General features: G+C 45.5%; 55 protein-coding genes and 1 tRNA gene (1 of these 56 cut by a window edge). 20 read left to right on the top strand and 36 right to left on the bottom strand.

The annotated features are described in order from the left end of the window. Positions 1-64: 64 nt before the first annotated feature. Both QUA23_RS06385 and QUA23_RS06380 read right to left on the bottom strand, forming a co-directional pair. Entirely contained in the window at positions 65-826 is a 762-nt protein-coding gene (locus QUA23_RS06385; protein ID WP_333074445.1) for a DNA polymerase beta superfamily protein, read from the bottom strand. A gap of 45 nt (positions 827-871) precedes the next feature. Beyond that, positions 872-1,822, bottom strand: coding sequence for a DNA polymerase beta superfamily protein (locus QUA23_RS06380; protein ID WP_333074443.1), 951 nt, complete (start codon positions 1,820-1,822; stop codon positions 872-874). A gap of 69 nt (positions 1,823-1,891) precedes the next feature. On the opposite strand from QUA23_RS06380, the gene QUA23_RS06375 reads away from it, so the two are divergent. The 4 genes from QUA23_RS06375 (at position 1,892) to QUA23_RS06360 (ending at position 3,463) form a co-directional block, all read left to right on the top strand. Beyond that, positions 1,892-2,170, top strand: coding sequence for a hypothetical protein (locus QUA23_RS06375; protein ID WP_333074441.1), 279 nt, complete (start codon positions 1,892-1,894; stop codon positions 2,168-2,170). Positions 2,171-2,467: 297 nt separating this feature from the next. After that, positions 2,468-2,833, top strand: a complete 366-nt coding sequence (locus QUA23_RS06370; RefSeq protein WP_333074439.1) for a hypothetical protein — start codon at positions 2,468-2,470, stop codon at positions 2,831-2,833. A 226-nt stretch (positions 2,834-3,059) separates the two neighbouring features. Further along, a complete protein-coding gene (locus QUA23_RS06365; RefSeq protein WP_333074438.1) occupies positions 3,060-3,257 on the top strand; it encodes a type II toxin-antitoxin system HicA family toxin in 198 nt (65 codons plus the stop codon). Next, positions 3,257-3,463 carry a type II toxin-antitoxin system HicB family antitoxin gene (locus QUA23_RS06360; protein ID WP_333074436.1) on the top strand — a complete coding sequence of 69 codons (207 nt, stop codon included), beginning with the start codon at positions 3,257-3,259 and terminating at the stop codon, positions 3,461-3,463. Before QUA23_RS06365 ends, QUA23_RS06360 begins: the two co-directional genes overlap by 1 nt. A gap of 91 nt (positions 3,464-3,554) precedes the next feature. Here QUA23_RS06360 and QUA23_RS06355 read toward each other — a convergent pair. The 6 genes from QUA23_RS06355 to QUA23_RS06330 form a co-directional block, all read right to left on the bottom strand. Next, a tRNA-Val gene (locus QUA23_RS06355) sits at positions 3,555-3,626 on the bottom strand. A 125-nt stretch (positions 3,627-3,751) separates the two neighbouring features. Continuing rightward, the gene (locus tag QUA23_RS06350) at positions 3,752-3,964 is read right to left on the bottom strand and encodes a DUF2839 domain-containing protein (protein ID WP_333038618.1); all 213 of its coding nucleotides are present in this window, start codon (positions 3,962-3,964) and stop codon (positions 3,752-3,754) included. A gap of 65 nt (positions 3,965-4,029) precedes the next feature. Further along, positions 4,030-5,538, bottom strand: coding sequence for a helicase C-terminal domain-containing protein (locus tag QUA23_RS06345; protein ID WP_333074435.1), 1,509 nt, complete (start codon positions 5,536-5,538; stop codon positions 4,030-4,032). 22 nt (positions 5,539-5,560) lie between these two features. After that, a complete protein-coding gene (locus QUA23_RS06340; protein ID WP_333074434.1) occupies positions 5,561-7,090 on the bottom strand; it encodes a pentapeptide repeat-containing protein in 1,530 nt (509 codons plus the stop codon). Positions 7,091-7,169: 79 nt separating this feature from the next. Next, entirely contained in the window at positions 7,170-8,732 is a 1,563-nt protein-coding gene (locus tag QUA23_RS06335) for a pentapeptide repeat-containing protein (protein ID WP_333074433.1), read from the bottom strand. Positions 8,733-8,828: 96 nt separating this feature from the next. Further along, the gene (locus QUA23_RS06330; RefSeq protein ID WP_333070061.1) at positions 8,829-10,391 is read right to left on the bottom strand and encodes a pentapeptide repeat-containing protein; all 1,563 of its coding nucleotides are present in this window, start codon (positions 10,389-10,391) and stop codon (positions 8,829-8,831) included. 38 nt (positions 10,392-10,429) lie between these two features. On the opposite strand from QUA23_RS06330, the gene QUA23_RS06325 reads away from it, so the two are divergent. The 6 genes from QUA23_RS06325 to ccmS all read left to right on the top strand — a co-directional run bounded on the left by QUA23_RS06325 (position 10,430) and on the right by ccmS (position 18,783). Next, entirely contained in the window at positions 10,430-11,269 is an 840-nt protein-coding gene (locus QUA23_RS06325; RefSeq protein WP_333074432.1) for a prephenate/arogenate dehydrogenase, read from the top strand. Positions 11,270-11,336: 67 nt separating this feature from the next. After that, on the top strand, positions 11,337-13,172 hold the full coding sequence (locus QUA23_RS06320) for an APC family permease (RefSeq protein WP_333074430.1): 1,836 nt from the start codon (positions 11,337-11,339) through the stop codon (positions 13,170-13,172). A gap of 464 nt (positions 13,173-13,636) precedes the next feature. Further along, positions 13,637-14,551 carry a glycosyltransferase family A protein gene (locus tag QUA23_RS06315; RefSeq protein WP_333074428.1) on the top strand — a complete coding sequence of 305 codons (915 nt, stop codon included), beginning with the start codon at positions 13,637-13,639 and terminating at the stop codon, positions 14,549-14,551. A gap of 343 nt (positions 14,552-14,894) precedes the next feature. Next, the gene (locus QUA23_RS06310) at positions 14,895-16,283 is read left to right on the top strand and encodes an RtcB family protein (protein WP_333074426.1); all 1,389 of its coding nucleotides are present in this window, start codon (positions 14,895-14,897) and stop codon (positions 16,281-16,283) included. A 102-nt stretch (positions 16,284-16,385) separates the two neighbouring features. Next, complete coding sequence (locus tag QUA23_RS06305; protein WP_333074425.1) at positions 16,386-18,182, top strand: ABC transporter ATP-binding protein; 1,797 nt, start codon at positions 16,386-16,388, stop codon at positions 18,180-18,182. A 169-nt stretch (positions 18,183-18,351) separates the two neighbouring features. Beyond that, entirely contained in the window at positions 18,352-18,783 is a 432-nt protein-coding gene (gene ccmS, locus QUA23_RS06300; protein WP_333074424.1) for a beta-carboxysome assembly chaperone CcmS, read from the top strand. Between the two features lie 308 nt (positions 18,784-19,091). Here the strand turns inward: ccmS and QUA23_RS06295 are convergent, their stop codons facing one another. The 3 genes from QUA23_RS06295 to QUA23_RS06285 all read right to left on the bottom strand — a co-directional run bounded on the left by QUA23_RS06295 (position 19,092) and on the right by QUA23_RS06285 (position 21,548). Further along, the gene (locus QUA23_RS06295) at positions 19,092-20,027 is read right to left on the bottom strand and encodes a fused MFS/spermidine synthase (protein WP_333074422.1); all 936 of its coding nucleotides are present in this window, start codon (positions 20,025-20,027) and stop codon (positions 19,092-19,094) included. 186 nt (positions 20,028-20,213) lie between these two features. Beyond that, positions 20,214-20,813, bottom strand: coding sequence for an adenylate/guanylate cyclase domain-containing protein (locus tag QUA23_RS06290; protein ID WP_333074421.1), 600 nt, complete (start codon positions 20,811-20,813; stop codon positions 20,214-20,216). A 6-nt stretch (positions 20,814-20,819) separates the two neighbouring features. Next, on the bottom strand, positions 20,820-21,548 hold the full coding sequence (locus QUA23_RS06285; protein WP_333074420.1) for a response regulator: 729 nt from the start codon (positions 21,546-21,548) through the stop codon (positions 20,820-20,822). Between the two features lie 325 nt (positions 21,549-21,873). On the opposite strand from QUA23_RS06285, the gene QUA23_RS06280 reads away from it, so the two are divergent. Further along, complete coding sequence (locus tag QUA23_RS06280; protein WP_333074419.1) at positions 21,874-22,239, top strand: hypothetical protein; 366 nt, start codon at positions 21,874-21,876, stop codon at positions 22,237-22,239. Between the two features lie 152 nt (positions 22,240-22,391). On the opposite strand, the gene QUA23_RS06275 is transcribed toward QUA23_RS06280, so the two are convergent. The 4 genes from QUA23_RS06275 to QUA23_RS06260 all read right to left on the bottom strand — a co-directional run bounded on the left by QUA23_RS06275 (position 22,392) and on the right by QUA23_RS06260 (position 26,173). Beyond that, positions 22,392-23,297 (bottom strand): ABC transporter substrate-binding protein, encoded by a 906-nt coding sequence (locus tag QUA23_RS06275; RefSeq protein ID WP_333074418.1) that lies wholly within the window; start codon positions 23,295-23,297, stop codon positions 22,392-22,394. A gap of 320 nt (positions 23,298-23,617) precedes the next feature. Continuing rightward, on the bottom strand, positions 23,618-24,403 hold the full coding sequence (locus QUA23_RS06270) for an ABC transporter ATP-binding protein (protein ID WP_333074416.1): 786 nt from the start codon (positions 24,401-24,403) through the stop codon (positions 23,618-23,620). A gap of 174 nt (positions 24,404-24,577) precedes the next feature. Next, positions 24,578-25,570: an iron ABC transporter permease gene (locus QUA23_RS06265; protein ID WP_333074415.1), complete on the bottom strand. Its 993-nt coding sequence runs from the start codon at positions 25,568-25,570 to the stop codon at positions 24,578-24,580. A gap of 48 nt (positions 25,571-25,618) precedes the next feature. Then, positions 25,619-26,173, bottom strand: coding sequence for a methyltransferase domain-containing protein (locus QUA23_RS06260; RefSeq protein WP_333074414.1), 555 nt, complete (start codon positions 26,171-26,173; stop codon positions 25,619-25,621). Positions 26,174-26,328: 155 nt separating this feature from the next. Here QUA23_RS06260 and QUA23_RS06255 point away from each other — a divergent pair, with 155 nt between their 5' ends. The 3 genes from QUA23_RS06255 to QUA23_RS06245 all read left to right on the top strand — a co-directional run bounded on the left by QUA23_RS06255 (position 26,329) and on the right by QUA23_RS06245 (position 28,720). Beyond that, positions 26,329-26,775: a SufE family protein gene (locus tag QUA23_RS06255; protein WP_333074413.1), complete on the top strand. Its 447-nt coding sequence runs from the start codon at positions 26,329-26,331 to the stop codon at positions 26,773-26,775. A gap of 14 nt (positions 26,776-26,789) precedes the next feature. Continuing rightward, the gene (locus QUA23_RS06250; RefSeq protein ID WP_333074411.1) at positions 26,790-27,695 is read left to right on the top strand and encodes an alpha/beta hydrolase; all 906 of its coding nucleotides are present in this window, start codon (positions 26,790-26,792) and stop codon (positions 27,693-27,695) included. Positions 27,696-27,763: 68 nt separating this feature from the next. Continuing rightward, positions 27,764-28,720, top strand: a complete 957-nt coding sequence (locus QUA23_RS06245; protein ID WP_333074409.1) for a DUF6282 family protein — start codon at positions 27,764-27,766, stop codon at positions 28,718-28,720. A gap of 30 nt (positions 28,721-28,750) precedes the next feature. On the opposite strand, the gene QUA23_RS06240 is transcribed toward QUA23_RS06245, so the two are convergent. From QUA23_RS06240 to QUA23_RS06225, 4 genes are all read right to left on the bottom strand, one after another. Continuing rightward, positions 28,751-31,606 (bottom strand): right-handed parallel beta-helix repeat-containing protein, encoded by a 2,856-nt coding sequence (locus tag QUA23_RS06240; RefSeq protein WP_333074407.1) that lies wholly within the window; start codon positions 31,604-31,606, stop codon positions 28,751-28,753. A 190-nt stretch (positions 31,607-31,796) separates the two neighbouring features. Then, entirely contained in the window at positions 31,797-32,972 is a 1,176-nt protein-coding gene (locus QUA23_RS06235) for a D-alanyl-alanine synthetase (RefSeq protein ID WP_333074406.1), read from the bottom strand. A gap of 22 nt (positions 32,973-32,994) precedes the next feature. Then, positions 32,995-34,056: a DMT family transporter gene (locus tag QUA23_RS06230; protein WP_333074405.1), complete on the bottom strand. Its 1,062-nt coding sequence runs from the start codon at positions 34,054-34,056 to the stop codon at positions 32,995-32,997. 142 nt (positions 34,057-34,198) lie between these two features. Beyond that, a complete protein-coding gene (locus tag QUA23_RS06225; RefSeq protein ID WP_333074403.1) occupies positions 34,199-34,699 on the bottom strand; it encodes a thioesterase family protein in 501 nt (166 codons plus the stop codon). Positions 34,700-34,840: 141 nt separating this feature from the next. Here QUA23_RS06225 and QUA23_RS06220 point away from each other — a divergent pair, with 141 nt between their 5' ends. Further along, positions 34,841-35,692, top strand: a complete 852-nt coding sequence (locus tag QUA23_RS06220; RefSeq protein WP_333074400.1) for a universal stress protein — start codon at positions 34,841-34,843, stop codon at positions 35,690-35,692. Between the two features lie 120 nt (positions 35,693-35,812). Here QUA23_RS06220 and psbM read toward each other — a convergent pair whose 3' ends face one another. From psbM to QUA23_RS06165, 11 genes are all read right to left on the bottom strand, one after another. Then, positions 35,813-35,926: a photosystem II reaction center protein PsbM gene (psbM, locus tag QUA23_RS06215; RefSeq protein WP_015177760.1), complete on the bottom strand. Its 114-nt coding sequence runs from the start codon at positions 35,924-35,926 to the stop codon at positions 35,813-35,815. Positions 35,927-36,222: 296 nt separating this feature from the next. Further along, the gene (locus tag QUA23_RS06210) at positions 36,223-36,519 is read right to left on the bottom strand and encodes a 2Fe-2S iron-sulfur cluster-binding protein (protein ID WP_333038569.1); all 297 of its coding nucleotides are present in this window, start codon (positions 36,517-36,519) and stop codon (positions 36,223-36,225) included. 118 nt (positions 36,520-36,637) lie between these two features. Continuing rightward, entirely contained in the window at positions 36,638-38,530 is a 1,893-nt protein-coding gene (locus tag QUA23_RS06205; RefSeq protein WP_333074397.1) for a TolC family protein, read from the bottom strand. Positions 38,531-38,671: 141 nt separating this feature from the next. Beyond that, entirely contained in the window at positions 38,672-40,057 is a 1,386-nt protein-coding gene (locus tag QUA23_RS06200; RefSeq protein WP_333074394.1) for a TIGR03279 family radical SAM protein, read from the bottom strand. 80 nt (positions 40,058-40,137) lie between these two features. Beyond that, complete coding sequence (locus tag QUA23_RS06195) at positions 40,138-40,905, bottom strand: methyltransferase domain-containing protein (RefSeq protein ID WP_333074392.1); 768 nt, start codon at positions 40,903-40,905, stop codon at positions 40,138-40,140. A 142-nt stretch (positions 40,906-41,047) separates the two neighbouring features. After that, positions 41,048-41,269: a hypothetical protein gene (locus tag QUA23_RS06190; RefSeq protein WP_333074390.1), complete on the bottom strand. Its 222-nt coding sequence runs from the start codon at positions 41,267-41,269 to the stop codon at positions 41,048-41,050. A 504-nt stretch (positions 41,270-41,773) separates the two neighbouring features. Then, complete coding sequence (locus QUA23_RS06185) at positions 41,774-44,332, bottom strand: sigma 54-interacting transcriptional regulator (protein ID WP_333074387.1); 2,559 nt, start codon at positions 44,330-44,332, stop codon at positions 41,774-41,776. A gap of 161 nt (positions 44,333-44,493) precedes the next feature. Continuing rightward, positions 44,494-45,141, bottom strand: a complete 648-nt coding sequence (locus tag QUA23_RS06180; RefSeq protein ID WP_333074385.1) for a GNAT family protein — start codon at positions 45,139-45,141, stop codon at positions 44,494-44,496. A gap of 129 nt (positions 45,142-45,270) precedes the next feature. Continuing rightward, on the bottom strand, positions 45,271-45,429 hold the full coding sequence (locus QUA23_RS06175) for a hypothetical protein (RefSeq protein ID WP_333074384.1): 159 nt from the start codon (positions 45,427-45,429) through the stop codon (positions 45,271-45,273). A 91-nt stretch (positions 45,430-45,520) separates the two neighbouring features. Then, a complete protein-coding gene (locus QUA23_RS06170; RefSeq protein ID WP_333074382.1) occupies positions 45,521-45,859 on the bottom strand; it encodes a hypothetical protein in 339 nt (112 codons plus the stop codon). 60 nt (positions 45,860-45,919) lie between these two features. After that, on the bottom strand, positions 45,920-46,066 hold the full coding sequence (locus tag QUA23_RS06165) for a hypothetical protein (RefSeq protein ID WP_333074380.1): 147 nt from the start codon (positions 46,064-46,066) through the stop codon (positions 45,920-45,922). Positions 46,067-46,286: 220 nt separating this feature from the next. Between QUA23_RS06165 and QUA23_RS06160 the strand changes: the two genes are divergently transcribed. Next, the gene (locus QUA23_RS06160) at positions 46,287-46,493 is read left to right on the top strand and encodes a hypothetical protein (protein WP_333074379.1); all 207 of its coding nucleotides are present in this window, start codon (positions 46,287-46,289) and stop codon (positions 46,491-46,493) included. Positions 46,494-46,630: 137 nt separating this feature from the next. Here the strand turns inward: QUA23_RS06160 and QUA23_RS06155 are convergent, their stop codons facing one another. Next, on the bottom strand, positions 46,631-47,533 hold the full coding sequence (locus QUA23_RS06155; protein ID WP_333074378.1) for an undecaprenyl-diphosphate phosphatase: 903 nt from the start codon (positions 47,531-47,533) through the stop codon (positions 46,631-46,633). Between the two features lie 321 nt (positions 47,534-47,854). Here QUA23_RS06155 and QUA23_RS06150 point away from each other — a divergent pair, with 321 nt between their 5' ends. The 3 genes from QUA23_RS06150 (at position 47,855) to QUA23_RS06140 (ending at position 50,993) form a co-directional block, all read left to right on the top strand. Continuing rightward, a complete protein-coding gene (locus QUA23_RS06150; protein WP_333074377.1) occupies positions 47,855-48,466 on the top strand; it encodes a thylakoid membrane photosystem I accumulation factor in 612 nt (203 codons plus the stop codon). Between the two features lie 106 nt (positions 48,467-48,572). After that, positions 48,573-49,502 carry a trypsin-like serine protease gene (locus QUA23_RS06145; protein ID WP_333074375.1) on the top strand — a complete coding sequence of 310 codons (930 nt, stop codon included), beginning with the start codon at positions 48,573-48,575 and terminating at the stop codon, positions 49,500-49,502. 429 nt (positions 49,503-49,931) lie between these two features. Continuing rightward, positions 49,932-50,993, top strand: a complete 1,062-nt coding sequence (locus tag QUA23_RS06140) for a mannose-1-phosphate guanylyltransferase (protein ID WP_333074372.1) — start codon at positions 49,932-49,934, stop codon at positions 50,991-50,993. Between the two features lie 96 nt (positions 50,994-51,089). Here QUA23_RS06140 and QUA23_RS06135 read toward each other — a convergent pair whose 3' ends face one another. The 5 genes from QUA23_RS06135 to QUA23_RS06115 all read right to left on the bottom strand — a co-directional run bounded on the left by QUA23_RS06135 (position 51,090) and on the right by QUA23_RS06115 (position 55,452). Further along, positions 51,090-51,713: a hypothetical protein gene (locus tag QUA23_RS06135; RefSeq protein WP_333074371.1), complete on the bottom strand. Its 624-nt coding sequence runs from the start codon at positions 51,711-51,713 to the stop codon at positions 51,090-51,092. Between the two features lie 248 nt (positions 51,714-51,961). Beyond that, positions 51,962-52,588, bottom strand: a complete 627-nt coding sequence (locus tag QUA23_RS06130; RefSeq protein WP_333074369.1) for a hypothetical protein — start codon at positions 52,586-52,588, stop codon at positions 51,962-51,964. Between the two features lie 114 nt (positions 52,589-52,702). After that, positions 52,703-53,437 carry a cadmium resistance transporter gene (locus QUA23_RS06125; protein ID WP_333074367.1) on the bottom strand — a complete coding sequence of 245 codons (735 nt, stop codon included), beginning with the start codon at positions 53,435-53,437 and terminating at the stop codon, positions 52,703-52,705. Positions 53,438-53,580: 143 nt separating this feature from the next. Beyond that, positions 53,581-54,285, bottom strand: coding sequence for a DUF1003 domain-containing protein (locus QUA23_RS06120; protein WP_333074366.1), 705 nt, complete (start codon positions 54,283-54,285; stop codon positions 53,581-53,583). 711 nt (positions 54,286-54,996) lie between these two features. Beyond that, a complete protein-coding gene (locus QUA23_RS06115; RefSeq protein WP_333074365.1) occupies positions 54,997-55,452 on the bottom strand; it encodes a hypothetical protein in 456 nt (151 codons plus the stop codon). Between the two features lie 295 nt (positions 55,453-55,747). Between QUA23_RS06115 and QUA23_RS06110 the strand changes: the two genes are divergently transcribed. After that, positions 55,748-56,732, top strand: partial view of an AarF/ABC1/UbiB kinase family protein gene (locus tag QUA23_RS06110; protein WP_333038641.1) — the 5' portion only. 668 nt of this gene lie beyond the right edge of the window; 985 of the gene's 1,653 nt are visible here — the first part of the coding sequence; the start codon lies at positions 55,748-55,750; its stop codon lies off the right edge, out of view.

The following is a 56,732-nucleotide window of genomic DNA, read 5'->3' as shown; positions in this document are numbered from 1 at the left end:
ACGACTAATAGACTAATATGTAGGGTGCTTGCTTCACCAAACGACTAATTAGGCTTGGAACAGCTTAGTTCACAGATGACATCCTCACCTTTACCAGAAAATCGTTAAGAGCAACCTTTGCATGAGGATTTGATGGCAAATGACTTGTAAAACTTGCATCTTCTAATATATTGATTAGCCGATCGCGCTCTTGCTGATAAAATTCAATATCTGTATCTTCAAGCACTGATTTTTCCTCCCCAGCCAGCTTGCGATCGATCAAATCAGGAATATACGACAACTGGAACTTCTCGTTAAGTTTCACCAAATTTGCCTCCACTTCCCCCGTTTGCATCAAGTGAATCCCAGCCAGCAACACCCGGTAAACATACAGCAGCGGCTTAACCCGACGCGGGCGTTCTTTCTCAAACAATTTCCATTGAGTTTTAGCAAAACCGAGATAGTGGTGGCTGTGGTGCTTGGTAATGCAGTTCGAGGCGAGATCTTTTAATTCCTCGTGTTCCTTTGTACTGTAAACTATCAGCGGCGAATACAGTTGTTCTAGCACGTAGCCGTTGCGCTTCAACAGCATCTCAAAAAATTTCTTGATATCGTGAGTTACTAAATCGAGTTGCATTCCCTCCCGAACTTGCGAAACTTCGATTGTTTCGTCGGCAGAAATCAGTCCAATTACTTTCGGTAGCGGTAAGAGGTGTACTCCCCGCAAGTCGAAGTCAGAATCGGCAGAAGGAAAGCCGTATAAGTGCGAACCGCTGACAGTCGCAAACAGTAGCGGATAAGGTTGAACGGAGATAATTTGGGCGAGATTCGAGATGTATTCTGTCATTTATTCCAGTCCATGCAGGCGGGCTTTGTTTCACAAGAAGCGATTTCAAGATCCGATTTCGATTGCACCTCTACGAGATTTAATCAAAAACAGGTTCGCTTTCTCGTAATTAGGACGTTCTGGCAACTTAGTTGCAGCAAAAGCGCGATCGAACTCACCGTGCAAACTCAACCGCCACTGATTCACCTCATCCCAGGATATTTCTTGGTTGCGGATAGATAAAAGTTGCGATCGATAATCCTGCACGCGAACAGGCACAAACCCCTCCTTGAGAACCGTAATTCCTGACAGCAGCAAGCGAATTAAGTGCATCGCGTGCTTCCAACGAATTTCCCCAGTATTGCGGAGGTCTTGCTCCATCTTTTTAAATTGAGACAAAACGTAGCTATTGTAAGTTTGATAAACCAATTGAGAAAGAAAGATTTCCCTAATTTCGAGCAATTCTTGTGCTACAGGAGAAACAGTTTCTACTAAAGGCGTGTACAAACATTCTAGCACATTTGGGTTAGCTTTTAGTGCCAAAACTAGAAACTTTTGCAGTTCCCAATAGCATTCCTGATTTTCCTTGTTTTCCAATTGTTCTGGAATGCCGTAAAGCGACCAATGAAGTATTGCAGGCGGCAGGTAAATCCCGCGTCTGTCTGTATCGGATTGCTCGTTATCAAGACCGTAGGCTCTCGAGCCAAGAATGCAGCGGTAAATTACAGAATCATAGAGGTTGTATTCTGCTAAAAAATCTCCTCCTGACTGCAATCCTTCGCTCTGAAACTGCTTGCGGATGCTGAGTTCGTGCCGCCGCAGACTAACTTCTGTTCCGTCTGGGAGTTTGACTAAATATGCGTGGGAATTGTCCGTAGGCGATTGAACGATGACGCCTACTAATCCCGGTTTCCAAGATTGGTCACTGGCGGGGTTTTTGACCTCGATTCGGGTGACAATTTGGGTTCCTGCGGGTAGGATTAAGTTGAAATTTTGAGGAAGATTGGCATTTGCCATGAGGGAACCTCCTGCGGGGACACGAGCTACAATGTTAGTGTAGCATATGTGTAGTATACAAGGCAAGTTTTGGGCGATTCCCTTCGGGATAGCTTCGCTTCACGCGGATTTAGCCTTGTTGAAAATTGTCTAATTATCAAGGAGGAATATCGCCAGCGGGTTGAGGCGAAGGTATTGGAGATTTTTGAGACTCACCCGACAATTGCAGCAATTCGCAATCGGGAAGCAGCGACGGACTTGCAACTGGTGGCCTTAGAACGTACTCTGAGGCCAGAATTAGGCGGGGGGAATGTGCATTTTTCGGAGTCGAATATTCGCAAGGCGTTTAATCTGAAGGTGAATAGTTAATTATCGTTTCTGCGAGAGTTGTTCGAGATTGACGCATTGCCGGATTATCAGGAAGTAGGCGGAATTTTGAGGATTTTATTAACCAGAGACAGTTTAACGCCAATCTGATTCAGTTTTTAAAGGCGGTGCAGAACGTGTTTTTGAAGAAGCCACAGTTGGAGTTCCGGATTTGTATGAGGCACCGTTGGATCAGTTTCCAGAAGTGGCTGTGGAACGCTGGTTTACTCAGAAGTGGATGAGTTGATTGAGTTTACTGAAGAGTTAGCAGCTTAACTTTTTAGATTCAAGAGGAGAGATATGAAATTTATTTCTTTGACACTGGTGGTTACACTTGGGGTTTTAAGTCTAGCAATGAGAGCTTCGGCAATTTCAGACGTTGTGTGGAAACCTGTTCCTGGAACAAAAATTAATAATGATTTTTGGTATGTAGGAACTAACACCATAAATAGACAAGGCGCTCGTATTACCTTTGATGTGAGGACTAACTCAAAACAATACGTGCTGTACTCGGCCAACTGCCAAACTCGGATGATGCAGAGACTAGCAGAGGGAAGCGTTAAAACAGGAAAAATTGTAGTCTATGAAAGATATCGAGAAGCGTACTTTCCCCCTAATCAAGTTCAAAAAAAGGTGCTGAACTACGCTTGCAGTCAAAAAAGGTAGTAAAACCAGGTTTCTACAAGTCTCTGGTTTTAAATTGTGTTCACTGGCGCCGAACTGCGATCGCCAGTGAGCCCATTTTCGGAGAGATTAAGATCGTCGGGACTTTCAAACCCAAAGCAGGATGAGGTTTTTGATCGGGGGCGCAGCTTACAAGGGAGAGGTTGCTGAAGTTAGAGCATATGATGGGAATAAAAGTGCGGGAGTTGATGAGTTTTATAGATAAAAAATGCCAGTTATAGAAGTTATTAAAATGTTAGAAGATGATGGTTGGTATTTAGCTAGAACAAAGGGCAGTCATCGTCAATTTAAACACCCAGAAAAGGCTGTGACTGTCACGGTGTCAGGTAATTTAGGCGTTGATATGCCAATTGGTACGCTTAAAAGTGTTTGGCGGCAAGCTCAACTAGAAGAGGAGGAAGATTAATGCGTTATGCTGTTGTAATTGAAAAAGGTGAAACTAGCTACGGTGCGTATGTTCCCGATTTACCTGGATGTGTAGCTGTGGCTGAAAGTTTAGAAGAGGTGAGAAATTTAATTAAAGAGGCGATCGCATTTCATATTCAAGGACTACAAGAGGATGCTTTTCCTATTCCGGAACCTGTCTCTATTTGCGAATATGTTGAAGCTTAAGAAGGTGACGGCGGTTGAAACAGCGGCTACACAAAATTTCGTCCCCGCAGAGGGGGACTAAGAAATAAGAGGAATCAGAAAATAATTTATATGGGCAATACAGGATTTGAACCTGTGACCCCTTCCGTGTGAAGGAAGTGCGCTACCACTGTGCTAATTGCCCGCAGATAATTAAGATACCATACCAAGTTAAAATTCGCAACTAAAATTTTCCTAAAAATTCAGCAGCTTGTTTCCGAGTTAAACTCGACACAATGCCAAGAATACAGGCATTTGTCGAGTCTGGCATCAGTTAACCTGCCACCAACCCGCCGACGGGCCGACAAATCGCACTACAATCCACCAAGCCACCAAAAGACTAATCCCGATCCAGCTTCCGCGACTTGTCCACTTGACAAAATCTTCGCTTTGGGTTTTCGTGATTGGCAGCCAGGGAACGATGCGTTCTTCTTTACCGTATTCGTCGCCGATCGACTCTTTGCGACGCTTAGCTTCACCCATAATCTTTGTCTACTAAATTAGATTTCAACTGGATACCTAACCAAATTATAAGTCAACAGGTCATCTCAAGCCTGCGTCAGCCAAGTCGTATCCAAATAATCAATCCTCGCAAAAGGACTCAAAGCCGCTAAAACCTGCTGTCCGTAACTGCGGTGAATCACCCTGCTGTCGAAAATCGCCACCACCCCTTGACGTTCTCGCACCGGCGCGATCGCCCGCTGCAATTCATTCAGCGCGGCCGGCAGCAAATACAACCGAAACCAATCCTTGCGCCGTTCCTTATAATAAGCCACACGCGCCGTCACCAAAGGATTCTCCAAAGAAGGTAGCGGCAAAGTTGCGATCGCCAGCAAGTGAGGCGCCCTCAATTCCCCCTGATGTTCCCGCCAAAACTCCCACCCTGTCACCAAAATCGCATTCTCGCCCACATCCGTCTTTTCTACCTGCACCCTAGAACCGAACTCAGAAGCCAAAATCGCCGCCAGCCGAGCCTTCAGCGGTACATCACCAACAATCAGCACCGTTAACCCCGCCACCGACGCGCTCATCAACAGCAAAGTCCGAATTTCTTCTATTAAAACTCCCTGAAATTCCGGCGTATTTGGCAGCGGCAGCCAGTTGGGAATGTACAGTTGAATTAATTCATTTTGTCGATCGGGCGAAAACTTAACGCTCGTCAATTCTGGAAGCCCCAGCATTTCCCGGAAAATCGGAGCCTTCGGTTCCACATCCACCGCCCCGCCAATCAACACCACCGGCTGATCGTCCCAAATTTTGGTCAAAACCTCAGCCACCTGCACCGGCGCGCAGTAAAGAGAAAATGACCCAGCCTCCCGATGAATTTCCGCCCACCGCAGTTTTCCGTTTGTTTCCCACCGCTGCCAAAAATTGCTCCAAGCAGCCGGAATTAGGGGGTTTGGCTCAATCCTTTCAAACAGTCCCTGCAAAATATTTTGCTCTGCCGTTTCCAGCAAATAGCACTCCTCTGGTTTCGCCGGATGCTTAAAGAAAGCCCGCGTTAGCATTACCCGCCCTTGGAGGATTGCATCGGCTTCCAAAGGCTGAGATTGCATTAAATCATTCCAGTCACCCGGTTGCAAACCCGCCGTCAATTGCTGGCGCGTCCAAACTTCCAAGTCATCCACACCGTCGATAATTGTCGGAATATTCCTGTGCAGTTCCGAATTCCCCGCCAAGCGAGCCGCCAGCCAAGACTGCGGATCTGCTAGCATCAATCCTCGTCCAGTGGCATTATCCGAATAAGTCTCGATCGACCCCTCTGTTTGCAGCCACTCTTGCAAACGCGGAATTTCCACTGCTCTCAAATGCTCGATCAGCGGTGTCGGCGCCACTAAAATCACAGGCTCCGGCCACATCAAAATAGGCATCAAATAGCTGACTCGATACCGCTGTCGGTAAGCTCCAGCGGGAAGCCCCGTTTGGATCAGAGCGCTGCGCCCCAAGCGCAAAGCCCGCGCCACGAGCCGTGCCATCGTTAAATGGTGTGGCCAGTGCGGCTCGGAGTGCGATCGCAGGAAGCGGAGCAATGAGTTGTGGACTTCTACCTCAATCAATCGGTTTTAAAATTGACATTTCTCACTCAACATAATCAAAACTGGCCAGAAAATCAACTACTTTTTGACCGAGAGGCAAACTGAATTTACTCGGCTGATGACTTGCACCTCCCTTCCCAAAATTCCCGTGAGAATTCACCATCAAACTCTCCTGTCCCGAACTAATTAAAATAGTTTGGGTAGGCGACTCAAAAAACTTTGTTGGCTGACTAACCCCTGATATATTAGAGAGCAAATTTATCAAATCATTTAACTTATTTGTAGCTTTACTCAATGCTTTACGCAACTGCACTATTCGTTTCTCATCTAAATTTTGACTTTCAATATTTTTGCCGATAACCATAATATTTCTCTGAGTTTGTACAGCATCTTTAAAAGGAAGAATCGCTAAAAAAGCTGCTGGCAATAAATGCTCATCGCTCTCAAATCTAAAAGTTAGAGTTGTGCGGCGGTAGCCGACTTCAATATTAGGAGGAAAATTCATTGCCCGGTAATGCCGAGCTATTTCGCTGTAAACTGTTGCTAAAGTGCTGTTTGCTGAGTAGTCTAAAAGTGCGTCAACCACAATTTGCACTAACCCAGGCGTGTGATTTAAAAATTTTATCGATTCTGACGGCGAATTAAATTGTTGAATCTGAGTGCGATCGCCTGCGGGGCTGAGGTCAACCCACTGGCAAGTAATATCATCTGCAATGATACCACACCGAGGAACTAAATACAGTTTTGCTCCTGTTAAAGTTGCTCCTCTCAAATCAGCGCCCACCCAATCTGCATTAATCAAATTTGTTTCTGTCAAATCAGCGTGAACGAAACTAGCACTTCCTAAATTAGTATTTCTTAAATCTGCTCCGTTAAGGTTAGCTCCGCTCAATTTAGCAAAGCTCAGATCCGCGCCGCTGAGGTTAGCTCCCGTCAAATCAGCCCATTTAAGGTTAGCTCCGCTCAAATTGGCACTGCTGAGATTCACCTGTTGCAAAGAAGCTTGTCTCATATCGGCATTGCTCAAATTGACGCCGTTAAGTTCTGCTTTCGTCAAATCTGCGCCGTGTAAGTTAGCTTCTTGAAAGTTAGCTGAAGCAGCCGAAGCACCTCTGAGATTTGCACCGGACAGGTTAGCACCGGACAGGTTAGCTTCCGTCAGTTTTACCTCTCTTAAATCTGCTTCAGTCAGGTTAGCGCCGCTGAAGTTAGTTTTGCTGAGTTCGCAGCGGACTAATTCGCTTCTAATAAGGGATGCTCTGATTAATTGAGCTGCACTTAAATCGGCTCTCACTAAGTTTGCTACGTTGAGAGTAGCCCCGTTTAAGATTGCCCGCGAGAGGTTGGTACTGCTGAGTCTAGCCACATTCAGGTTAGCTTCGCTCAAGTTAACTTCGCTCAAGTTAGCACCGCTGAGGTTGGTAACAAATAAGCTAGCCCCCTTTAAAATTGATTGGCTGAGATTGATGCGGCTGAGATTAGCTTCATTCAGGTTGATTCCTGTGAAATCTCTGTCGCCTTCAGTATATCTTTTGACGATTGCAAATCGTTTGAGCAGTTCTTGAGCTTCCATTTGTTTACCTGAATAAAATGGCAATCGGCTAACTTTTATATGGCATAAATAGAAATAATATCAAATTAATTTATAGTATTTACTCACCGAGCTGATAAAAGCTTTTGACAAACTCAATAACCGTATTTAGGGGCGGGGTGGTAAATCTTTGGGCTTTAATTGCAGGACTGATAGAGGTTTTGTTGACTCCGGGCAAATTTGTCAAGTTTCTGCCAAAATCTGGGTGATAGTGAATCATCAAAGTTTCGGCGCTGGAGTTAGCGAGTACAGTTTGGGTAGGTGATTGGAAAAAACTTGACATCGGTTCGCGATCGAGGCGAACCGGCTGAATTTTCATTTCCCCTATTTTTCTCATTGTTTTGGTCAGGGCTACGTTTAATTGCACTACCATATTTGAGACTCTGACGCCCAGGTTATTACCACTTTGGGGTTGAATCATCTTGATCAAAGTAATCAAATTTTTCTGAGTAAATGCTGCATCACTAAAGGGAATAATCGCAACGAAAGCGGTGGGAAATAGTTGCTCGTCCTGTTCTATTCTAAATGATATGATTGTGCGTCGGGAATTAACTTCGATACTGGGAGGATGGCTCAAAGCAGGGTATTGACGGGCAATTTGGCGGTAGGTAGCTGCAAGTACAAAGTTAGCATCGGGGTCGAGAGGTCGATCGACAATAATTTGAACTGTCGGCGGTGTAGCATTGAAAAACCTTTGAGATTCTTCTGGGGTAAAGCGCTGAATGTGGCTGCGATCGCCGTTAGGACTGAGGTCCACCCAATCGCAGGTAATGTCATCTGCTTTCACATCAAACCTAGAAACCGCATAAATTTTTGCCCCCGTCAGGGCCGCCCCCGTCAAATCTGCCCCCACCCAATCAGCGTGAATCAAATTAGCTTGAGTCAAATCCGCGTGTACCAAAGTAGCGTTCAATAGATTGACATTGCTCAAATTTGCTCCGTACAAGTTGGCCCCGCTCAATCTCGCTTCATCGAGGTCAGCACCGGTCAGGTTCGCCCCGCTGAGGTCAGCCCACCGGAGATTAGCGCCTCGCAAGTCAGCGCCGCTAAGGTTGGCCTGAGATAGATTAGCTTGTCTGAGTTCGGCATTGCAGAGGTTGACTCCTCGCAAGTCGGCCCTGCTGAGGTCGGCTCTGTGCAAGTTAGCCCGTTCCAAGTTTGCTGCTGTCAGAAAAGCGCCTCTCAGGTGAGCCCCGCTGAGGTCGGCTTGCTCTAGATTGGCTTCTCTGAGGGTTGCTTCTCTCAAATCTGCTTCGCTGAGATTTGCACCGGCCAAGTTGGCACTACTCAGGTCGGCTCGGATCAGTTCGGATCTGATCATTGTAGCTTCGACGAGTTGGGCTTCTCTGAGGTCGGCTCGAATCAAGTTTGCCACGTTGAGGATAGCGCCGCTGAGGTTGGCTTTGTACAGATTGGCACCGCTGAGTCTGGCAACATTGAGTTTGGCTTTTCTCATGTTGGCGTTTGACAAATTGGTGCCGCTCATGTTGGTAAGGCTCAAAATTGCCTCACTGAAATTAGCCCCGCTGAGATCGATCCTGCTCAGATTTGCCTCGCAAAGGAGGATGGCAGTAAAATCTCTTTCTCCTGCTGCATATTTGGTGATGAGTTCTTCGGCATCCATGCTTTTCGATTTCCCTGATGTCTTAGCTAGAACAAAGCTTTATTGTGCCAACCTTTAAACTAGAATAAGCATTTTTTGTAACTTGATGCAATATGCCTAGACATCTATATTGTGGAAGCCTTTTATAAAATCCAAAATGCTAGTGATATTAGCTTGAGCCAATTTTGTACTTTCGGCTAACTTAGCCGCTGTTGAGTTACTCAGATCGTATTTTTTAATCAGGCGCTTGCCGAAGCCTGGGTGGTGATATACGCTGAGTCTTTGATCGCGGGAATTAATTAAGCTCATTTGTGTGGGGATTTGAAAGAAATTGATGCTTTCACCGATTTTTGGAAAAGAACTGGAAATTTTGATTTGGTCTACTTTACTGATAGCTTGGTTAAGAGCTTTGCTGCATAACTGGACGTGTTTAGATTCTTTGACGTTAAGTTTTCCTGCATCATGGGATTGAATCATTTTCATCAAAGCTATTAGGTTTTTTTGAGTTATGGCAGCGTCGTTAAAAGGAATGATCGCAACGTAAGCGGTGGCAAATAATTTATCGTCGCTGTCCATTTTAAATGCGAGTACGGTGCGCCTGGAGCTGACTTCAATAGTGGGAGGCTGACTTAAACTCGGGTATTGTTGGGCAATTTGGTAATAAGTTGCAGCTAGTGCAAAATGAGCGCCTTGGTCTAAGGGCGAGTCAATCACAATCCGAACTGTGGGCAAGGTTTCGTGAAAAAAGTCGTGGGTTCCTCCTGAGTTCAACCAGTAAATTTGGCTGTGGTCGCCGTTGGGGCTCAGATCGACCCACTTGCAGGTCATGCCTTCGGTTTTGATGCCGAGCCTCGAAACTGCGTGAAGTTTGGCTCCGGTTAAGGTGGCTCCGGTTAAGTCGGCTCCAATCCAGTCGGCGCGGATCAGATAGGCATTTGTCAGGTCGGCGTGAACTAAGCTGGCATTCAGCAAGTTGGCGTGGCAGAGGTCGGCTCGGCTGAGGTCGGCACCGCTCAATTTGGCTTCGCTCAGGTCGGCCCAGCGGAGATTGCAGCCGCTGAGGATGGCCCAGCGCAAATTGACGCCGCTGAGGTCGGCGCCGCTGAGTACGGCTTGAGTGAGGTTGGCTTGTCTCAGTTCTGTGCCTCGCAAGTCGGCGCCGCTGAGGTCGGCGCGGCTCAGGTCGGCTCCTTGCAGGTTGGCTTGTTCGAGGTTGGCTTCTGTCAAGCACGCGCCGCTGAGGTGAGCGCCTCGAAGGTTGGCTTGAGCGAGGTTGGCTCCTCGAAGGGTGGCTTCGGTAAGGGTGGCGCCGCTGAGGTTTGCGCCTTGCAGGTTGGCGCCGCTGAGTTCGGCTCGAATCAGCTCGGCTCTGATCAGTTTGGCTCCTATGAGTATGGCTTTTTTGAGGTCAACTCGCACTAGGTAAGCGACGTTGAGGTCGGCGTCGGTGAGGTCGGCGCCGCCTAGATGGGCGCCACTGAGTCTGGCGATGTTGAGTTTGGCACCTGTGAGGTTGGTTTTGCTGAGGTTTGCTCCGCTCAGGTTTGCTACACTCAGATTCGCACCCTTGAGGTTGGCTCCGCTCAAGTTGACGCCGCTGAGGTTGGCCTCAGTCAGGTTGATTCCGGCAAAGTTTCTTTCTCCGGCGGCATATTTTTTCAGGAGTTCCTCGACTGTCATGGGGGCGGCACCGTATCAAATATCCCCATTTTATTGCTATGAATATCGGTATTGTAGGACTGGGTTTAATTGGTGGCTCGATCGGGCTGGATTTGCGATTGCGCGGGTTTAATGTTTTTGGGGTTTCGAGCCGGCAGCAGACTTGTTATCGGGCGCAAGCTCGCGGTGTTGTCAATGAAGCCAGCATACACCTGTCTCTAATGGCAGTAGCCGATGTGGTTTTTATTTGCACGCCGCTGGGGTCGATCGAGCCGATCGTCCGAGAGTTGGTGCCCTATCTTTCCCCTGATACTATTGTAACCGATGTCGGTTCCGTAAAAACACCCATAGTGCAGGCTGTGTCTCCTCTGTGGCCGAATTTTGTGGGGGGACACCCGATGGCGGGGACTGCTGAAAGCGGAATTGAGGCGGCGATGCCGGATTTGTTTGTAGGCCGGCCTTATGTGGTGACGCCGACTGCCCAGACGCCGACGCTTGCGGTGGATAAGGTTGAGGAAATTGCGCGGTTGCTGGGTGCTAAAGTTTACCGATGTGAGCCGGAAGAACACGATCGAGCTGTGGCTTGGATTTCTCATTTGCCGCTAATGGCGAGCGCGACGCTGGTTGCTGCCTGCGATCGAGAGGGCGATCGGCATATTGTTAATTTAGCCCAACATTTGGCGAGTTCGGGTTTTCGGGATACGAGCCGGGTTGGGGGCGGCAATCCCGAGCTGGGAGTGATGGTGGCAAAGTACAATCGAGAGGAATTGTTGCGATCGCTCTCTATTTACCGCGACAGTCTTGACGAGTTCATCACTGATATCGAAGCTCAAAATTGGCAAGCTCTCGAACACAAGCTGAAGCTGACTCAACAAGCGAGACAGAATTACAAATTGTGAGCCAAAAATTACTTAAAACTTTCCCCATCTCGATTATGATTTGTGGAGGGTTATATATTGAGTTTCAATGTACACTTATTCTCGGCTCAAGCGATTTTTACTGGGTGAATCTCTCCCCACTAGCGCATCTATTCATGAACGCCTGAGCAACGCTACAGGACTAGCTGTTCTGGCTTCCGATGCACTGTCGTCTGTTGCGTACGCTACTCAAGAAACTCTGCTGGTACTGTTACTAGCGGGCAGTAGCAGTTTGAGTTTATCGCTGCCTATTTCTGGAATTATTATTTTACTGTTGGCGATCGTGGCGCTGTCTTACCGACAGACAATTAAAGCGTACCCCAACGGCGGCGGTGCTTACATTGTGGCGCGAGAAAATTTAGGTATTTACCCTGGTTTGATCGCAGCAGCTTCGCTGATGATTGATTACATTTTAACTGTAACAGTAAGTATTTCGGCTGGGGTGGCGGCCTTGACTTCAGCAGTTCCCTCGCTGCAACCCTACACAGTTGAACTGTGCTTAGTTTTTATTGTCCTAATCATGTTTGCCAATCTCAGGGGATTACGGGAATCGGGCAATATATTTATGGTTCCCACCTATGGGTTTCTCGTTGGGATTTTTGTTTTGATTGGCTGCGGCTTATTCCAACAGGCAACAGGTAATGTTATGCCGACATTACAAAATATTCCAGCTAAGGAACCTTTGGGATTATTTCTGCTGGCGCGCGCTTTTGCGGCGGGCTGTACTGCCCTGACTGGAGTTGAAGCCATATCAGACGGTGTGTTGGCTTTTAAGCCTCCTGAATGGAAAAATGCGCGCCTGACTTTGAGCTATATGGGGGGAATTCTGGGAGCAATGTTTTTGGGAATTAGTTACTTGGCTCATATTTATCAGGTGATTCCTACAGAACATGAAACGCTCCTTTCTGTATTGGGAAAACAGATTTTTGGTGTAGGTATATTTTATTACTATTTGCAGGCGGCAACTCTGTTAATTTTGCTGTTGGCGGCGAATACGAGTTATGCTGATTTTCCGCGACTTTGTTATTTTTTGGCGCGGGACGGGTACTTGCCCCGGCAGTTGTCGCTGTTGGGCGATCGACTGGTTTATTCTAATGGCATTAATCTGCTAAGCTTCTGCGCTGCTCTTTTAATTATCATCTTTCGAGGCAATACGAGTGCGGTGCTTCCCCTGTATGCGGTTGGAGTTTTCACTTCTTTTACTCTCTCCCAATCGGGAATGGTAATTCACTGGTTTAAAGAACGAGGTAAAGGTTGGCAAGTTAGTGCTGTGATGAACGGTATTGGTGCAGTGGCAACAACGGGAGTTTTGGCTGTAATCCTCGCTACAAAATTCCTTTTGGGAGCTTGGGTTGTCGTAGTAACTATTCCGCTCGTAGTCACTCTATTTTTAGCTATTCACCGGCACTATCGGTATGTAGCGGCTCGCTTGAGCATTCAGGGAATAGAACCGAGGTCTTATCTTCGCAGACCTAGAGTTAAGGCGGTGACACATCCGGCAGTCGTGTTAGTCGGGCAGTTGCACCGAGGAACTTTTGAGGCCCTGGATTACGCTCGTTTAATTGCTGATGAAGTTATCGCAGTTCACGTAGATATTGGTTTGACCGATCGAGAAAAATTACAAGCGGCTTGGCAAGATTTGCAGTCTGATATTCCTTTGGAAATTCTGGACTCGCCTTACCGTTCTGTTGGTTCGGCTTTGACACACTTTTTGGCTTTGTTTGAAGAGCAGCGACCGGGAGTATATTTAACGCTGATCATTCCGGCTTTTGTGACGCGAAATTGGTGGGAGGGACTGCTGCACAATCAAACTGCTTTCTTTTTGAAAGCGGCTTTGCGGGCTAAAAAAAGTCGGGTTGTAACAACCGTTAGATATTATCTTTAAGCAATCTCTAATTAAAAGTTTGTCATTTTTCGCCTGTCAAACAAACTTATTGAGGACTTGTGCAGCAACCCGGTTTGTTTCTGGAGGTTTTGTTGCTCAACCTAAGATGTATCGTAGAAACCGGGTTATTTTACCCCATACTCCTCCCTGTAGCGCGAGGAATATCGGTTAACAAACGCGGTTTTTTAAGTTTCGGTGCGTAAGTGAGGTATTAACTCTACAAGTCCACCGACTAGCTGATCGGCGCGAAAGAAACGGGGTTTTTTGGCTTTAGTCTTAAGTTAAAAAACCCCGTTTATGAGAGCCGGAGTGCGTCCAGGGCTGGTGCTGTTACAAATATAATCAAACACACAGTAAAGTTATCAGTATTTTTACTGTAATGATGTTATTTAAAATTGACAATCGTCTAAAATTTTAGTATGTTGTAACGGACAAGCACCAGCTATATTCCTTCAATAAAAAATATGAGCGAGCAATTAAGCAAACTCAGTGAAGTGTCGATGGTCTCAGCCAATTTTGGCAATGGGTTAGCCTATAGAGAGATTCTCCTGGATTGGTTTAAATTTTTAGGTGGCAAACCAGGGGAAGTTATTGTTGTCGACGGTGGCAGCGATAGGGACACTCAAAAAGTTTATTGGGAACTTTATCAGGAGGGCTTAATTGATAAGCTGCAAATCATTGCATCGCACCATCAAGACAATGACAAAGATAGATGTTTTATTCAGGAGTATACAGCGGGAGCAATCGCTAGCAAGCCGTATGTATTGTGGTTCAAAATTGACACGTTACCTTACAGAGAAGGCCACGACGGTTGGTTAGAGGAAGCGATCGATTATCTCGAACGAGATGAAGTTTTTGCAGTGGGCGGAGCTTTTAACAGATCGTACCCACATCTCGACGCTTGGGCTGGGTGGTACTTCATTCAAGCCTGCACGATCAATTTTTCTTTGATGAAGCACAGTACCTTCGTTGCAGTCATGCAAGAATTTGCGGGTGAATATATTGCTTCAAGATTTGAAGGAACACACCAGTTTGGCAGGTTTTTGCTGGAAGAAGCATTTAGCGCATATATGGAGGCTCACAACCAATATACTTTGTGTAAGATGGAAGACGCGAGCTGGACGGTATTTCACACGAACGCTCAAGACGAATATTTGCAGGAGGTTCGGGAGAAATATTTGGCTCGCCAAGATGTTAAAACTTTCATGAATGCGGCCCTTGCTAAAGACATCAGTCAATTTCTTTACTACGGAAAACCACCTGTAAGAAGCAGCATGATTCAGAAAATGCGCATGGCTTTGGGAGAAACAAAAGTTGGGGATTATTGGCGGGAATTGAAAAAAAAGTCTGGTTTTGGGAAACCTGAACTCAACCCTTAGTCAGCTAATTTATCTTTAACAAGAAAAGGGAGGAAACAAGCTTTGAGCGGCACTGACAGCGCTGAAAAACAGCATAATAGGGAAGAGGTTCACAAATTTTGGATACCTCGCTATGGCAGATAAGTTGGGTAAATTTACCCGGAAAAAATGGGGTGTCATACTTGTAGTGAGTCGAGAAGTTGGCTTCAACTTCTCTCTATAAAGATTGCTGCTGAACCAAATTATTTTACTAACTACAACATCTCTTCCATTTGTGGCGGTTGTACTGCAACCCACAACAGACTATTTATGCAGCAGCCAAAAAACTTGAACAGGGTTTTGCGAGCTTTGTCTCGGCCAAGTCTTGAGGTTAGTTACGACAATAAAGTTTACTCGAAAAGAATACTGGCAAGATGCCGATGCTCCAACATCAGAAGTTTTGCTCCCAGAGGATTTTCCTGTGGAAGCAAAGGCGCTAAAACAGTTGGCAAATTTGGCGAATGTTCGACACCCTCAAGGTGGTTGCGTTTGCCGCGCTGGCGCTACTCCAGATTTCCATCCGGGGGATGCGGGGGTGGCGATCGGCTCGATCGTCCAAACAGCAGGAATGGTGATTCCGGCGGCTACCGGTTCTGATATTAACTGCGGGATGCGGTTACACGTTGCGGATTTGTCGATCGAACAATTCCTCAGTCAGCGCGATCGATTTGTAGAATTGCTCAAAGGCGATTATTTCTTCGGTACTCGCGATGTCAGCATGACTGCAAAAACTGCTCGCGCCATGTTCCAACACGGGATTCCCGGATGGCTGGATACTATGCCAGACGAGGCAACCGGCAGCGCGGCTAATTCGGATTTCCAGCAATTGGCCACAGAGTGCGATCGCACTTTCCTCGGCGGTTCCATGAATGGCGATGTCAAATGGGCTCCCGAAGAATTAGTCCCAAATGACGGCTTAGTCAGGGATGGCGGGTTAGCTACCATCGGTGGCGGCAATCACTTTGTCGAAATTCAAGTGGTTGAGGAAGTTATCGATCGAGCTACGGCTTATACTTGGGGAGTTCGATCCGGACAAATGGCTTTCATGATTCACTCGGGTTCGCGGAATGTCGGCAAATACATCGGCGGAATGTGGCGCGATCGAGCTTGCGACGCCTGGCCGAAAACTCTGAAACATCCTGAAGCCAGGCTTTTTCCGCTATCTGTGGCAGCAAATCCCGAACTTGTCAACAGCTACCTGCAAGCGGAAGCAACCGCCGCTAACTACGGTTTTATCAACCGTTTGCTGCTAGCAGAACTTCTGCGCTGGCGTTTGCGACAAGTTTTCGGCGATGTCGAAGCTCCCTTAGTATACGATTTGCCTCACAATATCACTTTAGGCGAAGGTGCCGGCTGGGTAACGCGCAAAGGCGCTTGTCCCGCACATTCCGGTCAGCCTGTAATTGTACCGGGTTCGATGGGCGCGCCGTCTTTTTTGCTGGTTGGGAAGGGGAACGATCGATTTTTGCGATCGGCTTCTCACGGTGCAGGAAGGGCGCGATCGCGCTTCGATATGAGCCGCAAAGGTGCTGACAAAACTGACTCCACTTTGGGATTAACCGGCGTAGATTGCATTACCTGGCGCGAAGAACGCAGAATTGAAGAAGCACCGGCAGCTTACAAGGCAATTCAACCAGTAATTGACGTTCAGGTTGAGGCGCAAATAGTTGGTGTAGTCGCTAAAATGAAGCCAGTGTTAACATTTAAAGCCTAGGAACGGGGCATTTGAGAATTAAAAATTAAACAAGGGTAAGGTGCGCGCGGATCGCCCTACTAATTTTTAATTCTCGACCCTATTTCCGATGCCCCATGCCCTATGAATGATTCTCAAGCATCACCAAATCAATCAAAACCTGTCCATCCGCTAAAGCGGCTGCTGAAGTACGGACGCCGCTACCGCCTGAAAGCTTGGCTGGCAAGTATCTGTTCGCTGCTCAATAAATTCTTCGATTTAGCACCGCCAGCATTAATCGGTATTGCCGTTGATGTGGTGGTGAAACAGCAAGATTCTATCCTCGCTCAGTGGGGCATAAAAGATGTCTTTTGGCAACTGGCAATTATCACTCTTTTGAGCGCGGTTGTTTGGACGTTGGAATCTCTTTTTGAATATGCCTATGATTATTTGTGGCGCAATTTGGCTCAGGATATTGAACACGATTTGCGTTTGGAAGCTTACAGCCATTTGCAGGAATTAGAATTAGCTTATTTTGAAGAACGCAGCACGGGCGGTTTGATTTCTATTCTCAATGATGATATCAATCAACTCGAACGTTTTTTGGACGACGGCGCTAATGAGGTGATTCAGGTAATGACAACGGTTGTTGTGATTGGCGCGGCTTTTTTTGCTGCTTCTCCTGGTATTGCTGGGCTGTCAATGCTGCCGATACCTTTTATTATTTGGGGCTCGATCGCCTTTCAAAACCGCCTCGCTCCTCTCTATGCTGATGTGCGGGAAAAGGTGAGTTTTCTGAACGGGCAACTGTCGAATAATTTGATGGGAATTACTACTATTAAAAGTTTTACTTCCGAAGATTATGAAATTCAGCGCATCGAAGGACAAAGCCAAGCTTACCGCGAAAGCAACCGACGGGCGATCGTACTTTCGGCAGCTTTTATTCCGCTGATTCGGGTTGTGATTTTCTTGGGGTTTATTGCAACACTATTTCTGGGCGGTTTGGAGGTGGTTGCGGGCCGATTATCTGTGGGAACTTACAGCGTTTTGGTGTTTTTGACCCAGCGGTTGCTGTGGCCGCTGACTCGCCTGGGAGATACTCTGGATCAATACCAGCGCGCAATGGCTTCTACTAATCGGGTGATGAATTTGTTGGATACTCCGATCGCAATTCGCACGGGTGATATTCGGCGGCCGGTTAGTTCGATTAAGGGTGAGTTGGAATTTAAAAATGTTACTTTTTCTTACAATCAAAGAAAGCCAATTTTGCAGTATTTTTCCTTGACTCTGCCGGCCGGAAAAACTACTGCGATTGTTGGGGCTACTGGTTCGGGAAAAAGTACGCTAGTGAAGCTGATCTTGAGGCTGTACGAGGTACAGCACGGCAATATTTATCTCGACGGTATAGAATTAAATAACCTGAATTTAAAAGATTTGCGGAGAGCGATCGGATTGGTGAGTCAAGATGTGTTTTTGTTTCACGGTACGGTGGCACAAAATATTGCTTACGGCAGTTTTGAGGCAACTAATCGAGAGATAGTAAATGCTGCTAAAATTGCGGAAGCGCACGAGTTTATCGCCCAATTGCCGGACGGTTACAACACTATTGTAGGGGAACGCGGTCAAAAATTGTCGGGGGGTCAGCGGCAGCGAATTGCAATTGCACGGGCTGTTTTGAAGAATCCGCCGATTTTGATTCTTGACGAAGCTACTTCAGCCGTCGATAACGAGACAGAGGCGGCAATTCAGCGATCGCTCGAACGAATTACCAAAAATCGCACTACAATTGCGATCGCCCACCGTCTTTCTACTGTCCGCAATGCCGATTGCATTTGTGTCATGGAAGAAGGGCTAGTGGTAGAATCGGGGCAGCACGAACAACTGATCGAACAGGACGGAATTTATGCGGCGCTCTGGCGCGTGCAATCTGGTATAAGATAGAAACGCAGCGGTTTTGAGTAATTGGGAATTGCTAATTTGTAATTAGGGATGGGGCATTGGGCATGGCTAACTAATGACAACAGTCAACTGCCAACTGCCAACTGCCAACTGACTACTGACTGCTGACTGCTGACTGTAAAATATTAGTTTATACAAACAAGAAGAGAAAATGTTTCTATTTGATAGCCCTGAGTCCAAACCCAACGAAAATAGCTGGAGTCGCAAATTAGATAAATTCGTGAAAGCTAATCAAAATGAATTGGCTGCTTTGGCTTGGGGGCTATTCCTGGAAAGGGGAGAGGAAAGCGAGGAGGTTTTAGCAATTGATATTGCAGAAACTGCGCGTTTTGTGTATTGTAAGAAAGAGGCGGTTGAAGAGTTGAACCGTCAAGTGAGAAGTCATATTCAGGAAGTTGTAGGTGTGTTGAATGCTCACAAACCTGAGACAGAAGTGGCGATTTTGGCGATCGGCGAAGGTCAAATCAAGTTAATTTTTTTTGAACCTAAGCCTGAACCTCCTGTTTGTTTTGAGGAAGCTGCAACCGATGTGGATACATTGTTGGCTAAGCTGGAACAGCAGATGGTTGAATATATGAAATAGGAGTTATATCAAATCCGGTGGTATCGGAATTGATATTACCGGCAGTCAGGAGAGGACGCCGTGCGGTTTCCCTACAATTAATCGGGCGATGGTTATATATATTATCGAGGAAGATTGATTATGTTGAGGTAGGGAAACGGCAATACCGTGTCCTCAGTTTCCCTATTGTTGATGGTTATATCCGAGATCGCACTCTGAGGGTAATTTCATTCAACAGTCTCTTTCAATCCCTCGGTGAGATCAACTGCGTATCAGCAACAGGCAAGATGCCTGTTCCACAAAGAGTAAACCGGGGCTTATTATAGATATCAGAATAACCAGCAATCAAAATAACCAGCGGGGGGCGAATCATCATGAAAAATTTGAGCTTTGTCTAAAGTAGGTACCGCCTCTGCCAACTCTCTACCTACTTTTACCTCAAGCGCCCTGTCTGTTAATGGAAATGAAAATTGATGGCTATCTTGCAAATATTTTGCCTTAGCAACAATCTCATCTTTATCCAAAATCTGGCTGTTGCTACCAATCAAAATACTATTACTTTCCTGGCCAACACACAGGCACACCTGAGAAAACACACTTTGAAAAGTCGTGATTTTTTCGGCATAAAACTCATCTCTTTGCAGCAGATTTGCTAGCACAACTCCCTCGCTTGACAAGTGTTTTTCGCAGAGGTGATAAAATTCTTTGGTGGATAGGCGGTGCGGAAAGTAGCCGTTGCCAAAAGCTACGTCGATCATGATGATATCGTACTGAGTATCTAATTTTTGCTGCTCTAGATACTCTCGGCCGTCTTGAATTGTTACAGTTAGCCGATCGTCGAATTTCACCCCAAAACACTGTGTAGCTGCTTCGATCGCGATCGGATCGACCTCCGCACATTCTATAACAGTTTCCGGCAAATAGTGGTGCAAAACTAAGGGAATTCTGCCGCCGCCAAATCCAGCCATGTAGATTCTTTGAGGTTGGCTTTGCCACACTAAACCCAACATCATTGCCTGAGTATATTCAGACACTAGATGTAAAGGATTGTTGAAATCGAAAACAGATTGCAGTAAATCTGTGTGCCGATTTACTTTTTCTACTAAAGATAGCTTAATGTGCGATCGCTCTTTTGTGACTGCAACATAGTGAACACCAGACTCTTTGCAAAAAATAACTTTGTCTGGCTGTTGCTGCAGCCAAGCCAGCCGCTGTTCAATAGCGGATAAATTGATAGATTGCCAAGTTTTGTATTCCTCAATCATCTGATTTTAAATTTTATTTTAATTAGATATTTTCTTAAAATATAGCCTCATCAACCCGGTTTCTAGCAAAATGGCTGATTCGCCCGATATCTGCGAAGAAACCGGGTTTCTAGTCAAGGCTGGCGCAAGTCATGTTCTCATTTTCCCGCAGGGCGAAGAACGAGAAGACAACAGAAATTCACCCGATTACAGCCGCTTGTACGCCACCAACTCCAAACCCGAAATCGAAAAATCCACTCTTTCCCAATCTTGCTTATCACCTTCCAATTTTTCAAAGGCTGCTGAGGTGAGCAAAATCTCTCCCCGTTCCGCCAAATCCTCTCCCAGCTTCGATGCTAGATTAAATTCGGAACCGTACATATCCTCTCCTTCCAGCATCAAAACATCGCCACAGCCGATACCAATGCAGAGGTAAATATCCATTTCCGGCGGCAGTGTCGTGTTGACAGCCGCCGTGTGTTTCACAGAGTCGATCGCAGCTTCCACCGCCGCTTTTACATCAGCAAAAACTGCAAAAATATTGTCTGCTTCCTCCTTAACTACAGTGCCACCGTATTCGGAAATTATCGGTTTGACAATTCCGTGCATCCGGTGAATCATTGCCAAAAAATGAATAATTCCGTAGCGGACTGTCGTGCGCGAAAATCCCGACATATCCATTACTAAAATAGCGTAATTTTTGCGGAAAGTGGCATTAATTTTTTCATCAATTTCAGCCATTCTTTCGGGATATTCGTTTCTTTCTTGCAGCAATGTTTCTAAGTAAGCACGGTTATTTGTTTTCATTTTTGTTTAATTAAATTCCCAATCACGACACAGTTCTTGAGGGCGACCAGCCGGATGCACTGCACAAGTGATGCCATCCTTACCGTAATAATAATCGCACACTTTGCAAGGTTTAGTTTGTTCTAATTTTTTCATCAAAATTGCCCGGATTGTCTGGACTCGGTTGCGATACTTGTTTGCATTCGAGTGACTCGGTTCAATTGCCAAAGCTTGCTCGAAAGCTGCTAAGCTGGAATCGTACAATTTAATAATTTGGGCGCTGTATTTTGTCCAAGCATCGGCGTGGCTTTGATAAAGTTCGACTGTATTTAAGTTTAAAATTCCGTATTCCGTCCAAGCCTCAGCAGAAGCTCGATCGAACTTAATATGGGCATTGAGCAAAACTTTTTTGATCGTTGCCAAAAGTTCCCTCGGCTGCCAAGGTTTGCTAACATAAGCCTCGGCGCGATCGATCGCCCGGGAAAATAAAGCTAACTGCTGTCCCTTGCCTGTTAAAAATACGATCGGTATGTTCCGAGTTTCCGGATTAGCTTTAATTAAACGACAAACACCGTAACCGTCTAGACGGGGCATTATGACATCTAATAATACTAAATCAGGGCAATTTTTCTCAATTTTATCTAGCGCTTCCACACCGTCAGATGCCTGAATTACATTCAATCCGCTGCATCTCAACTGATGTGAAATGCACTCCCGCTGACTGCGGGAATCTTCCACCACTAAAACTGTACTCATCACTCCCCACCTGGTTTCTAAGGTAAACTTGTTCGCTGCTTCGAGTAACGCTTGCTGAAATCAGTTTACCCGCCTTGGATGAATTTGTTATCACTGGCAAGCTAAACTTACTCAAATTGCAACAAATCTTAAACTGAGGAGCGAAGGTGATACTTATCAGAAAATGCTGGTTGCTAATACCCGAATAATTGTTGAAGTTTTGGGCGCTAAATATTAGGCTTTTAAGCCTTAATAACGGCAAATCGTACTGATGGGGGACAAAAACCTTGTTGAATTGCAACAGATAATCGGCTAATGTGTACGTTGAAGTTCTTAAGGACGACAAATGAATAGATTGCTCCTCACTTTACTTGTAAGTCCGACGCTGTTTGGATCGCTGATGTCTTTGAGCGCGATCGCAAATCCCGCTCCAATTGGCGAAACACCAAGCCAATCGGCTGATTCGCCCCGCTGCGTGCGATCGCCCCACACTCAGCGCCTGACTTGCGTGCGCCTCCCAGCCAAAGGTGCTGCTGCTAATTCTAAAGTAAGAATCAGTTGGCAGCGGCCGGGTGACGAACAGGTGGCAATGCTGGATTTTACGGAAGAAGAAAGTGATGCGGCGGCGGCGCTGTTTGGCTGCGACTGCCAGGCGTGTATCAACTCGCTGCGGCAGTTGCGCGGTTTGCCACCTCTGGATCTAGCTTCTTGAGGCCGGTCAGACAGCATAGGAAGTCAGGGTTAAAAACCAGGTTTCCGATCGCTGCGCGCTTTTGAGTGCTTTTAGCTTTCTCACATTTAGAAAAATTGTAGTCAATTTGTTGCAGGATTTCTAGAGTTTTTTTATCTCTCAAAACCGGGTCTCTACTTTTTAGCCAGAACTTGTTTAAGTTGAGCAGTTGCTTGCTCAATTTTTTCGATACTTCCTGGGTTGACCAATCCGTAGTAGTCAAAAACGTAAACTCGATTATTTTTTGTGGCTGTTAGTTGATTCCAAAATGAATCAGATTTAAATTGGTCTAAAATTCCTTCTCCCCGATCGACTACAATGATAACTTCGGGATTAGCCTCTAAAACCTTTTCCGCTGAAAGCGTCACGTAGCCTCGAACGGGGCTATCTCCTTGCAATTGGGCTGCGACATTTTTCACGTTAAACTTACCCAGCAAATCTCCAGCCCAACTGCTTTGATTGGGCGATAAAATCGGTTGTCTGCTTACCAAAACTAAAGTGGCGGGGCTTTGATTTGGGATCTCTGATAAAAATGTTTGGTAGCGTTTTAACAGAGGTTCGGGATTTGTATTGAGGGATTTAGCTAAAGTAGTGGTTAACTCTTCTAGGGATTTCCAGCTATCAACTTGAGTGAGTAAAGTTTTAATTCCAAGCTGTTGCAATTTTTGCATTGTTTGGTCGTGAAATCCCGACGCACCTACCACCAAATCCGGTTTCAATGCGATGATTTTTTCCAAATTAGGAGGGGTGCGTTCGGCAGTGACTGCGGTAATCCCTGTAAATTTAGGGTTGCTGCTGACTAATGCGCTGCCGGGAATTCCTACAAGTTTGGTTGGGTCGAGTTGATGGATAATATCGGCGGTTAAAGGTGTTAAAGCTACAACTTTTTGTGCTGATTCGCTGTTAGTTGTTTGTGGTTGATTAACTGGCGAACCAGCAGGAGTTGATTGCTGAAGTTGGGGTGAAGTGGTGGCGGAGCAAGCGGTAAATGCTAAACTCAGCAACAGGATAGCGGTACGAGAAAACAAAGTTTTGTACATAGTTTAGGCGGGAGTTACAGCGAGTTTAGACCAGGTTGAGGCAGAATTGACGGGAAGTTCGATCGCACTTGAGCGCTTAATGATTTAAATATCAATAGTTTACTAGATATTTTGTATAACAAACCGCATTTATTGCCTGAGTTCGGATTTTTTAAGTATCTCTTAAGTTTTATTCGACGCTTGGGAGTCAAGACTAGGCAATAGTTTAAAGCCTGTAGCAGTCAGATAGAATAGCAGATTGCGGGAAGAAGTTAATTGAAATAATTCTGAATAAATTGAGAACTTAGTGCGATGGTTAGCTTATGGTTTGTATAAATTTATTAAGTGTGAAGAGTAGGAGCGAGCGCACAAATCTGCAAGCCTACAGAAGTTTCTAAAATGATAGCTTCTACGCCAAAAGTCTTAGCTAAATTATCAGGAGTTAAAACTTGTGCGGGAGTTCCTACACAAAAAAGTTCCCCTTTATTTAACATAGCAATGCGCGAACTGTACCTAGCAGCTAAATTAATTTCATGCAACACCGTAATAATCGTCAATTTGTGTTCTATATTTAATTTGTTAAGCAAATCTAACAATTGCAACTGATAGCAAATATCTAAATAAGTAGTAGGTTCATCTAATAGCAAAACTTGCGGGTTTTGAGCCAACGCTAAGGCGAGGAAAGCGCGCTGGCGTTCGCCTCCTGAGAGTTGTTCGACGGGGCGATCGCGAAAATCCTCAATCCCAGTTTGAGCGATCGCAACCTCCACCTTTTCGGCATCTTCCTTGCTCAATTCCCACTGCCACCAACCCTGATGAGGAGAACGCCCCAAACTAACTAATTGCCTTACCGTCAAACCTTCTGGTACTGTTTGCTGCTGCGGCAAAATCGCTAATTTTTGAGCGACAACAGCCGCAGGTTGAGTATGAATTGCTTTGCCATCAAGCAAGACACTTCCTTGCTGCGGAGTTAGGATGCGGCTAACTAACTTCAAAAAAGTAGACTTACCAGAACCGTTGGCACCGATGAGACTCAACCACTCACCTGGTTGCAAAGATAAAGTGATGTTGTGGGCGATCGTAACTTCGCCGTAACCCCCAGTTAAATTTTGAATTTCTAAAGACATTATATTTTGTTATTGGTTATTGGGCATGGGTAATCGGTAATTAATTTTGCGTCTTGCTTCTTCCCTCTTCCTTCATCTTTCTTCCTTCTTCCTGACATCCGTTACATAATCCGTTGCCGAACTTCCCTCTTCCCTCTTCCTTCTTCCCTCTTCCTTCTTCCTTCTTCCTTCTTATTAATAACTAGAACGCCGATAAAGCAGCCAGACAAACAGGGGAGAACCCAACAAAGCCGTCACCGTACCCACAGGCAATTCTACCGCACCCAAACGAGCCAAAAAATCAGCAAAAGTCAACACCCAAGCACCGCCGATCGCACTCAGCGGCAACACAAACCGATAATCATTACCAACCAACAAACGCACCCCGTGAGGCACAACCAATCCCACAAAACCAATCAATCCGCCGATGCTGACAGCACTCGCAGCTAACAAAGTAGCAACACCCCCAATCAACAAGCGCGATCGTACCAGCGAAACCCCCAAACCAACAGCTAAATCGTCGCCCAAAGCCAGCAAATTTATCGATCGCCCTAAAAAACATCCTAACAGCAAAGCAGTCAAAATATAAGGTGCAGCCACCTGCAAATCCGACCAACCGCGACCGTTTAAACTACCGATCAACCAATTCAAAGCAGCTTGCAAACGGCTGTCTTCAGCTAACAGCAACAGTGTAGTTTGTATTGCCCCAAACAGAGAACTCACAGCCACACCAGCTAAAACCAAACGTTCCACAGAAATGCCAGTTTTAGTTTTTCCCAAAAAGTAGACCAGCATTGAAGTTAAAATAGCACCTATCCAAGCCGCCAAAGGCACCCAAGTTTGAAATATTCCCAAAGTCAGCATGGTAATCGCAACCAACCCCGCACCCGCCGAAATTCCTAATACAAAAGGATCTGCTAAACCGTTGCGGAGCAAACCTTGCAGCAAAGCCCCCGACATTCCTAAAGCCGCACCAACCGTCAGCGCTGCCGCAACTCTGGGCAAACGCAATTCCCATAAAATAGTCTGATTGACAGCATCACCTCGGTGCAGAAATGCTTGCCACAATTGATCGGCACTCATGGATACCGCACCAAAAGAAAGCGAAAGGGCGATGGTTAACAGCAAACCCAATCCTAAGAAGACAACTGCCGGAAAAATGCGATGTTGTAGCCAGATTTTTTTCACAATATATTATACCGCTTTGCTTTTTGATAAAATCGTCTTTTTGCGGAGTTATTTCTGCGCGATCGCCCAAACTACCAAGGGAAAATCCGGCTCGTTTGTGAGCGAATGAATGGAGGCATTGTAAATCTCCCACCTGGCAAAGTTTGCCACCACACAAGCTCGGTTTCCCCAGGCTCCTGTTTGAATGCTTTCTAAATTAAAACCGCATTCAGCAAGCAAGTATTTGATGCCAGTTTCTGTCCAGCGAGAGCAATCTGTAGGATGCTCGTGAATGCGAATTAAAAATGGTGTGGTTATTAAAAAATATCCCTTGTTGTTGAGCATTCTATATATATTTTTTCCAGCACGGTAAGGCCAAAGTAAATGTTCAAATATCTGCTCGGCAATTATCAAATCAAATGTTTCATCGAGGCAAGACTTGCAAATATCAAAATCGGGATACTTAAGTGATTTATAGCTTTTGAAAGATTCCCAATTACCCCAACTATTGCCGGATATTTCTAATACATTCAAGCCCTCTGGCTGCAAGCTTTTAACAATTCTGCGCGTTTCGCGGTTCATTACGACTCGACACCAATCTTCATTAACAGGACTAAATACCATATTTCCTCCGTTTTGAACGCTCGAACTCGTTAACTACAATAACAATAACCTATTCACCTGAAGACGGCTTCAGTGGGAGCAGATGAGCAGGCGATCGCACCCGCCGCCAAAATTAAATGTATAATATTAACGAAGTAAACCGCTACCAGTGAATCATGTCCGCAAACACCGCGCTACCCCCAGCCCTAGCTAAAATCGTTCAGCGCTTTCAGCGACATTCCGATCCAAAACAGCGCTACGAACAACTGCTGTGGTATGCCAAGCGACTCCCAGCATTTCCCGAAAGCGACAAAGTGCCGGAAAACAAAGTTTCTGGCTGCGTGTCGCAAGTTTATATTACTGCAAATTTGGCAGACGGAAAAGTATTGTATCAAGGCGATTCAGACGCTCAGTTAGTCAAAGGATTAGTTGGCTTGCTGGTGGAAGGTTTGAGCGGATTAACGCCTGCTGAAATTGTCATCATTACCCCAGATTTTATTCAAGACACGGGATTGAATGTGAGTCTGACACCTTCCCGCGCTAACGGATTTTACAACATCTTTCAAATGATGAAAAATAAGGCACTTGCTTGTGAATTGACCAAGCAAGCGGAAGCAAATTAAAAGAATAAACAGCCATGACTCAAACTACAAATTTAACAAAATCAGGTTCTGGCAACTATCCCGCCGCAGTTCAAGAATATCTCTGGAATTGGAAAGAAACGCAAATCAAAGTTATTTACGAAACCAGAGGAGAAGGAAATCCTGTATTGCTGCTGCCTGCTTTCAGTACAGTTTCCACGCGAGAAGAAATGCGTCCTTTAGCAGAATTGTTAGCTTCTAACTTTCAAGTTGTGAGCTTAGATTGGCCGGGTTTTGGCGAATCAGATCGCCCGCGAACCGACTATCAACCGCAATTGTACCATCAATTTCTGAAAGATTTTGTTGAGTCAATTTTTAATAGTCCGGTTGCTGTAGTTGCAGCAGGTCACGCTGCGGGTTATGTGATGCAATTAGCGCAATCAAAGCCGAATGTTTGGTCAAAGATTGTGTTAGCTGCGCCGACTTGGCGCGGGCCTTTGCCGACGATGAGCAAACAGCAAAGCGGGTGGCATGGAATTGTGAGAGAATTAGTACGATCGCCCTTACTGGGACAATTCCTATACAAACTCAACACTGCGCCGTCTTTCCTCAGTTTGATGTATCGGCGTCACGTCTACGTCGATGCAGCTAAAGTCACGCCCGACTTCATTCAAAATAAGTGGAAAATTACGCAAAAACCCGGTGCTCGCTACGGTCCCGCTGCCTTTGTGACGGGTGGTTTAGATCCGGCAAAAGTGCGATCGGAATTTACAGATAATTTTCAACAATTAGCAGTGCCGGTGATGGTTGTAATTGCTGAGAATGCGCCGCCCAAATCAAAGGCTGAAATGGAAGCATTAACGGAATTACCGGGTGTTGAATCGCGAGTTATTCCTGGTTCTTTGGGTATGCACGAAGAGAATGCAGAAGCTTTGGCAAATGCGGTTAAATCTTTTATGTGAGAGAATTAAGAGGGAATGAACCGCAGAGGGCGCAGAGAACGCAGAGGGGAGAAGGGAAGAGGAGATGAATGCAAGCTGTTTTTTTAACGTTAGTTTGGATTGTTTGCTATTGGTTTTGTCTGCCAGTTTATGCTGTCGGAGATTCGCCGATGGTCAATTTGCAAAAGAGTACGATCGAAGGTGCGATCGACTTTCACATCCATTCTTCTCCTGATGTGATTCCCCGTAGGCTAGACGATTTTGAGGTAGCGAAATTAGCTGCTAGTGCGAAGATGAAAGCTGTTGTATTGAAAAATCATTATGCCAGCACAGCAGCACGGGCAGTTTTGGTTAATAAAATAGTACCAGAAATCGAAGTTTTCGGAGGAGTTGTTCTCAATCATGCTGTCGGTGGCATTAATCCCGACGCTGTAGATGCAATGCACCGCGTCGGGGGCAAATACGGTAAAGTAGTGTGGCTGCCAACGGTTGATTCTGAGCATCACTTGCAGGTTTTTCACAAGTCAGGAAGTGGCATTAAAGTTGCGGAAAATGGCAAGGTTTTAGCGGAAACAGCAGCGGTGTTAAAGATTGTAGCAAAAGAGAATTTGGTATTGGAAACCGGTCATATTTCCTCAGAAGAAGTGATGGCGGTTGTCGGTGCAGCCAATCTTCTCAACATTAAGAACATCCTGATTACCCACGCAATGGCAGATGTACCCGGTTTGTCCCTAGAAAATATGCAAAGAGCCGCCCAGAGGGGAGCTTTTCTAGAACTAGCATTTGTCAACGATTTGATGGGAGAAAATGCCGCTGATGAGGGACACAAAAACTGGCATCAAGTTTCTATTAGTAAGATGGCAGCAGCGATTAAACTAATCGGAGCCGAGCATTTTGTTCTCAGCACAGATTTGGGAAGAAAACCCGATCCTTTACCCGCAGAAGGCTACAAGTTATTTGTGAAAAAATTGATGGGCGGAGGCATTTCTCAGCGCGAAATTGATTTAATGATGAAGGAAAATCCAGCTCGTTTGTTAGGAATTTAGGCGTTTGGTGCAGCGGTGCACCAAACATGACTATTCTTGATTGCCTTTGCCGCTCAAGTATCCGTTATCTGCAATGCGCCAAGCACCCCCAGCATTGCCCGTTAAATCGCTATCTTCCACCGTAGCAATGCCATCTCTGTAAATGCCGATCGCCTCACCTTCATTACCATTAATCCTACACCGGCGCACTATCAATTTTCCTCCCAATCCGACACCTATTCCCAAACTGCCGTTGTCAAAAATACTGCTATCTTCCACCGTTGCTTTCGCATTATCCGATATAAAAATTCCGTTCCATACCCCATCATGAATTTGACTGCGGCGGAGAATAGAATTTGCATCAGGACCGCAAATTCCCACCACAGAATAGTCCGCAGAAGTGAGATCGCTGTCTTCTATAATTAACTCGCCTTTGCGAATATCTACAGCGTAATATTTCCCTGTCGCGCTCAGCGTTAAGCCCCGCACTAAAGCACGGTCAGTTGCCATTTTAATGCAGTTTGAGTTGATACTTTCAACCACAATGCGATCGACCTCTCCGCTGCCGATAATTTCTACCGATTTGTCGAGAATTAAACTTTCGCGGTAAACGCCTTGATGCACGTCAATCCGCGTGCCCGGTGCTGCATTTTTCAGCGCTTCGCTAATAGTAGTATAATCGCCTTGACCCTGCTGAGAAACAACAATTTTTTGACTGTTCAAAACTTTGGGATTAGAAGTAGATGCTTCAATTTGCTTTGATTCCGAGTCAAAATGCTCAGATTGTCGATCGCCCGCTTCGGAAAGTTGCGATGTTAGCCGCAAGCGTTCTTGATAAACTGTCTCTAGCTGGTGTTCTAACTCGGATACTTGAGATTGAAGTTGAGCTTGATTGTGGTTGGCTCTCTCGATTTGACTTTGAGTTTCCGAGAGTTGAGAATAAAGATGCGATCGTTCTCTGTTAGCAGTTTCTAGCTGAGATTCCAATTCAGAGCGACTTTGACGCACACTTTCTAACTGATTTTCTAATTCGGATACTTGAGATTGAAGTTGAGTTTGATTTTGATTAGCTGTTTCGATTTGACTTTGCAATTGCGAGATTTGAGAAGTGAGCTGAGATTCCAATTCAGAGCGACTTTGACGCACACTCTCTAACTGATGTTCTAACTCGGAGATTTGAGATTGAAGTTGATATTGATTCTGATTGGCCGTCTCGATTTGAGCGGGGAATTCCGAGAGTTGAGAATAAAGGTGCGATCGTTCTGTGTTAGCTGTTTCTAGCTGAACTTCTAATTCAGAGCGAGTTTGATACACACTATTTAGGTGATGTTCTAGCTCGGATACTTGAGATTGAAGTTGAGCTTGATTCTGATTTGCTGTCTCGATTTGACTTTGCAATTGCGAGATTTGAGAAGTGAGCTGAGATTCCAATTCAGAGCGACTTTGACGCACAGTTTCTAACTGTTGTTCTAACTCGGAGATTTGAGATTGAAGTTGAGCTTGATTCTGATTTGCTGTCTCGGTTTGACTTTGCAATTGCGAGATTTGAGAAGTGAGTTGAGATTCCAATTCAGAGCGATTTTGACGCACACTTTCTAAGTGGTGTTCTAACTCCGAGATTTGAGATTGAAGTTGATTTTGATTCTGGTTTGCTGTCTCGGCTTGACTTTGAATTTCCGAGAGTTGAGAATAAAGTTGCGAGCGTTCTGTGTTAGCTGTTTCTAGCTGAGATTCTAATTCAGAGCGAGTTTGACGCAGGCTATCTAGCTGAGATTCTAAGTCGGATACTTGAGATTGAAGTTGAGTTTGGCTCTGGTTGGCTGTCTCGATTTGACTTTGGGATTCCGACAATTGAGAATAAAGGTGCGATCGTTCTGTGTTAGCAGTTTCTAATTGAGCTTGCAATTCTGATAACTGAGATTGGAGTTGCGAGCTATCTCCCTCCTTGTGATGTATTTGAGACTCCAACTCTGACAACTTAGCCAGCAGTCTCTCTCGCTCTAAAACAACCATTTCGGATTGAAGTTGTACTTCCTGAACTTGAGAGTTTAACTGCATTTTATCCAGATTAGCAGCTTCTAACTGTCTTTGCAGTTCTAATAATTCAAATGGAGGTTGCTGTGCTTGTTCGCGAGCGGTTTGCAATTGAGAGTTAAGTATTTCGCGTTCTTCCTCTGCACTCTCCAATTGAGCTTGTAGCTCTGACAATTCCGAAGTAAATTGCGATCGCTCTGCTTCGACTAATTGCAGTTGAGTTTGCAAACCCGACAGTTGAGACTGAAGTTGCTCCCGCTCTTCAATCGAGCGATCGAACTTAATTTGAATTTCCGACAACTGGTACTGTACCTGCAATCTGCTTTGGCTAGCCGTTTCCAACTGACTCTCAAATTCCGACAGCAGAGCCTGAAATTGAGAACGTTGTGCATCAACCGCCTCTAACTCTGCTTGCATTTCCAGCAATTGAGCGTTAAGCTGCGATCGCTCCTGCTCTGCAATTTCTAACTGATCTTTAAGTTCTGCCACTTCTGCTAACTGCGACTCAGCTTGTTGAGCATTTTCTAGCTGAAACTGCAAATCAGCAATCAGAGCATCAATTTGCGATCGATCTTGGGCAATTCCTGCCAAAAATTCTTCCATTTCCGACACTTGATTTTTTAAAATATCTTGCTCGCGAGTCACAGCCTCAAACCGACTTTGCAACTGGGATAATTCAGAATTTAACTTATTTTCATTCTCAACCTTTTGCCGCAATTCCGAATTTCGGGCATCCAACTGAGCCGCCAAATTTGATATAGCCTCCTGCGAACTCTTCATCCGCACCAAATTGCGTGAATTTCGCTTATTCAAAATTAGCCAGCAGACTAATGCCCCGCCTCCAAATCCTATAAATAAAAGTAATGCTTGCATTTGTTTTATCTAATTAATATAAATTGAGTGACTTTGATGCTGACAGAAAAATGGACATCTACAAATCGCTATCTTACTCAAAGCTATCACAACTTGCCAGCCTGTGTTCACTTGGCTCAACAATTTATATTTCTTTACAAATCCCTTTTGTTTACAGGTAAGGTGCGCTGGGCGCACCCTGCAAGTCCGATTAATGAAGCAAATCCACAATATGAGGAATAATTTCGATATGCTGAGTCAACAAATAATCCAACCTATCCGCCAGTAAACTAAAAATTAAATCGTTATAACTCATCCCGTATTCCGCCAAACCTAAAGCTACCAAGCTCGTCACATTTTCCCCTGGATGTTTCAGATCCGGTTTCGGATTTGCTTCCAAAACATACAGTGAGCCATCAGCATCACTTCGGACATCAATCCGCACCAAACTGTTCAAACTAAACTCCCAATAAATTTTTCTAGCTAACTCAATTAACTCTTGTTTTAGTTCAGGTTCCTCACCGCCCATCAACCGTCCTCGGTCGGCCGTAATCGCCTTTTGATCCATAGAAGTAAAGATACGTTCGTCAGGCTCCAGCACGCGCTCTATCGTGGAAAAAGCAAAAGGTTTTGTATTTTTAGAGAAACCGCCTTTAGCATATTTAACATAGCCACAAACCGCTACACAAAATTCTCGTCCAGGCAAATACTTTTCAAGTAAAGCAGTATTGTGAGTGGCTCGGTTAACTTCCGAAACCGCCTGAGACAAACCCTCAACCTTGTCTACAAAATGAACGTGCAGCGAAGCGCGACCGGATACTGGCTTAACAACAAAAGGCCCTTGATAGTAACCAAAAGCAATGGCAAAACGCTCGTGCAAATTAGGGTTGAAAATTCCTTGAGAAGGATGCCAAGTCATAAACGGAGCGGTTTTAATTCCTACGGATTGCAGTTCCCGTTTAAAAGCGTGTTTATTATCTAAAGTTGAACTATTTAAAGGATTGTGACCGACATAAGGCATTCCCAACATTTCCAACAACGCGGGAGTGTGACAAACAGGATTGTAGCCCTGGACTCCGCCAGTATTCAGCCACACTAAATGAATGTTTTTTTGTTTCAGTTGTTCCGGTAACTTCATGTCGTCAGGTATGACAAAAACTTGCTGAAAGCCAATTTCTGCTAATGCTTTAGCAATCTCGCGGGCGACGACTTCGTAACTCTTCCAAGCGCGGGGATTGTGAGTTTTGTAAATCACAGAACCAGGTCGCTCGCAGTCGCCGCCGAACACCACAGCAATCCGCAATTTAGCAAAGAGTACCTCCAAATATTGAGGCAGCAAACTAAAGTCATAATGCCAGCGATTCAGGCTAATTGATCGGGGAATCATTGAAGTATTTTTCCTTTTTGTTTCATTTCTTAGCGACCGAACCGCTAGATTTTCCCAAATATATTCCAGCCAAAACCACAGAGAAAGCAAACCAATTAAACAAGCTCAAACTTTCTGAAAACAGCACCCAAGCCATAAGAGCCGTAATTACGGGTTCTAGCAGCAGGAAAAAAGCTACAAATTCCGAGGACAAACGACCTAGACTGTGGATAAGCAGTCCCTGACCGAAAGCTTGGCAAATCACCGCCAAAGCAATTATAGTCAGCCATCCCTGCCAAGAACAAGGGAAAACTCGATCGCCCGCAAGCAGAACCAATGGCAAAACCAATATAGTGCCAATAAAACATCGCCATATCAATATAGTTGTGGCCGGAAACTTGGTTCGCAAATGTTCTGAAATTAGCAGATTTCCTGCATAAAACATCGCCGATAAAAGAGCAGCAATGTCACCGGCAAAATTCTGTCTCGCAGCTTGCAAATCGTCCATGCCGATCGCAATTGCGCCGCACAAAGCTACCGCCAGTCCCACCAAAAACCTGTTGTCAAAGCGCCGCCCCAACAGGAGCCATCCCCCCAAAGTAGTAAATAAAGGAGTTAAGTTTCGCAGTACAGTAGAATTAGCGACATTAGTCTGACTCAGTGACCAGGCCCAGAAAACCACAGAAGCAGAAGAAACCACGCCTACCGCTGTTAACAGCATCACATCCTGCAGAGTGTAGTTCGATCGCTCTTCAACTTGTGCCCCAGACATTCGGCGACGCGCAGCACCCGCACCATTCCACACTCCAAATACTACAGTTGCTATCCACAAACGGTTAAAAACAGTAGCATTCGGGCTGATTTCCCGTTCGCTCAACCTAATAAAAATTGCAGCCAGCGACACCGCTAGCAGCGCCGCCGACAGCGATGCGATCGCCCAAATTTTGCCTTGACTTTCAGCTAATTCACCGTTGTTTAAACTGTCCGGCTTTCCCGAAACAATAGTTTTGTCTTCAGTTTTTAAGACAGAGTTTAACTCTGTTTTTTCCAAAATATTGCGCTGAAGTTCAATATTTGGCTCTGGCAATCCCAGTTTTTTTGACATTATTAAAAGTTCCAATGAAGGCAGATGGCAGTTGTGTAGGGTGCGTGACCAAATAAAATTTGGGCGACGAATGGAGTGACTCAAAAGTCACGCACTCTACTTACTAGGGCTGCACCAACTATTTTTTATAGCTAACAGCAGCTTAGGTTGAAGGTTTAACAGAAAGCCTTGTTAAAGCCTCCTTTAGTGCCGGTGGCAATTGCCGGATAATCTTGTTCTTGTCGCGATCGACACCAACCAAAGTTACCTGTGCTGTCACATATAACTCCTGAGTCTCAGCCGATCGAATTTGGTAATCCCAAAGCAGCCGCACACCCTCGGTAGCAGCGATCCGCGTTCTGACTGCTACAGATTGACCCATTTGTACAGCCCGGTGGTAGCGCAGCGAAAGTTCCACCACGGGCAATTCCAAACCCTGCGCCACCCAGTCTGCATACTCGATGCCGAGAGAGCGCAAACTTTCCACCCTAGCTTCCTCCATCCAAGCAATATAAGTCCCGTGCCAAACCACACCGCTGTAGTCAGTATGGTGAGGATACACTCGCACCAAATATTCAAACCAGCCCTCAGAGTCCATCCCGCGCCGATTTTGAATAGCACCAGCCGGTGCGAGTTCTGGTTGAGTTCGATCGTTCTCTAACACTTTACAAATCGTTCCAAAACGCTACATTTCTACAAATCATAAGACAAACTTCAGGCTTATGCTTGACAGTAAGAAACTAGAGTACCAACGCCCTAGTGTAACGTCGCACAAGAAAACTCAACTGTTTTTACCGCCAAAACCATGATAGAAAAAATTTTAGTAGCCGTAGCCGGTCGCGGCTTGTGCGAAGAGATGTTTAATATGTTGATGGACATCCCTTCCTTGCAACAAACCTCTGTCACCGTCTTGCACGTTGTGCCGCCCCAAGTAACCTCCGATGGCATGGCCGAGAAATTGGAAGAAGGAGGAAAGATTTTAGCACAAGCAGTTCAGTCTTTGAAAATAGATCCCAGCAGAGTCAATCCTCGGCTCAAACAGGGTGACCCGAAAACCACAGTTTGCCAAGTCGCAGAAGAAGAACAATCCGACTTAGTAATTATGGGTTCCCGGGGACTCGGACGGCTGCAATCGATTTTGGAAAACTCCGTCAGCCAGTACGTTTTCCAGCTAACATCCCGACCGATGCTGTTAGTAAAAGACGACATCTACGTCAAAAAAATCAAGCGCGTCATGGTGGCGGTAGACAAATCAGAAGCTGCCAAACAGTCATTACAGCTTGCACTATCTTTGGTCAAAGAAGTCAGTGGCGGAGAGATAATTTTAGTACACGTCACCAAAGATTTGACGGGAAAAGCCAACACAGATTTAACAGCAAGTGCTGAAAAAGACCCCGTATTGGCCCCGGCAGTAGCACTAGCGAAACAAATGGGAGTTAGCTACCGCTGCGTTAGTGCTACAGGCAAGCCAGGGGAAGAAATTTGTCGAATTGCAGACGACTTGAATGCGGACTTGTTGGTGCTCGGTTCCCCGGATCGGCGACCCAACGTTGCCAAAAACTTTGTGGATATCGATCGACTCCTGGGAAATTCGCTATCAGACTACGTGCGAGTTTATGCCAACTGTCCCGTCTTGCTAGCCCGCACAGTCGGCTAGAATCTCATCGTTAAGAGTTAGCAGCTAAAACTCAACAGTTAACAAAAAAAGCGCCTCAGCAACAAGCTGTTGGCGCTTTTTTTTGCAAGCAGCAAAGCCAGACAGAAATAGCAGCAGTTGCTAATCTTTTCTACCTTGACGGCTAGCTGTTTGAATGTACAGAATGATTAGAAAAACACTGGGAACCAATACAAACAGAATGGTTGCCACAAACCCTAAATCGTTAACTTCCATGAAGACGCTCGCCTCTATCGGAAAATAGAAAAACACACACAACTAGGATATCACTCAAAGGCAAAAGGCAAACTCGAAGACAGAAGAAGAGCTTACCGACAAGCGTCGAAACCCTCTTTCTGGCTGGATGCCTTGCTGCCCAATCTCTTATTTGTCCTAGAAACCAAGTTTCTTTTCCTAGATCGGCAAAATGCGTGATTATACAGTGAAATAGGAAAAAAAAACAAAATTATTGCATTCTGCATTTTTCTTTGCTTCTGCATCTCTAGCATCTCTAGCCTTCTGCCCTCTGAAAGTCACGGTTTAGTCTTCACGCTCACCTGGCCATTAACCATAGCTTGACAAGCCAACCGATAGTTTTCGGGCTTTTTCTTGAGCTTGCGGTTCTCAAAGTCAGTGCGGGGCGACAGATTTTCACTGCCCTCGACAATTTCCACAATGCAGGTGCCGCATTGACCGTAGCCCCCGCAATTCATCATCTTTCCCGAAAATGTGTACAAATCGATGCGGTTTTCTAGAGCTTTGAGCCTCAAATTGGCTCCGTCTGCTGCGATGACTTCCTGATTTTCCTTCACAAACTTGATATTGGCCATTGCCGATCCCTTAACGCAGTTGACATGGAACTCTATTACAAAATATTAACTAATGTGTCGGACGTTTAATACAGGATGTCCAATTGATCTGGTAATTAAAGCTCGCCCCAACTCAATCTCAAGGAGCATCCGAGAGGTTATTAGTCGGAAGATTGCTCACAGCCCGCTGGAGAGACGAAAGCCCCAGGTTATAGGTGACAATGGCCGACAATCGGTTTCTCTCAGCCCTAGTCAAATCAGTTTCCGCCTGAATCACATCCGTCTGAGTACCCACACCAGCTTGAAAGCGCAGTCTGGCCAGACGCAGAGCTTCCCTCGACTGCAAAACCCCCGCCTCAGAAGTTTCGATATTCTCAAAACTCGATTCCAAGCCAAAATAAGCTTGTTCCACTTCCCGGCGCACCTGATTGCGGAGTTGGTCAAATCGACTTTCGGCGATCGTAATCTCAGCATCCCGCTGTCTCGCCCTGGCGTTCGCCGCGCCCCCGTCGAAGATACTCCAAGTCAGGCTCGCCCGGATCGAATAACCATCGGCCCAGCCGCGAGAAGTATAGGGATCGGGGTTATCAGGGTCTTGTCCCAGTACGTTGTAACTACCCCCCACGCTCACTTGAGGCAAACGCGATGCCTGAATCGCTCGCCTCTGCTGCTTGCTGATATCCCTCTGCACCAACTGCTGTTCCAACTCGGGGCGATTCTTAAAAGCCTGCACGATACTCTCTTCCAAAGACAGCCTCCAAGAGCCCGCTTGCTCTACCGGATCAGCCGCTGTCAAGTTCGCCGACTGGCTGACATTCAAAATCTCAGCCAGACGCCGCTGGGCAACTCGCTGGTCACGACGGGCCACTGACAGTTGTTGCACTTCGTTAGCCAAATTTGCCTGAGCCTGCAACACAGCAAACCGGGTTCCTACCCCGGCCCGTTCCAAAGCTTCGGCATCCCGCAAACTTTGCTGGGCATTTCTCACCGAAGCTTGGCGGATGGCAACTTGTCCGTCCGCGTTTTGCAAGGTGTAGTAAGCCTCAGCAGTGTCGAAGCGGAGTTCCTCGGCTTGGCGTTCCACATCCAGTTCCCGAAGGCGCAACTGTTCCTCTGCCGCGCGGATGGTAGCGCGTCGGCCTCCGAACAAATCGAGGTTGTAGCTCAACTGCAAAGTGCTGTTGAGACTGTTGTTGCCAAAATTTGTGCCGGCTTGCTCGGCGGGCTGCCCGGTTCGGTTAGCCAGAGCGTTGAGGCGGCGCTGCCCAGCCCGGATTCCGAGTTCTCCGCCTGCACTCACAGAACGGCTGGCGTCCATTTGAAAATTCAGGTCTGGATAAAGAGCCGCTTGCTGTTCGCGCAATGCTGCTCTGCTTTGTTCCACTTGCTGTCCGGCGATTTGCAAAACTTGGCTGTTGCGGCGGGCTAGGTCGATCGCCTGCTGCAAGGTAATTGACTCAGTTTGCTCGATCCTGACATCCTCCGGGCTTGTCGGAAACAGCAGTGGATTAGGGTTGGGTTCCAGGGAAGCCGGAGGCTTGGTGTCTAGAATGCCCCTCGGAGGCACAGGGGGGAAACTTTCGTTGGGAGTGCCCCGGAGAATAGGTACCGGGGAACTGGGCACAGGAATATTGTTGGGAGGGTTCGGGGAAGGCTGCTGAACCTCTGTCGGTTCCAAACCTCTTAGTGGTGTGGAACCGCCCTGAGACAGAGTTGATGGGGCAGCCGGAGCAGCCTGTTGAGGCTTTGATGCTTGCTCGGGCTGGGTTCGAGTTGATGCGATCTTGACTCCCCCTTGCTGCTGAGACTCGGAGGTTTGAGGATTAAGGGCGATCGACTGTTCGGCCTCTGATGCGGATTCTGCCGCTGTGTTCGAGGTCGATCGAACATTCTGCCCTAATTCGAGCTGATTGCTAAGGGCCACACTGTCCTGAGATTGAGCCGGAGGCTGTGCTGAAGCACTCTGTGCGGCGTTGCCCAAAGTAATTGCAGCGCCCACTCCGACTACGATGATTTGACGAAAAACACGCATAATTTTTTAATTACTCTGCAATCCTAGAGACAATTTTAGAGCAAGATTGAGGTCTCAAGTTTCTAGTCTGTAGCCTGAACTCGACGGTTACAAGTCACAATTACCATACTCATCTTAACTTTTGAATGTTCGATTCAAAATTTAGAATTTAACTTCAGCATTTGCCAGACCGATCGCCGCCGAGATTAGTTCCTCTACTCCGCTCACCGGCAAAATCCGGGTTTTCAGCGAGCTGGCGAGCTGTTCGAGGGTCATGTCGTCTAGAAAACGCGGTTCCCCCTGTTTTAGCATCACCGACGGCAGCAAGATACCATCTCCCAAGTCTCGCCCCTGCAAAGCTTCGAGTAAATCTTGCCCGGTGAGCAAACCCGTGACAGTGATAGTTTGTCCCCAGTAGCGGCTGCACAGTGCAGCCATGTTGACGGACAAGCCGGGAATTTGGTTTAGTTGTTGTACGATCGGCTCAAAAGCTTTTTCTACAGCATTCCCCACCACCCAAACTAACTTTCGCGCAGGCTCGACTTGCATCGGTTGTAGCTTCTCAAAAGCCGTTTCAAACTGCTGGATAAACTGGCGGATAGAACCGACACCGTTACCAATTTGTGGATAATCTTCGTAATCAGCAGCCGACGGCAAATCTAAACCCGCTATTAAAAACCACTCGTCAGCCAGCCAAAGGCACCGCGATTTTGAATTCTGCTTTTTAGCTTTTGTGCCGCCTTTTCCTTGACTCAAAAGCACTTGAATTTTCTGCACTTGTTCGATTACTTCTCGCGCTTTTTCCGCTGTTACTGCGATTAGTTCATCTTCTGGAGGGCGAAAGCGAGTTAAACCTACTGGCACGACAGCCACCGATGCTACAGCCGGGATATTTCCGGTATGGAATTTTGCCAAATCTAACAAAGTGCGTTCTAAATGTTCGCCATCATTAATACCGGGACAAACAACTACTTGAGCGTGAATTTGCAAGCGGCGTTTTTGAAACCATTTAATTTGTTCTAGAATCTTCCCGGCGCGGAGATTTTTCAACAGCCTAATTCGCACTTCCGGTTCAGTAGCGTGTACCGAAACATAGAGAGGAGAAAGCCGCATTTGTTCGATTCTGTCCCACTCTTTTTGAGTCAAATTTGTGAGAGTGAGATAGCTGCCGTAAAGAAAGCTGAGGCGGTAGTCATCATCTTTGAGATACAAAGTTTCGCGCTTTCCTGGAGGCTGCTGGTCGATAAAGCAAAAAGGGCAGCGGTTGTTGCACTGAATTAGTCCATCGAAGAGGGCGGTTTCAAATTCCACTCCCAAGTCTTCGTCATACTCTTTTTCTATTTCTAACTTGTGAGTTTTGCCTTTGGCATCTAAAACTTCTAGTTCGAGAAATTCATCGGCGCACAGGAATTGATAGTCGATCAAGTCGCGGGGTTTTTGACCGTTGACAGCAATGATGGCGTCGCCAGCATCAAATCCAATTTCGGCGGCGATGCTATCGGGGATGACTTTGCTGATTAGGGCTGGTCGGGTTGATAAATCGCTCATATTTATTAGTTATTGGTAATTAGTTATTGGTAATTAGTTATTAGTGGGACTCTGTTACACTTGTTTTGAGTTGATACAACTTAGGCTATTTTATCGCCAACGATGACAGCGATTGGAACCCCATAATAAATCTCCTCGCCTTGGAAATGCGCGCCAATTCCGAGACTATCAACACCAATATCCTCTCTAAAAACTTCTCTAATTTTCTGGTCATCGCCGGGGTTGGGAAAAGAAGCAGCTAACTGTTGTTCTAGCCCAAGTTCTACCTTGTAAAAAGCCAATTTAACATTTTGAAGGTTGGCATCTGCGACTAATTTTGGAAACTCTTCCAGAGTCAAGGCGCGAGTATGAGAGGGATCGCGCAACTTCTCAATCCGGTCATAAGCATTCACTTTATCCGCTGGCAAAGCAACATCAGCAATCAGGATTCGACCACCTGGACGACATACGCGAACCATCTCTGATAGAACAACATCTGGCTGCAAAAAATGATGGAAAGCGTAACGACTCAGAACAAGAGAAAAAGTAGCATCGGGAAATGGTAGTGTTTCAATATCTCCTTGTTGCCAGGACAGATTAATCAAGTTTTTCTGTTGCGCCAGAATCTGGGCTTGTTCGAGCATCGCTGGTGTGATATCAATGCCAGTAACGTGACTGGCAACTTCCGCAAAAGCACAACTAACAATACCTGAACCGCAAGCAACATCTAGAACAGTGTCTTTGTCAGATACACTCGCCATTTCTCTCAGCAGGTACAGAGACTCTTGATTGGTGTGAGCGTACAATTTAGAGAATGGAATTGCCTGACGAGTGAACTGGTCGATGATGGATTCCTGATGTGCGGTCATAGTTTAGGATGTGGCTAGCGGAGAATGTTTACAGTTTAACTTGTCTAGGCTGAATTTGGCGATCGGGCGATCGCTAAATTCCGCCGAGGCGAGTGAATTGTCTTTAACAGAATTGACTTGTGTGGTTACTCAATAAACAGCATTATATTTTTTCTATAAACAGTCCTGCAATCGGCACCTTAAAAGTTATTTCGGGTAGCTGAGGCTGCCATCCGAGTTGCACCGCTTGCCGTATCCATTGTGCTACATCAGAGGGTCTTACTGGTATTTCAGAGTGATTTATACTCCCGTTTTGAGGATGAGGTCGATCCGTGAGAATAACTAACACGCCCGCCCGGTTCTTCAGCGTGTTCGACAGCAACATGAAGATTTCCGCCCTGAAAGCATTCTTGTGTATAAGTAGGTTGTCTGCGGATGAGCTACATGAAATGCTCCCCATCAACTATGATTTTTCTTGTTCCTTTTGTCTGTATTGACATAGTTTGTTTTAGCTTAAATATTTCAGCATTTTCAATAAGCATTGAGCAGCCGGATTTTTGACTAAAAATATAGGTTTTGTTGCAGAGTTTTTGCTCCTAACCGGGTTTATGTGACAGGCGCAAAACCTCAGTTTCAAGCAACCTCAATCATGATATTAAACTGTGCTTTCTAAATCTTCCCAGTCAGATGAAAAAGCGGTAATGTTTCTTCGGTCATTGCTTGCTGCCAAGATTGGTGAAAGCTTGCTGCTCAATTTCCTACTGCTTTGCATGGGCATATCATATCATGTCCGGCCTATTACCAGCGATCGAGACGGTTTGTAGTGCGGACTTTAGTCCGCAAAATCCTGCGGACTAAAGTCCGCACTACGAACTTGATGATGGTTATTTTAGTTTCCCACGATCGCATACCACAAAGTCAGCATCAGGCACAAACTCGCTAAATGTTGTGGAATCAAAGATTTAATTGAGCGCTTGGCAATTTTTTGAGTCACAAATATTGTAACTAATAATGATACAATCAAAGTGAAACCTTGCAAGAAACTAATCACCGCTGGATCGCCAATAAAACTCGGTAAATCGTCTCTAATTTGTCCGAAAGTGGCAAAAGTTACGGGAATCACTCGCCCGCCTTCCTGCAAACCCAATCGCCAATAGTGAGCCAAACTACCGCCCCAGACTAAGGGTAAATAACCGTAGGCGAGAGAGACAAATGAGAGGGGTTTGTAGGTTGTAAATGGCATGGTTTCTGCTTGTCCCAATCGATAAATTGCCTGCATGATTGCGTAGGCAATTAGGGGAATCATCGGCGGGATAATTAACACTGCGAGCGACAGTCCTAAATGAGGTAAAAATTGCTCTAAATTGATGCCCAGCCCCAACCAGCTATTTATCTCCGGCAAGCGATGCAGATAAATACCGCCTAATAATAGAAATAACAGCGCAACTTCATAACTGTGAGGAACGTGGGTAGTCCATAATTCAATGCCGGGAGGGCGCAGATTTAATTCTACCGATCGATGCGGACAAGCTTTCAAGCAAGTCATACACAACACGCAATCTTTATTATCGGTTAATTGGGCGGGATGGGAATAAATCGGACAGCCATTAGTAGTTAATCCTTCCCCCAAGCCGGGGCCGCCTTTGTAACATTGGTAGGTGCTGCATTCCGCCGCGCAGGTTCCTTGTTGGGCGCGAAGTTCGATAATTGAGAGTTTAGCAAATAATCCATTCATTCCCCCGATCGGGCATAAATAACGACACCAAAATCGCCTCTCGAAGATTAGGGAAAAAATTACCGCCCCGGCGGTGATGAGCAACAACAAACAACTGGATAAATAGGCGGTATTTTCTAAATTCCACAACTCTTCCCACAGAAATATCAGAGTAAATAGTCCAAATAGAAGCCAGCCACCCCATTTTTCTGCTTGTTGGCGCGGCCATTTATTGAGAGTTCGAGGGAAAATTTTCAGCGATAGTTTTTGGACGATTTCCCCATAAATCATAAAAGGGCAAAAAGCACACCACAATCGCCCGATGATGGGGAATAATAATAAAATTAACGGCCACCACCACGCCCAAAAGATATTTAGGGCAAAATTATGTTGTCGATCTTGGGGAGCAACAAACAGGATAATTACCACCAATGCAAATACCCAGGTGGTAAACCAATAATTCACGCGATCGGGATACCAATCGCTCCGTAAAAATTGCCGAAATTTTGGATAAATATTTAATAAATTCAGCCGAAACTTTTGTTTCTTCGCTGCCTGGGCCCAAAACACTTCTTCTGTTAATACCTGACTTCCCTGTGCTTGAACTAAGGCGCGATCGACCATTCCCTGCAATTCCTGCAAATTCCCTGGAAAATCGTAGGCTTGTAAGCGGCGAATTGCTTCCGGTGTAACTTGGGGCTTGACTAATTTCTTTTTGCGACCAATGATATTGAGATAATAGTTAACCTGTGCTTCTAAATCTGTTTTTCGCACCCGCAAGGATGGGACTTTAATCTTGTGTTGTGTCAGCTTATCTAGCTTGGGCTGCACAATTTCTGAGATTAAAATTATCCGGGCCTTACTAGGACGCGGTGGTCGCGGTATTTGTCCTTCCTTAACAACTGGCGTATAGGTTCCCTCGGTTAATAATTGCTGAATTTGGGGGCATAATTGAGCGGGTAATTCTTGCACGTCATTTAAAATTAACGTCCCTTCTCCCAACCATTCCAATAACCCCGGTTTGCCGCCCAACCGCCCGAATAATTCCGCTCCATTGCTCTGAAGTAAAGCACTTTTAATCTGAATAATTGGCTCGTTGCGGCGATGGGAACCGAAATGAATTAAAGCAGCTAAATTATCCTTTTCTAAACCAGGTTCGCCAGAGATTAATACCGATCGGCTGTCACTCGATGCCGTGCGAATTTGTTGGCGCAATTTCACTGCATAACGACTATTGCCAATGACTCCCCGTTTCGCCCTAGGTACTAGATAGCTGCGGAGGGCATTTTGACGCTCTCGTTCGTAGGCAATTTCTGCTTCTAGCTGCTCTAATTTCGCCGCCAAACGTTGAGCGTAGGCTTCGGCGATACGTGGATATCTTTCTAGCAAACCACGCCAGCGATCGGCACTAATTACCCAAAATTGACATTCTGTCCGAGTTATAATTCGACTATCTGCAGGTTGCGATCGTTGCAGGGCAGATAAATTCACGATCGCCCCCGGCAACAAACTACTCGCCCACATTAATCCCGGTTGTTTGCTGCGGTAGCGATCGGCTTGTCCCCGTTCTAAAATATAGAGATTAGTGACAGGCGTATCTTCAATTACCACTCGAAATCCGGCGGGAAAAGTTGCCATTTCCATTTCACCTGCGATCGCCTGTAAAATCTCGCGGGATAATATGCCTAATTCGGTGCTCGATTCGAGCCAGTTAACTAATGTTTCGGTAGACATCGCTTAGCGTCGGCGAAAGCCGAATCGTGATAGTGGGTGTAGCATATAACAGATTCCAAGTTTATGAAGCACACCCCAGAAACCCGGTTTCTCTGTACCAATAGCTGAAAACTGCTATATATTATAGTGCCAGAACTCCTCATCATAATTCCAAGTTAACTTCAGCCATTGTTGAGTTCCATCAACGAGAGTTTTTCGTTTGAGTAAAGCCACTTTTCAAAATTCACTTTACAGCGTCCCCACTCCTTGTCTGTCATTGCAAACCAATCAGTATCCCTATTTCTGCCACGCACAATCATATGTTGTCGGAAACGCCCTTCATAGAGAAATCCCATTCTGGCGGCTGTAGTTCGGCTAGCATGATTAAGTGCATCGCATTTCCACTCAACTCTACGGTATGAATGGCCGTCAAAAAGATGCTGAAGTAATAAAAACTGTGACTCTGTATTAACTTTACTTTTATGTACAGCAGGGCTAAACCACACATGACCGATTTCTGCTCGACTGTGATTGGGAACGATCGCTAGTAATGCGACAATCCCCACTTGAGTATTACTGGAGTTTTCAAAGACTGTCCAAGTCAAAGGATCTGACTTACCAATCATTTCTCTTTCCATCCAGTATTGCATGGCAGAGGGACTTTCAAACGGACCATAGAACAGATAGTTCCACACCGCTTGCTTTTCAGGAGTGCCATGCGAGATCGAATAGAGTTCACCTACATCTCTTGGTGGAACGAGGGGCTTCAGCGTGACAAATTGACCCTTGAGTTGGATATATTCTGGTGGTTGCCAATTCTGTTGCTGCATAATTTTTTATCCTCGCTCTACAGCATTTCTTAGCAAGAATTTACTGCTCGATTATAGATTACAATGAAACTGTCTAACGGCAAAGGTTAGTAGTTGTCAATAACTTACGCATGACTTCCGCAAGCAGAATTAACTTTCAAATTGCCAATTGACGGGTTGCCAATCAAATCCACCCCGGTCGCCCGCGCGCAAATGTCCAATTCCCGGATAGGGAAAATGATAGGCAAACATTAACGTGCGATCGCCTGCAATTTTTTCCTGTACAGCTTGGCGGGTAGTTGCAGCCATCTCTCGATCGGCATCACAACTTAGCTTCCAGTGTGGCTTCCATAAATTAATCGTATTAATGTGAACCGTAACTGAGTCATCATTAAGTTGATTATATCAGTTCACCATCTTTAATCTTGGTCTCATTTTCAATAGACTCAAAAAATTGCCAAATCTGTTCATTATATCTAATGTGAGCAACACTTTTGCCACTTCGCGCCCGATCAATATATTCGCGATATCTTGGAGTCAAATATTTGTCACACAACCAAAGCACGCGGTAGCTGCTAATCGAACTCTTTAATATTGGACTATTTTCAGGCCAGCCTTCGGGCGGTTTAAAGTGACCTGAGATCAGTCGTTTAGTCACCCACCAGAAATGCACGTATAGCGGTAGATCGACATAAACCAGAGTATCCGCCTCATCAAGTCGCAGCCAGACGGTTTCCATGCAACCAAACCCGTCAATAATCCATCTGTCAGTCTGCCAAATTTCCTGATGGGCGCGATTCTAGTCTTCCTGTGAGGTCTCAACGCCGCCCGATCGATATTTAATCTTGTCCAAGACGTAAACCGGCAACCTAGCGATGTCCGATAATCTCTTGCTGAGAGTTGATTTACCGCCTCCAGCGTTGCTAAATACTGCTACTTTTTTCACAGCCACTCTCCTTTTGGCGTTACCGAAATTAATAGGATACAAGCCTCATTCTTAACTTAACGGCTTTTCTATACTACAATAATTACTTCAGTTGACAGTTGACAGTTGATAGCGACATCTACCTGGAAGAGGATGGGAGTAATGAATAGTCTTCTTTTAATTTCTGCCTATCGGAGAGACGCTTTAAACCAATTTTCTCTGGTAAAGTTTTTCCACGTCAATGAGAGTTTTAGAGTTTAAGGCTAAGGCAAAAACAACTCAATACGCTGCAGACGAAGCGATTAAAACCGCTCAGTTTGTCCGCCACAAATGTGTCCGTTTTTGGATAGGCAACCGAGGTGTGGAACAAAAAGATATGTATCGTCACAATACAGCGTTGAGAGCCGAATATCCCTTTGTCAAAGCCTTAAACTCTCATGCTTCTTAAGTGGCAGCTCTGAGGGCATATATAGGACAAAAAAGTGTGAGTAAGGTGCTAGGGCGAGCGATTGCTTTCTTACCCATTACCGGACATACCTCACTGCCCTTGAGAAGGGCTATAATTAGGTTCAAGTTAGTCGTGTTTTAAATATTTCTCAGCCCCCCACCTGCGATCGCCGTTAAAATGGCCACGCCAAAAGCCAGCCGATACCACACAAACACCCAGGTGTTTTGAGTTTGCAGGAACTTGAGCAACCACGCGATCGACAAATAAGAAAACACAAATGCCGAAATTGTTCCCACTATCAAAGCTGCAACTCCAGCATCGCTGATTCCTTCTCCCAAAGCACCATTTAATTCTATTAATCCAGCCAGAGTAATTGCCGGAATTCCTAATAAAAAAGAAAATCGCGCGGCGGCGGATCTTTCCAATCCCATGAACAATCCTGCTGTGAGAGTGGAACCCGATCGCGAACACCCCGGAATCAAGGCTATTGCTTGAGCTAATCCCATAAAAATGCCGTCTGAGACAGTTAACTTTTCATAAGTGCGATTGCGCTTGCCAGTTTTTTCTGCTATTGCTAACAGCAGCGACATGACGATCGAAGCAATGGCGATGCTGGCCAAACTCCTGAGCGGCGAGCGATCAAAATCTGGAACCAATGCCTTGATTAGCAGCCCAAAAAAGAGTATAGGTATTGTTCCCAAAACAATTCCCAGGGCTATTTGAAACTCTTGCGATTTGTAGTTGCGCTGCATCACGGCATCTACAGCACCCAAAGTGATAGTTGTCAAGTCTTTCCAGAAATACCAAAGCACTGCCACAATGCTGCCCAACTGAATTACAGCAGTATAAGCAACCCCCGGATCGCCCCATCCTAGGACGATCGGCACTACCTTTAAATGAGCGGTGCTGCTGATAGGCAAAAACTCGGTTAATCCTTGTACAATTCCTAAAATAATCGCTTGCAACAGATTGATTTGAGCGAGCCCGGAAACATCAGCAGCGGGCGTTTGGGCGAGGAGTGTGTCAAGCAAAGCTATCATTAGTGATTAGTTCCCAGTTGTCAGTTTCTAATTATCAATTGGATTTAACATCTTGCATCATTCTCAGAAGCTAGAAGCCCAGCGTGCAACAAATAAATTCTATTGTGGCGCGGACACTTCCAGCCCACTCCTGAAAAACCGATCGCAAATAGTGTTCTTGGATCAGTAGAATCACCGTGTCGAGCGCTACAACAAGCAAATTATCATACTCTATCCGAAACTACGTTAACCTACTCAGGAACATTTGCATACAGTTGCTGATACAATTAGGAAAGTTTTTGCATTTGATTTCGCTTTCCTTACAGCAACTGCCAACAACCTATGATATTTCCTGAGAACAAAAATTCACTTGTTACTCCTGCTTCTGGCCTGGGCTTGCTGAAGCGAATCTTGTCAGCCTGTCTTTTAACAGTGGCGATCGCACTTAGCTTGATACTGCTAACCGGCACGCCACCAGCCTTCGCAACTCTCACAGACGATCGCTTCGACGGCACTATTTATGCCCTCTACGCAGGTAACGGTTCCCTAGTTCCTCCTAAAGTCAAGCTTGCAGATTCTTTCAAACGCCATAAACCCGTATTATTAGTGTTTTACACTGACGACAGCAGCGACTCCAAGCAATATGCGATCGTCGTCTCTCAACTTCAGGAATTTTACGGCCGCGAAGCGGATTTTATGCCGATAACAGTTGACTCTTTGCCTCCCCAACCGTCACCGGAACTCACCGAACCGAGCCATTATTACGAAGGTTTCGTACCTCAAACTCTCATCCTCGACCAATCGGGAAAAGTAGTTTTTAATGAGAAAGGACAAATACCATTTGAACAGGTAGATGATGCCTTCCGGAAAGTATTTGATTTGCTGCCCCGTGAAAAATCAATCCCGCTAAAACGCCGCGTTGTCAACGAACTTAATGTCGAATTATCGAAGTAAAATGTTGCAATAAGTAAGCTAATTTCAACAAACGAAATAGTCGCGAGACCCGACTTATTGAACAAGTCAGGTCTCGCTCAGCTCTACAACCAATGCACTATCAAAAATGAAGTCAGGAATCAAAATATTATTAATCGCGGTTGTGACGGTATTTTTAGTTTTAGAAACTGCCGGAGTTGGGCGATCGATAATTAGCGCTTTTCCTGACAGCAGTTCCCGCAAACCTTTAGCTTTAAATCAATATACAGGCGTCGCCTATCTCGATTCGGCTTCCTGTAGTGGTTCGCTGCTAACGGGAGGGTTGTACGTTCTCACGGCGGCCCACTGTCTGAATGAAGGTGGAGTTAAGGTTCCTGCTGAAACGGCAATTAAAGCAATTTTTAAATTGCCTAGAGGTGAAGTTAGCATCCCCGTTAGCAAATATTATATCCATCCGGGCTGGACTGGTTACGAATCGGAAGTTGGCAACGATATTGCTATTTTAAAGCTGAAAAGGGTCGCGCCGCCAATGATCGAACAGTACGAGATAAATACAAACAAAAATGAAGTGGGGAAAGTATTGACAAAAGTTGGATACGGGTATATCGGTTTAGGTGCAAAGGGACAAGATGAAAATTCAAATTCTGAGGCGAAAAGATATAGCGGACAGAATCGGTATGATGCTTTAATTGATGTTTTGAAAGATGCTACAGAATCAGATATGTCGGAATTGGTTTTGGGAAGTCAATTAATCTTTGATTTTGATGCGGGAACTAGCGAACACGATGCTTTGGGGAGGCATTTTCCGAGGTTGCGCGATCGCGGTTTGGGGAAAAATGAGATAGCTACGGCTAGCGGAGATTCGGGCGGGCCTTCGTTTGTTGACGGGAAGATTGCGGGGATTAGTTCTTGGGGTTATAGCGATCGAGGATTTTTCAAAACAAACATCAGCGATTTTGATAAAATTGACGATAATGGCAGTTTTGGGGAAATTTCCGGCGACACGCGGGTATCATTTTATGCAAGTTGGATCGATCGAGTGACAAAAAATCCTTGATAGGGTTTTGGGTTAATTGTGGCTGAGTTTTGAGGATATTAAGAGGAATAGGCATCAAAATCAAAGAAGGCGCGTTTTTTGCTGTTTGTGGGGGATCGGAAGTATGCTTGCAAAAAAACCCGGTTTCTGAGTGCGATCGTCGATCTTTCCATCCTGCTTCTGTTTCAAGCCCTAGATAGGGATTTAGGTATTTTCCGGCAAGTCAGGGCGATCGCTTCTTCAGGTCTCAAACCTGTCCGGAAATGGGCATCAAGCCCTTACAGAAATTGGATTACAGCCGACAAAATTAACCCCTCAAATTTTACACCCAGCAACAGACGCAATTTTCCCAAAAATATAAGTCGTCCCCAAAACCCGCACACAGCCACAATTCTCTTCATAATTATAAGCTGTCGAGCAAAATAGATCAGAACCCTTAAACTTCAAACCATGACCAAAACCTTAATTCCCGTAATACTCGCCGGCGGTAAAGGCGAACGCTTCTGGCCTCTCAGCCGCAAGCAGCGCCCCAAGCAGTTTTTGAGTCTCGACGGTAGCGGCAAGAGTTTGCTGCAAGCTACAGCAGAAAGACTATTAACATTAGGTAACGGCTGGGACGATTTGTGGGTGGTAACGTCGGAAATGTTGGCTGCGGGAGTCCGCGAACAGTTGCCGCTTTTACCCCCTGAGAATTTACTGGCGGAACCGGAGGGCCGGGATACTGCGCCGGCGGTGGCCTGGACTGCTATAGAAACTGCCAAGCGTTACGGTGAGGATGCGGTGGTGGGTTTTTTCCCGGCGGATCACTGGATTGGGGAACCCGATGAGTTTGTCAAGACTTTGGAGGCGGCGGCCGAGTTGGCGAGAAAGGAAAGTGCGATCGCCACTTTGGGAGTAAAACCGAGTTATGCTTCCACCGGCTACGGCTACATCGAACAAGGCGAGGAAATTGGCAGTTTTGGGGGTTTTCCGGCCTATCGGGTGGCGAGGTTTACGGAAAAGCCCGATCGCACAACTGCTGAAGAATTTGTAGCCAGTGGCAACTTTAGTTGGAACGGCGGAATTTTTGTCTTTCGAGTTGGCACAGTCTTGACAGAATTGCGAAATCATGTACCGGAAATGATGGCAGCTTTGGAAGCAAAAGGCGCACAGGCTTACTCGGAATTACCCAAAATTAGCATCGATTACGCCCTGATGGAGAAGACGCAAAAAGCCTGTGTTCTGCCCGTAGGCTTTAGCTGGGACGATTTGGGAGATTGGAATGCGATCGGTCGTTTGCTGCAAGGAGACAAACCGAATGTCGAGTTAGCAAAACACGTCGGAATTGACACCAAAGGCGGCATTTTTTATGCAGCGGATGAGAATGAAGTGATTGTCACCATTGGTTTAGAAGATGTGGTAGTTGTCAGAGATGGCAACGTAACTTTGATTGTGAAAAAAGATAGGACGCAGGAAATTAAACAGGTGATTAAAGTGTTGGGAGAAGATGAGAAATTGAAAGATTTGTTGTGATGTAAGTACGGCACAGATTGGGCAGGCGAATCCACAAAGAATTAATCAGCCTTGAGTCCGAATTTCGTTTCTTAATCTGTGTCGTACTTTACTCTTCTACTTTTGTTGTTCGCACTTCCACTGAAGCCATTTTTGTAGCAGAGTCATAATTAAAGCATCTGCTTTGTATAGTGACATAGGTTCTTTTGGTGGAGCGTGCTTATCGACACCATGCCGTGCATCATCACCAATTGCGCTTTGACTATTAGCAGTATGCGTGAATTGGCTAATCTTATCTTTAGTTATCCACTGTTCAATCTTTTTTTTACCAGCATCTTTATTGACAACTTCATAAACTTTGTAAAGATTAATCCAGTTATGTTCAAAGTCCGTAATTTGTCTGAAAACATTTTTAACTATCTCGTCTTCTTCTGCCAGCTTCCTCCAGGATTCAAACTCTAAATTACGGATTATATCTTGACCGCCTTCTAGTTGGATAGAAAAAGAACTTGAATCCACGCTAATTGTGGCTGAAAGCGCAACCCACCTCTGACGGTGGTTACCTTCTTCATCAACTTCGCAGATGATATCAGGCTTAAGAAGTGGAAAACGTGTAAAATGAATCCTTGCAATAGCACTTATATCTTGAAGAGGTTTAGTAGCTTCCAAATATACAGCAGAGTGATTCGTTAGTAATTCCCAGCGCGAAGAGGTTAGGTAATATTCACCATTCTCTGCCATTAAGCTAAACTCATCTGATGAACGCAGCAAGTTCTACAAATTGTCAAAATCCGACTTTTTAACATCTAGTAAAACTAGCCATATCATTGAAAAAACCTCCTAATCGTAATCTTTAAGGAAATACAACTGGCTTTTTTGCGATCTAAAGAGGAGAGGCAATCGCCAATCGTGGCATTGCCTCTCCTCTATTCTGCCTGGGACTTTATTTTTTCCCAAGCCCCCAACTATTAACCGTTCCTCAAGAAGGATTAATCAATCAGTTCCGGCGTAGGAACTTGTGCATTAATCTGGGCCTGAGAAAACGAGGGCAGAGTCCAAGTTGTCTCACCCGCTTTAAAAACTTTCGCAGGGGCAACATTCAATTGAATACCACCCGTTGCTGCATTCGTTGTAGCAATTAGCTGCGTACCATCTACAACCTTAATAGCAACCGGTTCAGCCAAAGAAACTGGCTCAGCCACCGGGCCTAAAGTAGCTTGAGTCCCTGCTGGCACGTAAATACCATCGCAATCCCAATCATCATCTGTAATCTCACCGGCTGCCAGGAAATAAAGTTGCGTCGGCAATTTTTTCGGCTTATTAGCATAAACTGCCAGCGTTTGCCCGGTTGCATTACGGCACTGAGCCCGCTTTTTAGCAGTTTCAATCACGTACTTCTGCATTTGCAATTCGGACAACCGCTGTTGGTACTGTTCAGGCGTATAACCCGCAGTCGAAGGGTCGCTCTGGGCTGACAAAAGTTGATTCAATTCCTGTGTCACTTCCGCATAGTCAGCTCCTTTTGTGAAATCCTTGCCGGCCAAAGAAGGCTGAGCTACAGCTAGGTTTACGAAAAGCACTAAAGCCACCAGAATTACTTTGAAAAACTTGCTCATTTTTGTTGTCCTTTGTGTAATAAATCAGAGTTTGTTCTTAGAAAACCCCTCCACTTTGCTGAAGTTATAAATTATTTATTTTTCAACTTCAGCAAAGTGGAGGAAACTTGAACCCTAGTTTACCTCAAATTTTTCGACTTGAGGTGCAGTCTCTAACGATTGATAACTGTCTTTAAGCAATGTCAGCAGCCACAAGCAACTGATAGCTACAGTAACTAACGTTAAACCGCGATCTTCTAGAGTATGGCTATCGAGCAGGATCAGCGTACCCAGACCCATTAGAACGAAGGGAACAAGGGAATTACCGTAGCGGACAAGTAGGGTCGCGATCGCGCTCATGCGAGTTAGTTGATAGGCCACATAACACCAGACACCCACTAGCAAGAAAAAGACGCTCAGAATCACTAGCAGGCTATCCCAAGTGCAGTTAGCAAACAACGGGACATAAATCCCCACATTATCACCTCCATTAGCAAATGTCACCGCAGCTACGCTATAAGTTTGTGGGGATAAAAGACTAGCAAAGATAGTGGAGGGAGGCGAATCTGTAGCTGTATTTTCATCCTCAGCCTCTGTATCTCGATTTAGCAGGCGGCTGACTCCAATGGCAATTGGTACTAACCCCAACATCCCCACCCAAGGGCGCGGCACCATCATACAGCCAAAGAAGCTAGGAAGACTAAGCAGCACCAGTGCTGCGAACCCAAGATATTGTCCTGTAACAATGTGTTGCCGTCTAAAAACAGCATTGACTTGGGAGAAAAACAGCAGCAAGATGACAATATCATCTAAATTTGTGGCTGCGAAAGCTGTAAGACCTGTGGAAATAGCGGTAAGGAAGGGGTTCATATCTAACTGCCTAGATTGTGATGTGAATATGCCTGGAATAGGGCCGGAGATTAATTGATTTATAGGTTTTTTTTAGGTTAAAACTGTTACTTAACAGATTGGCGAGACTGACGCTCTCATTCACTGGTTAGTAACGTCGCTTGTCACAGCTTGAAATAGGTTAACGCGGATACCGAATGTGTAGAGGGCTTTTGAGTTGGAAGTGAAATTGGCATAACTTCTGCATATTTTGATGAGTAAAAGTTCGATTTAAATACTTGGGGAAGCAGTATGGGAACCTCAGCCTTCTGCTTCTGATCAGAAACAGACAGCTTAGCTGCTTCATTACCTTCGGTAATTGCCTTAACGGGGGCTGGCATCACCATCTCTTTGATGGGACTGACAGATTGCTGTTGCTGATTGAGCTTTTCCATTAAGTCAGGAATGTCGTGGCTTAATCGATCGAGCTTTTCGTGCAGTAGTACCACATCGTGAGCGGCTTTGAGATTAACTTGATGATTGTAGAGATTTTGTTCGCGTTCGGCATCCGACTGGCGGTTTTGACTCATTAACACAATCGGTGCAGTGTAAGCAGAGGCAAAGGAGAATACTAAGTTGAGCAGGATGAAGGGCTGCTGATCCCAGTGAGGAATGCCCGGTGTCAGGTTCGCGCCCACCCACCCGGCGAGGATTACTGTCTGTCCAATCAAAAAGGGCCACGAACCCACTTTCGCTGCTAGGGTATCTGCTAACTGCTGTCCGCGAGTCAAGGCTTTTTCCTCTGGTTTTTGAGGCGTAAGCTGTAAAGGTCTTTGATGGCTGGCGGTTTTCCTTTTTGCGTTAACGCTGTTGGATAGAGTGGATTTCATGGCAAACCTCACGGGTGAATGTCTAGTTGAAGCTGACTGGTTAATGTTCGCTGGCGTTTTTCTTTGATGCCTTTACTTTAGTCAAGCTCCACTCATAAGAGCAAATGTTCTTTTTTATCAAATCAATCACTTCAATTTATAGACTGGTTGGGAAATAGTAAAGCCAAAGTCAAGACGGGTATTGTATCCAGAGGCGGCAAAGCTAGAAGTTTAGAACCAATCCCAGCAGATGACCATGATACTCAGTGCCAGACAGTTCTCGTTTGCCTTACTCGATCAACTCGGCTGCAAATATGACGTGGAAGAAACTCAAACCAATTGTATATTTGCTAGAAACGACCTATGAAAAGGGGATTAAGGCTCCATCTCAGGAACTAGAACAGTACCTCCGGTTCTGGCATCGCTCCGAAATCCTGTCTAAATGGGATATCACAATTGTTCCCACTTGATAGGGCTTTTATTTAATCGCCAGTCGCTTTCTGGTAAAAATACTTTAGGCTGTTTCTCAATCAACTTATTCCACTCTGCGGAATCGACATGGGGCAACATCTTTTCAATATATTTTACAAGTAGGGGATGCAAAATATTTTTTACCTTCTATAGACAATCCTGTGCCATTCAATTTATTCTAACTATAAGTAGCAAATGATTTTAGCTACCTAAGCTAACAACAAAGAAGAAAGATATTCATCGGCAACCTGTATCAGATTATCAAATGCTGTAAGAGGGTAATCTTTGTAAATCTCTATGAGCATTGTTGAATCCCGAAACAGCCTGGATTGCAAATGCTATGCGGTTATCATAATTTTTCATTGTAAAGGCATTGTGTGCTGATTGGAGAGCGGCACGGAAATCAGCATAAAAAATTACGTCTATTTTATGCTCAATTCGCTTTAAGCGTTGTTCAATTTCTTCTAACCGCTGTAGTACGACACTAAATCCTATACATGAGACAGCTAAAGTGAGGATACTCGCAACAGAACCACACTGAGATACTCGGCTTAATACTTGAGAAAGATTAGGGTTTACTTCACGCCACATAGCAACTATTTCAGGCGGCTGCTTCTGTGCATCCCGAATCACACTGCCAACTCGTACATACTTCCCACTTTCTAAACCTTGATTAATCCAGTCAGGAATTGTAAATATTCCATCAACTGCACTCATGTTTTTGACCAGTTTCTAAATCTGAATATTTACTTTACATATATATAATTATTTTTTTGCATCAATAAATTTAATTATAAAAATATTATGTCTGCTTTAAATGTATATTACGATGAGGAGTAATGCCAAAGCCAAAAACCGATCGCCCCCACACCCCAAAATTCGTGAAGCGAAGCTATCCCGTAGGGAATCGCACCCTTTCGCCCAAGTTATTCCCCAAGACACTGGTCAGCCCGGTCAACAGCGCTATCCTAGTAGTTATATAGCCCTTAAACCCGATCGACCCGGAGGCCCCTTGTTTAGCCTAGTTCAAAACACTTCTCGCAAAGGAGAAATTCTAGAGGTCGTCTTCCGCAACGGTTGGGACTACATGAAAAGCCTCCTAACCGGCCGCAAAACCGACGCACCCAGTCTCCCAACTCCAGCAGTTCTCCGCAACATCCTTGTCGAATTAGGCCCAGTATTTGTCAAATTGGGACAATTGCTGAGCACCCGTCCCGACCTTTTACCGGCCAGCTACATCGAAATCCTCTCCACGCTACAAGCGGAAGTACCGCCCGTACCGTGGTCACAAGTAGAAGCAATCGTCCGCCAGGAACTCACACAATCTCTCGAAAATACCTTCGCCAAATTTAACACCGAAGCCGTCGCCGCCGGTTCGATCGCCCAAACCCACAAAGCTACTTTAAAAGACGGCCGCGAAGTCGCCCTCAAAGTTCAGCGTCCCGGTATTGAGATTGTCATCGAACAAGACATCGCCGTACTCCGAGGTTTGGCAGAACTTGTCATGCTCACAGACTTCGGTCAACAATACGATATTGTCGCCTTAGCAGAAGAATTTGCGATCGCCCTGCGTGCAGAACTAGACTTCATTCAAGAAGCCAGCTACACAGACGAACTGCGCCGCAATTTATCTAAAAGTAAATGGTTTGACCCCACACAAGTTGTCCTACCAGAAATTAACTGGGAGTTAACTACAAAAAAACTCTTAGTAATGGAGTGGCTGAACGGAGTCCCGATTTTGTTAGGCGATTTGCAAGGAATTCGCCACCAAGGAGATATAAATGCCGAACGCGAAGAAATTACAACGCTGCTTTGCCGCGTTTTCTTCCAGCAGTTGTACATCGACGGATTCTTTCACGCCGACCCGCATCCCGGCAATTTATTTTATCTCAAAGATGGCCGGATAGCCCTGCTAGACTGCGGCATGGTCGGCAGATTAGACCCGCGCACTCAGCAGAATTTGACCGAAATGTTGCTGGCAATTGTGGATTTAGATG

Source organism: Microcoleus sp. Pol1C5, from assembly GCF_036701115.1.
In the GTDB taxonomy this organism is placed as follows: domain Bacteria; phylum Cyanobacteriota; class Cyanobacteriia; order Cyanobacteriales; family Microcoleaceae; genus Microcoleus.
The sequence above is the reverse complement of the archived record's forward strand: the minus strand, read 5'-3'. Positions and strand labels throughout refer to the sequence as shown.

What these genes read in the sequence shown, in the direction of transcription:
- QUA23_RS06175 (WP_333074384.1), bottom strand. Translation starts at nt 45,429, where the DNA reads ATGGCTGCAACTACCCGCCAAGCTGTACAGGAAAAAATTGCAGGCGAT.
- QUA23_RS06125 (WP_333074367.1), bottom strand. Translation starts at nt 53,437, where the DNA reads ATGAACCCCTTCCTTACCGCTATTTCCACAGGTCTTACAGCTTTCGCA.
- QUA23_RS06155 (WP_333074378.1), bottom strand. Translation starts at nt 47,533, where the DNA reads ATGATAGCTTTGCTTGACACACTCCTCGCCCAAACGCCCGCTGCTGAT.
- QUA23_RS06195 (WP_333074392.1), bottom strand. Translation starts at nt 40,905, where the DNA reads ATGACCGCACATCAGGAATCCATCATCGACCAGTTCACTCGTCAGGCA.
- QUA23_RS06370 (WP_333074439.1), top strand. Translation starts at nt 2,468, where the DNA reads ATGAAATTTATTTCTTTGACACTGGTGGTTACACTTGGGGTTTTAAGT.
- QUA23_RS06320 (WP_333074430.1), top strand. Translation starts at nt 11,337, where the DNA reads ATGTACACTTATTCTCGGCTCAAGCGATTTTTACTGGGTGAATCTCTC.
- QUA23_RS06235 (WP_333074406.1), bottom strand. Translation starts at nt 32,972, where the DNA reads ATGATTCCCCGATCAATTAGCCTGAATCGCTGGCATTATGACTTTAGT.
- QUA23_RS06135 (WP_333074371.1), bottom strand. Translation starts at nt 51,713, where the DNA reads ATGGCAGAGAATGGTGAATATTACCTAACCTCTTCGCGCTGGGAATTA.
- QUA23_RS06220 (WP_333074400.1), top strand. Translation starts at nt 34,841, where the DNA reads ATGATAGAAAAAATTTTAGTAGCCGTAGCCGGTCGCGGCTTGTGCGAA.
- ccmS (WP_333074424.1), top strand. Translation starts at nt 18,352, where the DNA reads ATGTTTCTATTTGATAGCCCTGAGTCCAAACCCAACGAAAATAGCTGG.
- QUA23_RS06350 (WP_333038618.1), bottom strand. Translation starts at nt 3,964, where the DNA reads ATGGGTGAAGCTAAGCGTCGCAAAGAGTCGATCGGCGACGAATACGGT.
- QUA23_RS06130 (WP_333074369.1), bottom strand. Translation starts at nt 52,588, where the DNA reads ATGAGCAAGTTTTTCAAAGTAATTCTGGTGGCTTTAGTGCTTTTCGTA.
- QUA23_RS06185 (WP_333074387.1), bottom strand. Translation starts at nt 44,332, where the DNA reads ATGTCTACCGAAACATTAGTTAACTGGCTCGAATCGAGCACCGAATTA.
- QUA23_RS06245 (WP_333074409.1), top strand. Translation starts at nt 27,764, where the DNA reads ATGCAAGCTGTTTTTTTAACGTTAGTTTGGATTGTTTGCTATTGGTTT.
- QUA23_RS06330 (WP_333070061.1), bottom strand. Translation starts at nt 10,391, where the DNA reads ATGACAGTCGAGGAACTCCTGAAAAAATATGCCGCCGGAGAAAGAAAC.
- QUA23_RS06275 (WP_333074418.1), bottom strand. Translation starts at nt 23,297, where the DNA reads ATGTACAAAACTTTGTTTTCTCGTACCGCTATCCTGTTGCTGAGTTTA.
- QUA23_RS06200 (WP_333074394.1), bottom strand. Translation starts at nt 40,057, where the DNA reads ATGAGCGATTTATCAACCCGACCAGCCCTAATCAGCAAAGTCATCCCC.
- QUA23_RS06340 (WP_333074434.1), bottom strand. Translation starts at nt 7,090, where the DNA reads ATGGAAGCTCAAGAACTGCTCAAACGATTTGCAATCGTCAAAAGATAT.
- QUA23_RS06115 (WP_333074365.1), bottom strand. Translation starts at nt 55,452, where the DNA reads ATGAGTGCAGTTGATGGAATATTTACAATTCCTGACTGGATTAATCAA.
- QUA23_RS06335 (WP_333074433.1), bottom strand. Translation starts at nt 8,732, where the DNA reads ATGGATGCCGAAGAACTCATCACCAAATATGCAGCAGGAGAAAGAGAT.
- QUA23_RS06315 (WP_333074428.1), top strand. Translation starts at nt 13,637, where the DNA reads ATGAGCGAGCAATTAAGCAAACTCAGTGAAGTGTCGATGGTCTCAGCC.
- QUA23_RS06145 (WP_333074375.1), top strand. Translation starts at nt 48,573, where the DNA reads ATGAAGTCAGGAATCAAAATATTATTAATCGCGGTTGTGACGGTATTT.
- QUA23_RS06380 (WP_333074443.1), bottom strand. Translation starts at nt 1,822, where the DNA reads ATGGCAAATGCCAATCTTCCTCAAAATTTCAACTTAATCCTACCCGCA.
- QUA23_RS06170 (WP_333074382.1), bottom strand. Translation starts at nt 45,859, where the DNA reads ATGGAAACCGTCTGGCTGCGACTTGATGAGGCGGATACTCTGGTTTAT.
- QUA23_RS06325 (WP_333074432.1), top strand. Translation starts at nt 10,430, where the DNA reads ATGAATATCGGTATTGTAGGACTGGGTTTAATTGGTGGCTCGATCGGG.
- psbM (WP_015177760.1), bottom strand. Translation starts at nt 35,926, where the DNA reads ATGGAAGTTAACGATTTAGGGTTTGTGGCAACCATTCTGTTTGTATTG.
- QUA23_RS06290 (WP_333074421.1), bottom strand. Translation starts at nt 20,813, where the DNA reads ATGAAAACAAATAACCGTGCTTACTTAGAAACATTGCTGCAAGAAAGA.
- QUA23_RS06240 (WP_333074407.1), bottom strand. Translation starts at nt 31,606, where the DNA reads ATGCAAGCATTACTTTTATTTATAGGATTTGGAGGCGGGGCATTAGTC.
- QUA23_RS06280 (WP_333074419.1), top strand. Translation starts at nt 21,874, where the DNA reads ATGAATAGATTGCTCCTCACTTTACTTGTAAGTCCGACGCTGTTTGGA.
- QUA23_RS06260 (WP_333074414.1), bottom strand. Translation starts at nt 26,173, where the DNA reads ATGGTATTTAGTCCTGTTAATGAAGATTGGTGTCGAGTCGTAATGAAC.
- QUA23_RS06230 (WP_333074405.1), bottom strand. Translation starts at nt 34,056, where the DNA reads ATGTCAAAAAAACTGGGATTGCCAGAGCCAAATATTGAACTTCAGCGC.
- QUA23_RS06255 (WP_333074413.1), top strand. Translation starts at nt 26,329, where the DNA reads ATGTCCGCAAACACCGCGCTACCCCCAGCCCTAGCTAAAATCGTTCAG.
- QUA23_RS06385 (WP_333074445.1), bottom strand. Translation starts at nt 826, where the DNA reads ATGACAGAATACATCTCGAATCTCGCCCAAATTATCTCCGTTCAACCT.
- QUA23_RS06360 (WP_333074436.1), top strand. Translation starts at nt 3,257, where the DNA reads ATGCGTTATGCTGTTGTAATTGAAAAAGGTGAAACTAGCTACGGTGCG.
- QUA23_RS06150 (WP_333074377.1), top strand. Translation starts at nt 47,855, where the DNA reads ATGATATTTCCTGAGAACAAAAATTCACTTGTTACTCCTGCTTCTGGC.
- QUA23_RS06140 (WP_333074372.1), top strand. Translation starts at nt 49,932, where the DNA reads ATGACCAAAACCTTAATTCCCGTAATACTCGCCGGCGGTAAAGGCGAA.
- QUA23_RS06210 (WP_333038569.1), bottom strand. Translation starts at nt 36,519, where the DNA reads ATGGCCAATATCAAGTTTGTGAAGGAAAATCAGGAAGTCATCGCAGCA.
- QUA23_RS06250 (WP_333074411.1), top strand. Translation starts at nt 26,790, where the DNA reads ATGACTCAAACTACAAATTTAACAAAATCAGGTTCTGGCAACTATCCC.
- QUA23_RS06190 (WP_333074390.1), bottom strand. Translation starts at nt 41,269, where the DNA reads ATGTTGCTGTCGAACACGCTGAAGAACCGGGCGGGCGTGTTAGTTATT.
- QUA23_RS06205 (WP_333074397.1), bottom strand. Translation starts at nt 38,530, where the DNA reads ATGCGTGTTTTTCGTCAAATCATCGTAGTCGGAGTGGGCGCTGCAATT.
- QUA23_RS06305 (WP_333074425.1), top strand. Translation starts at nt 16,386, where the DNA reads ATGAATGATTCTCAAGCATCACCAAATCAATCAAAACCTGTCCATCCG.
- QUA23_RS06285 (WP_333074420.1), bottom strand. Translation starts at nt 21,548, where the DNA reads ATGAGTACAGTTTTAGTGGTGGAAGATTCCCGCAGTCAGCGGGAGTGC.
- QUA23_RS06295 (WP_333074422.1), bottom strand. Translation starts at nt 20,027, where the DNA reads ATGATTGAGGAATACAAAACTTGGCAATCTATCAATTTATCCGCTATT.
- QUA23_RS06160 (WP_333074379.1), top strand. Translation starts at nt 46,287, where the DNA reads ATGAGAGTTTTAGAGTTTAAGGCTAAGGCAAAAACAACTCAATACGCT.
- QUA23_RS06180 (WP_333074385.1), bottom strand. Translation starts at nt 45,141, where the DNA reads ATGCAGCAACAGAATTGGCAACCACCAGAATATATCCAACTCAAGGGT.
- QUA23_RS06365 (WP_333074438.1), top strand. Translation starts at nt 3,060, where the DNA reads ATGCCAGTTATAGAAGTTATTAAAATGTTAGAAGATGATGGTTGGTAT.
- QUA23_RS06120 (WP_333074366.1), bottom strand. Translation starts at nt 54,285, where the DNA reads ATGAAATCCACTCTATCCAACAGCGTTAACGCAAAAAGGAAAACCGCC.
- QUA23_RS06270 (WP_333074416.1), bottom strand. Translation starts at nt 24,403, where the DNA reads ATGTCTTTAGAAATTCAAAATTTAACTGGGGGTTACGGCGAAGTTACG.